Source organism: Schaalia odontolytica (assembly GCF_002847525.1).
GTDB classification, from domain to species: domain Bacteria; phylum Actinomycetota; class Actinomycetes; order Actinomycetales; family Actinomycetaceae; genus Pauljensenia; species Pauljensenia odontolytica_B.
On the sequence record NZ_PKKM01000004.1, the window covers coordinates 57,037 to 114,707 of the forward strand.

Annotated in this window: 46 protein-coding genes and 1 pseudogene (2 of these 47 only partly in view); 22 read left to right on the forward strand and 25 right to left on the reverse strand. The window is 66.1% G+C overall.

Annotation, left to right across the window (positions count from 1 at the left end; genetic code table 11):
• The 7 genes from CYJ22_RS03415 to CYJ22_RS03445 all read right to left on the reverse strand — a co-directional run.
• Positions 1-101 carry the 5' end (the start) of an ABC transporter permease gene (locus CYJ22_RS03415; protein ID WP_009054832.1) on the reverse strand. Its footprint begins 742 nt before the window's first position, so only the first 101 of its 843 coding nucleotides appear in the window; the start codon lies at positions 99-101; its stop codon lies beyond the left edge, outside the window.
• A gap of 40 nt (positions 102-141) precedes the next feature.
• Positions 142-1,446, reverse strand: coding sequence for an alginate O-acetyltransferase AlgX-related protein (locus CYJ22_RS03420; protein ID WP_101601106.1), 1,305 nt, complete (start codon positions 1,444-1,446; stop codon positions 142-144).
• Positions 1,443-2,714 carry an acyltransferase family protein gene (locus tag CYJ22_RS03425; protein WP_101601109.1) on the reverse strand — a complete coding sequence of 424 codons (1,272 nt, stop codon included), beginning with the start codon at positions 2,712-2,714 and terminating at the stop codon, positions 1,443-1,445. The genes CYJ22_RS03420 and CYJ22_RS03425 overlap by 4 nt, the downstream gene beginning before the upstream one ends.
• Positions 2,711-4,573, reverse strand: coding sequence for a rhamnan synthesis F family protein (locus tag CYJ22_RS03430; protein ID WP_009054819.1), 1,863 nt, complete (start codon positions 4,571-4,573; stop codon positions 2,711-2,713). The genes CYJ22_RS03425 and CYJ22_RS03430 overlap by 4 nt, the downstream gene beginning before the upstream one ends.
• 4 nt (positions 4,574-4,577) lie before the next feature.
• Entirely contained in the window at positions 4,578-5,429 is an 852-nt protein-coding gene (locus CYJ22_RS03435; protein ID WP_034467592.1) for an NAD-dependent epimerase/dehydratase family protein, read from the reverse strand.
• A 104-nt stretch (positions 5,430-5,533) separates the two neighbouring features.
• Positions 5,534-6,523 (reverse strand): glycosyltransferase family 2 protein, encoded by a 990-nt coding sequence (locus CYJ22_RS03440; RefSeq protein WP_009054859.1) that lies wholly within the window; start codon positions 6,521-6,523, stop codon positions 5,534-5,536.
• Positions 6,520-7,635, reverse strand: a complete 1,116-nt coding sequence (locus CYJ22_RS03445) for a glycosyltransferase family 4 protein (RefSeq protein WP_243390445.1) — start codon at positions 7,633-7,635, stop codon at positions 6,520-6,522. Before CYJ22_RS03445 ends, CYJ22_RS03440 begins: the two co-directional genes overlap by 4 nt.
• Before the next feature lie 99 nt (positions 7,636-7,734).
• On the opposite strand from CYJ22_RS03445, the gene CYJ22_RS03450 reads away from it, so the two are divergent.
• The 8 genes from CYJ22_RS03450 (at position 7,735) to CYJ22_RS03485 (ending at position 17,684) form a co-directional block, all read left to right on the forward strand.
• Positions 7,735-8,898 (forward strand): glycosyltransferase family 4 protein, encoded by a 1,164-nt coding sequence (locus CYJ22_RS03450; RefSeq protein ID WP_101601113.1) that lies wholly within the window; start codon positions 7,735-7,737, stop codon positions 8,896-8,898.
• Between the two features lie 28 nt (positions 8,899-8,926).
• Positions 8,927-10,480, forward strand: a complete 1,554-nt coding sequence (locus tag CYJ22_RS03455; RefSeq protein WP_101601116.1) for a DUF2142 domain-containing protein — start codon at positions 8,927-8,929, stop codon at positions 10,478-10,480.
• Positions 10,481-10,574: 94 nt separating this feature from the next.
• The gene (locus CYJ22_RS03460) at positions 10,575-12,404 is read left to right on the forward strand and encodes a phosphotransferase (RefSeq protein WP_101601118.1); all 1,830 of its coding nucleotides are present in this window, start codon (positions 10,575-10,577) and stop codon (positions 12,402-12,404) included.
• Positions 12,401-13,369: a DMT family transporter gene (locus tag CYJ22_RS03465; protein WP_101601120.1), complete on the forward strand. Its 969-nt coding sequence runs from the start codon at positions 12,401-12,403 to the stop codon at positions 13,367-13,369. Before CYJ22_RS03460 ends, CYJ22_RS03465 begins: the two co-directional genes overlap by 4 nt.
• A 62-nt stretch (positions 13,370-13,431) precedes the next feature.
• Positions 13,432-14,289 (forward strand): LicD family protein, encoded by an 858-nt coding sequence (locus tag CYJ22_RS03470; protein ID WP_009054786.1) that lies wholly within the window; start codon positions 13,432-13,434, stop codon positions 14,287-14,289.
• A gap of 32 nt (positions 14,290-14,321) precedes the next feature.
• Positions 14,322-15,224, forward strand: coding sequence for a LicD family protein (locus CYJ22_RS03475; RefSeq protein WP_101601122.1), 903 nt, complete (start codon positions 14,322-14,324; stop codon positions 15,222-15,224).
• Positions 15,221-16,570, forward strand: coding sequence for a lipopolysaccharide biosynthesis protein (locus CYJ22_RS03480; RefSeq protein ID WP_101601124.1), 1,350 nt, complete (start codon positions 15,221-15,223; stop codon positions 16,568-16,570). The genes CYJ22_RS03475 and CYJ22_RS03480 overlap by 4 nt, the downstream gene beginning before the upstream one ends.
• Positions 16,571-16,580: 10 nt before the next feature.
• Positions 16,581-17,684 carry a glycosyltransferase family 4 protein gene (locus CYJ22_RS03485; protein WP_009054782.1) on the forward strand — a complete coding sequence of 368 codons (1,104 nt, stop codon included), beginning with the start codon at positions 16,581-16,583 and terminating at the stop codon, positions 17,682-17,684.
• A gap of 867 nt (positions 17,685-18,551) precedes the next feature.
• On the opposite strand, the gene CYJ22_RS03495 is transcribed toward CYJ22_RS03485, so the two are convergent.
• Both CYJ22_RS03495 and CYJ22_RS03500 read right to left on the reverse strand, forming a co-directional pair.
• Complete coding sequence (locus CYJ22_RS03495) at positions 18,552-20,168, reverse strand: MFS transporter (protein ID WP_101601129.1); 1,617 nt, start codon at positions 20,166-20,168, stop codon at positions 18,552-18,554.
• Positions 20,169-20,586: 418 nt separating this feature from the next.
• A pseudogene (locus CYJ22_RS03500) lies at positions 20,587-20,771 on the reverse strand (5-deoxy-glucuronate isomerase); the annotation flags it as partial.
• Between the two features lie 308 nt (positions 20,772-21,079).
• Between CYJ22_RS03500 and CYJ22_RS03505 the strand changes: the two are divergent.
• The gene (locus tag CYJ22_RS03505) at positions 21,080-21,847 is read left to right on the forward strand and encodes a GntR family transcriptional regulator (RefSeq protein ID WP_009054075.1); all 768 of its coding nucleotides are present in this window, start codon (positions 21,080-21,082) and stop codon (positions 21,845-21,847) included.
• A 203-nt stretch (positions 21,848-22,050) separates the two neighbouring features.
• On the opposite strand, the gene CYJ22_RS03510 is transcribed toward CYJ22_RS03505, so the two are convergent.
• Together CYJ22_RS03510 and CYJ22_RS03515 are read right to left on the reverse strand one after the other, a co-directional pair.
• The gene (locus CYJ22_RS03510) at positions 22,051-25,479 is read right to left on the reverse strand and encodes an ATP-dependent DNA helicase (RefSeq protein ID WP_101601132.1); all 3,429 of its coding nucleotides are present in this window, start codon (positions 25,477-25,479) and stop codon (positions 22,051-22,053) included.
• Between the two features lie 19 nt (positions 25,480-25,498).
• Complete coding sequence (locus CYJ22_RS03515) at positions 25,499-28,687, reverse strand: PD-(D/E)XK nuclease family protein (protein ID WP_101601134.1); 3,189 nt, start codon at positions 28,685-28,687, stop codon at positions 25,499-25,501.
• 78 nt (positions 28,688-28,765) lie between these two features.
• Between CYJ22_RS03515 and CYJ22_RS03520 the strand changes: the two genes are divergently transcribed.
• Positions 28,766-28,993, forward strand: a complete 228-nt coding sequence (locus tag CYJ22_RS03520) for a DUF3107 domain-containing protein (RefSeq protein ID WP_101601137.1) — start codon at positions 28,766-28,768, stop codon at positions 28,991-28,993.
• A gap of 85 nt (positions 28,994-29,078) precedes the next feature.
• On the opposite strand, the gene CYJ22_RS03525 is transcribed toward CYJ22_RS03520, so the two are convergent.
• Positions 29,079-29,708, reverse strand: coding sequence for a ferritin-like fold-containing protein (locus CYJ22_RS03525; protein ID WP_009054087.1), 630 nt, complete (start codon positions 29,706-29,708; stop codon positions 29,079-29,081).
• Between the two features lie 253 nt (positions 29,709-29,961).
• On the opposite strand from CYJ22_RS03525, the gene CYJ22_RS03530 reads away from it, so the two are divergent.
• Positions 29,962-31,728 carry a DEAD/DEAH box helicase gene (locus CYJ22_RS03530; protein ID WP_009054095.1) on the forward strand — a complete coding sequence of 589 codons (1,767 nt, stop codon included), beginning with the start codon at positions 29,962-29,964 and terminating at the stop codon, positions 31,726-31,728.
• A 761-nt stretch (positions 31,729-32,489) separates the two neighbouring features.
• Here CYJ22_RS03530 and CYJ22_RS03535 read toward each other — a convergent pair.
• The 5 genes from CYJ22_RS03535 to CYJ22_RS03555 form a co-directional block, all read right to left on the reverse strand.
• Complete coding sequence (locus tag CYJ22_RS03535) at positions 32,490-33,479, reverse strand: AlbA family DNA-binding domain-containing protein (protein ID WP_101601139.1); 990 nt, start codon at positions 33,477-33,479, stop codon at positions 32,490-32,492.
• An 86-nt stretch (positions 33,480-33,565) separates the two neighbouring features.
• Positions 33,566-34,378 carry a hypothetical protein gene (locus CYJ22_RS03540; protein WP_101601142.1) on the reverse strand — a complete coding sequence of 271 codons (813 nt, stop codon included), beginning with the start codon at positions 34,376-34,378 and terminating at the stop codon, positions 33,566-33,568.
• Positions 34,378-35,106, reverse strand: coding sequence for an ABC transporter ATP-binding protein (locus CYJ22_RS03545; protein WP_101601144.1), 729 nt, complete (start codon positions 35,104-35,106; stop codon positions 34,378-34,380). The genes CYJ22_RS03540 and CYJ22_RS03545 overlap by 1 nt, the downstream gene beginning before the upstream one ends.
• 19 nt (positions 35,107-35,125) lie before the next feature.
• Complete coding sequence (locus CYJ22_RS03550) at positions 35,126-35,488, reverse strand: GntR family transcriptional regulator (RefSeq protein WP_101601146.1); 363 nt, start codon at positions 35,486-35,488, stop codon at positions 35,126-35,128.
• A 170-nt stretch (positions 35,489-35,658) separates the two neighbouring features.
• The gene (locus tag CYJ22_RS03555; protein WP_101601149.1) at positions 35,659-38,025 is read right to left on the reverse strand and encodes a glycogen/starch/alpha-glucan phosphorylase; all 2,367 of its coding nucleotides are present in this window, start codon (positions 38,023-38,025) and stop codon (positions 35,659-35,661) included.
• Between the two features lie 392 nt (positions 38,026-38,417).
• Here CYJ22_RS03555 and CYJ22_RS03560 point away from each other — a divergent pair, with 392 nt between their 5' ends.
• Positions 38,418-39,917 carry a hypothetical protein gene (locus CYJ22_RS03560; protein WP_101601151.1) on the forward strand — a complete coding sequence of 500 codons (1,500 nt, stop codon included), beginning with the start codon at positions 38,418-38,420 and terminating at the stop codon, positions 39,915-39,917.
• 322 nt (positions 39,918-40,239) lie between these two features.
• On the opposite strand, the gene CYJ22_RS03570 is transcribed toward CYJ22_RS03560, so the two are convergent.
• The 3 genes from CYJ22_RS03570 to CYJ22_RS03580 all read right to left on the reverse strand — a co-directional run bounded on the left by CYJ22_RS03570 (position 40,240) and on the right by CYJ22_RS03580 (position 42,481).
• Positions 40,240-40,806, reverse strand: a complete 567-nt coding sequence (locus CYJ22_RS03570; protein ID WP_007589598.1) for an LPXTG cell wall anchor domain-containing protein — start codon at positions 40,804-40,806, stop codon at positions 40,240-40,242.
• Positions 40,807-41,006: 200 nt separating this feature from the next.
• Positions 41,007-41,636: a MarC family protein gene (locus CYJ22_RS03575; protein WP_007589624.1), complete on the reverse strand. Its 630-nt coding sequence runs from the start codon at positions 41,634-41,636 to the stop codon at positions 41,007-41,009.
• Positions 41,633-42,481 carry a PHP domain-containing protein gene (locus tag CYJ22_RS03580; RefSeq protein WP_034496911.1) on the reverse strand — a complete coding sequence of 283 codons (849 nt, stop codon included), beginning with the start codon at positions 42,479-42,481 and terminating at the stop codon, positions 41,633-41,635. Before CYJ22_RS03580 ends, CYJ22_RS03575 begins: the two co-directional genes overlap by 4 nt.
• A gap of 238 nt (positions 42,482-42,719) precedes the next feature.
• Here CYJ22_RS03580 and CYJ22_RS03585 point away from each other — a divergent pair, with 238 nt between their 5' ends.
• The 3 genes from CYJ22_RS03585 to CYJ22_RS03595 all read left to right on the forward strand — a co-directional run bounded on the left by CYJ22_RS03585 (position 42,720) and on the right by CYJ22_RS03595 (position 46,827).
• The gene (locus CYJ22_RS03585; protein ID WP_007589625.1) at positions 42,720-44,180 is read left to right on the forward strand and encodes an amino acid permease; all 1,461 of its coding nucleotides are present in this window, start codon (positions 42,720-42,722) and stop codon (positions 44,178-44,180) included.
• Between the two features lie 13 nt (positions 44,181-44,193).
• Entirely contained in the window at positions 44,194-45,192 is a 999-nt protein-coding gene (locus CYJ22_RS03590) for an asparaginase (RefSeq protein WP_101601153.1), read from the forward strand.
• A 126-nt stretch (positions 45,193-45,318) separates the two neighbouring features.
• A complete protein-coding gene (locus CYJ22_RS03595; RefSeq protein WP_101601310.1) occupies positions 45,319-46,827 on the forward strand; it encodes an aminopeptidase P family protein in 1,509 nt (502 codons plus the stop codon).
• A gap of 20 nt (positions 46,828-46,847) precedes the next feature.
• Here CYJ22_RS03595 and CYJ22_RS03600 read toward each other — a convergent pair whose 3' ends face one another.
• Entirely contained in the window at positions 46,848-47,639 is a 792-nt protein-coding gene (locus CYJ22_RS03600; RefSeq protein WP_101601156.1) for a general stress protein, read from the reverse strand.
• A 100-nt stretch (positions 47,640-47,739) separates the two neighbouring features.
• Between CYJ22_RS03600 and CYJ22_RS03605 the strand changes: the two genes are divergently transcribed.
• The 4 genes from CYJ22_RS03605 to CYJ22_RS03620 all read left to right on the forward strand — a co-directional run bounded on the left by CYJ22_RS03605 (position 47,740) and on the right by CYJ22_RS03620 (position 51,577).
• Positions 47,740-49,044, forward strand: coding sequence for a magnesium transporter MgtE N-terminal domain-containing protein (locus CYJ22_RS03605; RefSeq protein WP_101601159.1), 1,305 nt, complete (start codon positions 47,740-47,742; stop codon positions 49,042-49,044).
• On the forward strand, positions 49,037-49,612 hold the full coding sequence (locus CYJ22_RS03610; RefSeq protein ID WP_007589626.1) for a DUF1003 domain-containing protein: 576 nt from the start codon (positions 49,037-49,039) through the stop codon (positions 49,610-49,612). The genes CYJ22_RS03605 and CYJ22_RS03610 overlap by 8 nt, the downstream gene beginning before the upstream one ends.
• 10 nt (positions 49,613-49,622) lie before the next feature.
• Positions 49,623-50,753, forward strand: a complete 1,131-nt coding sequence (locus tag CYJ22_RS03615; protein WP_007589618.1) for an Mrp/NBP35 family ATP-binding protein — start codon at positions 49,623-49,625, stop codon at positions 50,751-50,753.
• Positions 50,754-50,947: 194 nt separating this feature from the next.
• Positions 50,948-51,577 carry an O-methyltransferase gene (locus CYJ22_RS03620; RefSeq protein WP_007589634.1) on the forward strand — a complete coding sequence of 210 codons (630 nt, stop codon included), beginning with the start codon at positions 50,948-50,950 and terminating at the stop codon, positions 51,575-51,577.
• A gap of 64 nt (positions 51,578-51,641) precedes the next feature.
• On the opposite strand, the gene CYJ22_RS03625 is transcribed toward CYJ22_RS03620, so the two are convergent.
• From CYJ22_RS03625 to dapE, 3 genes are all read right to left on the reverse strand, one after another.
• Positions 51,642-51,806: a DUF3117 domain-containing protein gene (locus CYJ22_RS03625; protein ID WP_101601161.1), complete on the reverse strand. Its 165-nt coding sequence runs from the start codon at positions 51,804-51,806 to the stop codon at positions 51,642-51,644.
• A 192-nt stretch (positions 51,807-51,998) separates the two neighbouring features.
• On the reverse strand, positions 51,999-52,724 hold the full coding sequence (locus tag CYJ22_RS03630) for a TIGR00730 family Rossman fold protein (RefSeq protein ID WP_101601163.1): 726 nt from the start codon (positions 52,722-52,724) through the stop codon (positions 51,999-52,001).
• 2 nt (positions 52,725-52,726) lie between these two features.
• Positions 52,727-53,908, reverse strand: coding sequence for a succinyl-diaminopimelate desuccinylase (dapE, locus tag CYJ22_RS03635; protein WP_101601166.1), 1,182 nt, complete (start codon positions 53,906-53,908; stop codon positions 52,727-52,729).
• A gap of 139 nt (positions 53,909-54,047) precedes the next feature.
• Here dapE and CYJ22_RS03640 point away from each other — a divergent pair, with 139 nt between their 5' ends.
• From CYJ22_RS03640 to CYJ22_RS03650, 3 genes are read left to right on the forward strand one after another with little or no spacing between them, the layout of a single operon-like run.
• On the forward strand, positions 54,048-54,824 hold the full coding sequence (locus tag CYJ22_RS03640) for a phosphomannomutase (RefSeq protein WP_101601168.1): 777 nt from the start codon (positions 54,048-54,050) through the stop codon (positions 54,822-54,824).
• A gap of 59 nt (positions 54,825-54,883) precedes the next feature.
• On the forward strand, positions 54,884-55,960 hold the full coding sequence (locus CYJ22_RS03645; RefSeq protein WP_243390446.1) for a DNA cytosine methyltransferase: 1,077 nt from the start codon (positions 54,884-54,886) through the stop codon (positions 55,958-55,960).
• The gene (locus tag CYJ22_RS03650; protein WP_101601172.1) at positions 55,957-56,817 is read left to right on the forward strand and encodes an NgoMIV family type II restriction endonuclease; all 861 of its coding nucleotides are present in this window, start codon (positions 55,957-55,959) and stop codon (positions 56,815-56,817) included. Before CYJ22_RS03645 ends, CYJ22_RS03650 begins: the two co-directional genes overlap by 4 nt.
• Before the next feature lie 72 nt (positions 56,818-56,889).
• Here the strand turns inward: CYJ22_RS03650 and CYJ22_RS03655 are convergent, their stop codons facing one another.
• Positions 56,890-57,671, reverse strand: the 3' portion of a protein-coding gene (locus CYJ22_RS03655; protein WP_007589632.1) for a BMP family ABC transporter substrate-binding protein. 400 nt of this gene lie beyond the right edge of the window; only the last 782 of its 1,182 coding nucleotides appear in the window; its start codon lies beyond the right edge, outside the window — the gene reads right to left on this strand; its stop codon occupies positions 56,890-56,892.

Here is a 57,671-nt window from a genome sequence, read left to right on the forward strand (position 1 = left end):
AAGGACCACAGGCGGCCGAGCGCGGTGCCCTTGAACTCCGAGGAGATCGAGCGCTGCGCCATGCGCACCGTCAGGTCAATGACCCGTTTCGTCTCAGACACGGCTACTCCCATCGCTTCTGTCGTGGTCAGGAAATCTATTCTACTTGCCTGCGGCCGGCGTGAGCGCGAGGTAACGCTGCGTGAACTCCACGATCACGACGCTGGGCTTATAGGCCGCGATGAGGGCGGCGACGTCCGTCGGCTGCTCAGAGTCGAGACCATGGCCGACCTGGATCGTGTACTCGAAGGTCGCGGCCACGTCGGGTCCCAGGTTGTTGCCCTGGGAGTCACGCACGATGAGCGCGGTGCCGCGTCCGTTCGGGTTATAGGTGAGCGCCGGCTTGTTCTGGAAGTCGACGGGGCTGGCCAGGGACACCTCGGGGGCACCTGTGACCTCGGCCAGGCGCGCGGCGGTGTCGGCCAGATCGTCGCGGGTCTCCAGCTGCAGGAGGTGGACGTTGCCCGGGTCCTGCTCGTAGGTGGGAATCGCCCACGGCCCCGTCTGGGCGGGGGCTCCCAGGGCCTCGTACTCGTTGGGGGCGTCCACGCCGGTTGTGCCCGAGGGCGTCAGGGAGGGCAGCCCCTCAAGCTGCGGGTTGACCGCGGCCAGGCAGGACAGCGTCTGGTTCCACGCGACGTGCGCGGCGTAGGGCGACCAGTGGGGGTTGACCGTCGAGTACAGCGGGGCCTCGCTCCCCTCGCGGGCCTCGCGCAGACTCTCGCGCACATCCACCCACGCGTGGGTGGGCAGCGCCGAGCGCATGAGATCCAGGGAGGTCGTGCCCATCAGCGGGTCGGCCCACTGGGGCAGCTTGTCGGAGTAGACATCCCAGGTAGCCGGGGCGGGCACAAACAGCGCGGTCGCGCCCTGTTCGCTCGCGGCGGTCTCGATGCCGCTCATGTAGCGGTCCCACGCGCTCACCTGCTCGGAGGTGGGGCGCACGCGGCCCAGTGCCTGGGAGAAGTTCGCGTTGAAGACGTCAGAGAGGAACAGGTAGCCGTCGCGGCCCTCAACGTAGGTGGTCACGCCGGTCATGGACTGCTCGAACGAGGCCTGGGCGGCGTCCGTGGGCAGGTAGCCCGCGGTGCCGGCCACGCCGGGCGTCCACGGACCCACGTCGGCGCGCGGGGTGGGGGCGCAGACCTCGGGCAGGGATTGGGGCGTGGTGCGCGCGAAGGACGAGGCCTGGGCAGCGGGTGCCGGAGCTGGCTGAGGAGCGGGGTGGGTGGCCTTGTACCACGTGCCCACGCCGGTGGCCGCGCACGCGCCCGCAAGGAGAATGGCAAGAGGCACGTAGTGGAGGCGATGCTTCCACGAGCCCGCGGGCACGCCCTCGTCGAAGGAGACGTCGCGCAGACCGGACTCGGATTCCTTGAACTGGCCGGCGGCCTTCTTCTCGCTCACTTGGTCTCCTCCTCGCTGCGGGCGGCCGCCGCTTCGGCCTCCATGACCGTCGCGATCCTGGTCGAGGACAGGGCCGGCGTGACAATGCGGCGAGCCACGGCCTCGTACGTGGGACGGAAGTGCTCGATGAGCTTGTCCATCCAGCGCGGCAGGTAGTTCTTCAGGCTCATCGCGGGCTTCTCGATGAGGTGCCACGACAGGTAGGCCAGGATGTGCACGGTCACGACGACCGTCAGGTGGTAGGCGATCCAGCCGCGATCTTGCAGGTGGAAGTAGGCGGCGAACGCCATGATCGGCCACGCGTAGATGTAGATGCCGTAGGACAGGTCGCCGTGCTTCTCCCAGTTCTGCAGGGGCAGGCGAATCGCCAGGTACATGAGGAAGTACAGGAAGCCGTACTGGCCGACGATGTTCCAGCCGCCCGACGCGTAGGAGAGCACGCCGAAGATGAGCCCGCCCCACGCCAGGCGCGAGTCCATGGGAATCTTGTCGCCGTAGAGCGTGAAGAGCATGCCGAAGGCGAAGGGGCCCATGAACATCAGCATGTAGGGGTCGCGCAGCAGGTAGTTGACGTTGGCGACCTGGCCCGCGCCCATCCACTGCAGCGCATTGAGGGCGATCAGCACGAGGGCGAACGCGCCGCCCACCTTGCGGTTCGCGAGCGCACCGAACAGGCCAAGGATCGCCACCAGGATGTAGGCCTTGAACTCGTAGATGAGAGTCCAGGCCGAGCCGTTCCAGTCGCGCGCGCCGTGCAGGATGAAGTAGGGCAGGTTCTCGCCCATGCCGGCAATATTGCGCTGGCCCAGATGCAGCCACATGTTGTTCACGAAATACGTGAGCGGCGACTCAGTGGCCGGGTGCAGGTAGCCGGAGATGTTATGGAAGGTGTGCCAGTAGGCGATCGGCGCGAGGATACCGACCGTGAAGAGCAGGGCCGCCCAGAAGGCAGGGAAAATACGCAGGACACGGCGCCACATGTAGCGCCAGATCGTCGCACGCCCCATGCGCGAGCGCGTGATCAGGAATCCCGAGAAAAAGAAGAAACCCGCGACGGCGACGCCACCGATGGACTGCTCCTTGGAGATCTGCACGCCCAGGTCCTCGCCGCCGTAGAAACCGGCAATCGGGCCAGCGTGCGAGAAGATGACCATGAAGGCCATCAGCCAGCGCAAAAACCCAATCGAGTTGGACCTGGAGTTGAATGCCTGCGCGACGGACTGGGGCGTGTGAGGGGCCGCAGCCCGGATCGTGGAGGCCAGGCTCATCGCTCACCCTTCATGGATCGGATCTTGTGGGCGACTCCGCGGGCCGCGCGGTACGCCGGCTTGAGCGCGTTCCCCAATCCGGGCGTGCGCACCATGATGTTGGTCTTGACGGCGCCCAGCAGGTTCGGAACCGTGCCCATGCGCGCCTTGAGGAAGGGCACCTGGTCGATCGCGAAGGCGGGCATCATCGAGGAGGTCGCCGCCAGCTTGTACTCGAGGTAGCCGTAGTACACGCCCGCCCACTTCGGGGTCATGACGGGACGCACGTAGTAGCCGCGCGACAGGACCGCGTAGGACAGGAGGCGTTCGATGACGTGTGCCAGGGAGCCATCCTTGTAGCCGCCTTCTTCCGGGAAGTCCTCGGGGACGAGGCCGGCGCCGGTCAGCAGGGACAGGGCCTCCGGGCGCGCGATGAACATGGAGCCGTAGGGGGCCAGCGGCTGGTGGTCATCGAAAGGCACGGTAATGCCGACCTTCTTGGCGAACTCGCGGGCGGGCTGGCGGTTCGCGAACCACGCGTGGCCCATCGTCGGGTAGCCCATGTGCGGCATGGGCGCGATCGCCATACCCAGGCCCGGATGGGCGGCAAACTCGGCGAGGATGCCGGCCACGTGATCGGAGGAGGCCAGCAGGTTGTCGTAGAGGTGCTCCTTGAAGAGCTGAGCGGCGTTGTAGTCGTCCTGGACGGACTTCTTGGAGTGGATCTTCACAACGATGTCGTACTCGCCGGAGGTGAGCACGTCGTTGCAATCCACCAGGAACGCGCCAATGTCGCGGCCGCGGTTGGAGGACACGACGCGCACGTCGGCGTCCACGCCTCGTTCCTGGGCGCGCGCCTCGATGAGGGCCTTGTTCTCCTCGTTCGAGGTCGTCGCCACCAGGTGGTAGCCGGCGGGCAGGACGCTCAGACGGTCGAGGATCTCGTCGGCCATGTCGGCGTAGAAGATGTGTGCGACCGCGAGGACCTTCAGGGAGGCGGCGGCGTCCAGGGTGGCCTGGTCGGCGCGCGGGGAGATGACGGTCGTCAGGCCCGCGTTGGTCACGAGGTCACGCGGACGCGAGGTGCGTGCGAGGTTCGTGAGGATCAGGTCGGTGTCGTAGCCGGCCTTTTCCGCCAGTTCCAGCATGTCCGCGCCAATGATCGCGTGGCGGTCCAGGTAGAGCGGGTCGTGGAAGAGGTTGCGGCGCTTAAGGATCGGGCAGCCGTCCGCGAGCAGCATCGAGGCGTTGTCGAAGACGGGGTTGCGCGAGGGGTAGTCCTCGCGCGGGTAGGCCACGACGTGCGTGTAGCCGAGGTTGCCGAAGTACTCCGTGAAGCGCGACTCGTGCCACTGGATCGAGTCGTTGTAGGAGCGGATCGGGGGCATCTCGTCCCAGTACTTGCGGAAGTCCGGGGAGCTGAGCAGCGGGTTGCGCACGGCGATCCAGTGGGACTGGATGTGGCGCGGCATGCGGGTGGCTGCCAGGAAGGGGTGGGGGCGCACCTCGTCGTGTTCGGTGATGCCCCAGAAGTCCACCGCTCCGGCGGCGTCCACGCGGTCGAAGAGGTTCTTCCACGGGTTGACGGGCGCGAAGAAGGTGTAGTTGAAGAGGATCAACTCGTCGATCTGGCCGAGGCGGTCCCAGCCGAAGCGGGCGATGCCGTCGCGGTAGCCGCCCACGTCGAAGCCGGTGTTTTCGCGCTCGAAGACCTCGGTGGCGCCCGTGAGGAGGCGCTCACGAGCGGTGTCGTCCAGGGCAGAGTTGGAGACGACGAGGATCTCGTCGAGGTACTCGCGCAGCGAGGTCAGGCACTCCACGATGTAGTCGTCGACGAGGCCCTGGGGATCAAAGAACAGGAAAATACCGGCGCGCTTCACGGCCTTACTCCCCCGTGCCGTCGACGGTGGCCAGGATCTGGCGGATCTTCGTGGCGTCGCCCCACACGCCGGGCGAATCGTAGGGACGATCCGGGAAAGCCCCGTACTCGAGGGTGATGTCCAGGTTGTTCTCGCGGATGTAGGCTTCGACGCGGTCGGCGAGGCTCATGGGTTCGCCGCTGCAGATGTTGATGATGCCGTTGACCTCGTCCTGGGAGACGGCGGCCGCGATCTGATAGGCCAGTCCCTGGATGGAGATGAAGTCGTAGAGGTTCTTGCCCGTGGTGAAGGGGAAGGTCTTCTTACCTTCCTGGGCGGCGGCCAGGAGCTTGGAGAAGATCGAGGAGCCGTGCGCGTCGTCGCCGACGATGTAGTAGCCGCGCAGCCACTGCATCGTCGCGCCGTGCTTGGCGGTCAGCAGCGACGTGATCTGTCGCAGCGCGTTCTTGGAGATGCCGTACAGCGAGGCGGGGTTGCACGGGGAGTTTTCGTCGATGGCGCCCTCCCAGTAGCCGACCTCGTGCATGGAACCCATGACGGCCAGGTGGGTGCAGCCGCCCTCGAGGAGGTTCTCGATGAAGCGGTAGTGCGCAGGCAGGTCCTCGATGTGGGCCGGCGAGTTGTGCACGAAGCCGTCGCGCCACGCGAGGTGCAGGACCACGTCCGGGCGTCCGAGCTGGTCGTAAATATCAGCGTCACCGCTGAAAATCTGGGTGTCGATGCGGCGCGCGCGCTCGTCGACACCGTCGAGGCGGAAGTCCACGACACTGACGTCGAGGCCGCGCTCCAGCAGGGCGTGAACAATGTGGCGGCCAATGTAGCCACCGGCTCCGGTAACGAGGACAGTCTTCACCATGTCAGCCAGTCTATCAAGGCGTAGGCGCTACGCAGCTCCGCCCCGCGTTGTGTGCCGTGACGCACCCACCGGCCCCGACCTTGTCCACGAGGCCGACTCCCCTATCATCGGGGACGCTGCGCGGTGCGGTGGCGCAGCGCGCGAGGCAGGGCGAGGAGCCCCTGAAAGACTCCGCGGGCGACCGGCCCCCGTCCGCCCGAGCGCACCGCCCGAGCAATTGAGCGGGTGATGGCGCGTGCAACGACGCCCCAGGGGGCGTGCTGGGCGGCGACGATGATGCGGTTGCGCGCGTTGACCCGCAGGAACATGGGCGAGGACGTGCCCGAGGAGGCAGCGTGCTCGTGGTCAACGACGGCGCCGGCGACGAAGCGCACCTCGTACCCGGCCTCGCGCAGCTTGTAGGACAGGTCGGTGTCCTCGTAGTACATGAACAGGTCGGTGCGTACTCCCCCGACGGCTCGCCACGCGTCGGCGTCGATCGCGCAGGCGCCGCCGCACAGGCCGAAGACCTCGGGCGCGGGCATCGGGGAGTCAGCGGGGTCCAGCCAGGAACGGTCATAGCCGTTGCCGGCGTGATCGACCTCGTTGCCGGTGGAGTTGATGAGTACCTGCCCGCCGCTATCTCCGTCGGCGACGCGCGTCCAGCGGCTGCCGTCGCGGGCGACGAGGAACTGCGTGTCGGAGGGGGTGGAGGGACGCCAGGTGCCGGTCAGGAGGATGAGCGCGGTCGTAGCACCCACGGCCTCGCTCAGGGGCGCCAGGAGCGCGTCGAGGAATCCGTCGCGCACGGTCGCGTCGTTGTTGAGCAGGACGACGGCATCCTCGCTCAGGCCGGCCGCTCCTGCCATGACACCGGCGCCGAAGCCGTCGTTCGTCCCGGCGTTGACGAGGGAGACGCGCGCGGGATCGGCAGCGCCGCGCAGCTCGTCAAGCCCCTCGCGCAGGACGATGAGCGAGTCGTCGTCGGATCCATTGTCGACAACGACGAGGTGGTCCCCCTCCCCCATCTGCGGGGCGATGGAGTGGGCGGCGCGCAGGGTGAGCGGCGCGTTCTTCCAGTTGACGAGGATGACCCTCGCGCTGCGCGCCCTCATTGGCCACCCGCCAGGGACGCGTAGATGGCGGCGTGCGCGGCGGCGGAGGCCTCCCACGTGTAGTCGCGGGCACGCTCGATGCCGGCGGCGGCGAGGCGGTCGTGCTCGCTTCCGGCGGCGGCCTCGAGGGCCTCGGCGAGGGCCGAGGCGTCGGTGGCCGGCACGAGGAGACCGGCATCTGCGCCCGTAATCTCCGCCATGCAGGTGTCCGCACTGGTCACGACGGGAGTTCCGTGCGCCATGGCCTCGAGGACGGGCAGGCCGAAGCCCTCCCAGATCGAGGGGAAGGTGAAGACTCGGGCGCCGGCATACGCGCACGCCAGGTCGGTGTCGTCCAGGCGTCCGAGGACGTGGACACGCTCGGGCGGCAGCGGCGCGTCGGTGGGGTCCGATCCCCATCCGGCGGGTCCCACGAGGACGAGGTCGAGGTCGGTCCCGCGCATCTGCTCGTAGGCCGCCAGCAGGGTGGGGAGGTTCTTGCGGGGCTCTCGGGTGCCCACCCACAGGATGTAGGGGCGGGACAGGCCGTGGCGCGCGCGAAACTCGTCGACCTGCACATCGGTGACGGGGGTGTGGCTCAGGCCGTGCGGGATGACGGTGATGCGCGAGGCGTCTAGGCCTGCCTCGATGCAGTCGTCGGCGGTGGCTTGCGAGGGCACGATGATCGCGTCGGCGCGCTTCCTCGTGATCTCGAGGGCGCGGTGGAAGTACGCGGATCCGTGGGCCGTGAAGTGGTCGGGGTCGCGCAGGAAGGCGACGTCGTGGACGGTGACAGCCAGGGGGCGCGAGGTCGGCGGAATCGCCCAGGTGGTCGCGTGCACGACGTGCGCTCCCCCGCCCGATCCGACGCCGAGCATCCGATCCACGCTGGGGGTACCCAGCCGATCCCAGGCGGCGTACAGCGCGCGGCGCGGCAGCGCCGAGTTGAGCACGGGGATGGTCAGGCCCACCTCGTCAGGGGTGGGTTCGTCCTTGCTGCGGCGCGCGGCAATACCGATAGCGCGCACGTCCTGGTCTGCCAGGCGGGCTGCGACCTCGACGATGTACCGGCCGGACCCTCCGGGCACCGGCTGCCACATTTGCTCGACGACCATTCCAACGTTGACGCTCATGTGTCCAGGGTAGTTCACGGGCGCGCGGGGGCGGTAACAAAAGTATGAGCAGCCGCAAAATGGCATACGATAAGGGGAATAGTTGTTGCTCCCGACCCAATGGGGATGATCGTGGCCTACTCCGTTTCTCACTCGCATCCAATCCGCGTCCTGCTGGACGGCACCGCGATCCCCGCAGACCTGGGCGGCGTCGGCCGCTACGTGGATGACCTGGTGCCGGAGCTGGTCGAGCAGGGCGTGGACCTGACGATGGCTGTCCAGGAGCGCGACGCCGAGCACTTCGCGACACGCCTGCCCTCTGCGCGCATCATCCCGATTGCGCAGCGCTTCGAGTCCCGTCCCGCGCGCATGGCATGGGAGCAGACGGGCCTGCCCAAGCTCATCCGCAAGGTACGCCCCGACGTCCTGCACTCCCCTCACTACACGTCCCCGCAGTTCCCGGGCGTTCCGGTCGTTATCACGCTGCACGACGCGACGTTCTTCTCGCACCCGCAGGCGCACTCGCGTCTCAAGCAGCGCTTCTTCACCGCGGCGATCCGCCGCGCGATCCGCCGGGCGGACGCCCTCGTGGTGCCCTCTCTGGCCACACGCGACGAGACGATCAAGTACGCGGGCGGGGACCCCTCGCAGTTCTACGTGGCCTACCACGGCGTGGATCGCTCGATCTTCCACCCGGTCTCCGACGCCGAGCGCGAACGCGTCAAGGCCTCCCTGGGCTTGGAGGGCCGCGACTACATCGGTTTCCTGGGCACGCTGGAGCCCCGTAAGAACGTGCCGAACCTGGTGCGCGGATGGGTGAAGGCTGTCTCGGACCGTCCGAATCCGCCGGCCCTCGTGCTGGCCGGTGGCAAGGGGTGGGACGAGGACATCGACCCGGCCCTGGCCTCGGTTCCCGAACACCTGACGGTCCTGCGCCCCGGCTACCTGCCCCTCGAGGATCTGCCCGGTTTCCTGTCGGGCTGCCTCATTTTGGCCTACCCCTCGATCGCGGAGGGCTTCGGCCTGCCGGTCCTGGAGGCGATGAGCTGCGGTGCCGCGACGCTGACGACTCGACTGACCTCCCTGCCCGAGGTCGGCGGCGACGCCGTCGCCTACTGCGACATCGACCCGGACTCCATTGCCTCGGCCCTGACGGAGCTGCTGGACGACCCGGCTCGCCGCGAGGCGCTCGGGGCCGCCGCGATTCCGCGCGCCGACGAGTTCACGTGGGCCCGCGCCGCTTCCGTCCACATCGAGGCATTCCGCGCCGCTGCCCGTTCCTGAGTCGACCGCACCCGAAGGAGGCCGCCGCATGCCCACGTCAGCGTCGCAGCGCCGCACGTTTGTCGCCGCGCTCATCCTTGTCGCCGCGGCGATTGTGGCCTCGCTGGCGTGGGTCGTGGCATCCCCTGTCGGTTCTTCCCCGGACGAGGACTTCCACGTTGGCTCCATGTGGTGCCCTCCCCCGGTGGACGAGACCGGCTGCCAGATTTCCACCAAAGACGGCGAGAAGGCCGTCATGGTGCCACAGTCATTGGCCAAGGAATACGTCACCTGCTACGCCTTCGACCACAATAATTCCGCGCAGTGCGCCCTCAACGCCTCGGACGAGGAGCTGGCGCCGACACTGCGCTGGGACGACGGGAACTACCCGTGGGGCTACTACCAGTTCGCCCACCTCTTCGTTCAGCACTCGACGAGCCACGCGGTGCTGGCGCTGCGAACGGTGAACACGCTGCTGGCGATCGGTCTGATCGGCGCGATCATCGCTCTGGCTGATTCGGGTCTCAAGCGCGCGATCAGCGTCGCCGTGACGGTCGCGTGGCTGCCGATGGGCTTCTACTTCGTCGCCGGCATGAACCCGTCGTCGTGGGCGATGACGGGAACCTTTGTGTTCGCGGCCGGCCTGCTGGCGGCCACGCGCTCGGTGGGGGCGCACCGGGTGGGCCTGATCGCCTGCGCTGTGGCAGGCGCAGTCATGGCCTGCACGTCGCGCGGTGACAGCGCCTTCTTCCTCTTCGTCATCACGGTCGCCCTGGCCTTCGCGGTGCCGCTGAGTAAGCGCATCATTCCCGAGGCCATGGTGGCCTGCGCGGCATCGGTGATCGGCGTGCGAGTGATGTCCTCGACGAACGTTTCAGCAAACCTGGCGACGGCGCAGGAGGGTGTCGTGACCGCAGGTCGGCGCGAGATTCTCATGCAGAACCTGGATGCACTGCCCAACTACCTGCGTGGCTTCGTCGGCCATTTGCTGGGGCCGGGGTGGAACGATGTGTCCTACCAGGGCACCGTGTCCTACGGCGCCTCCGTCGTGGTCGTCGCGGTCCTGTGCTGGTCGCTGCGCTCACTGTCCTGGCGCAAGGCCCTGTCGGCGATCACGGTGGCCGGCGCAATTACGGGTGTTCCCGTGGTGATTGGCCTGCGCGGACACTTCAACAACGTCCTCACCTACCAGCCGCGCTACATGCTGCCGCTGTTCGCGGTATTTCTCCTCATGCTTCTGGCTCCCTCCCCCGCCCGCGCGGACGAGGCGGGGTGGCGCGTGGGCAGCGAGGAATTCCGCCTCCCCACCAGCATCACCGGGCGCGTAGGCACGGGCCTCGTGGCGGCGCTGTGGGCACTCACCAACGCCCGGGCTCTCTACCTCGTCATCGAGCGCTACGCGTTCGGGCGCACGGCTCACGCAATGCCCATCGACCTGTCGACGCGCAACCTGAGCGCCGGGAACGAGTGGTGGTGGCCAACGGCTCCGATCGGCCCAATGGCCGCATGGATCCTTGGTTCTGTCGCTGGCGCAATCGCGATTGGCCTAGCCGTTGTCCTATGGCAACGCTCCCCCGAAAAGACGCCCGAGCCTCGCCGATAGACACTTCACACCGAAACTGTTCACAAATCAACTCAATAGTGCTACGCTCGAACATGTAGCACTTAGGTGACCTCCGTGAACGAAAGGTGATCGCATGCCCACGACCAACGTCGGCACGCTCAGCGAGCCCCAATTCAACGTCCTGACCGCCCTGGCGAAGGCCGACGCTCCCCTCACGCAGCGGGCGCTGTCGGAGGCCACCGGCATGAGCCTGGGGCGCGTCAACACCGCCACCCGCGAATGCGAGGCCGCCGGCTACATCGACGAGCGCGCCATCACCGACGCGGGCCGCGAGGCCCTCGAGCCCTACCGCGTCACGGGCGCCGTCATCATGGCCGCAGGCCTGTCCTCGCGCTTCGCCCCCATCAGCTACGAGCGCCCCAAGGGAACGCTCAAGGTGCGCGGCGAGATCCTCGTCGAGCGTCAGATCCGCCAGCTCCACGAAGCCGGCATCACGAACATCGCACTGATCGTTGGTTACAAGAAGGAATACTTCTTCTACCTGGCCGACAAGTACGGCGTCGACATCGTTGTCAACCGCGAATACGCCACCCGCAACAACAACGGCTCCCTCTGGCTCGTCAAGGACCGCCTCGACAACACCTACGTGTGCTCTTCGGACGACTACTTCACGACCAACCCCTTCGAGCCCTACGTCTACAAGGCCTACTACTCGGCGAACTACGTTGAGGGTCCCACCGATGAGTGGTGCATCAAGACGGGTCCGGGCGACCGCATCACGGGCGCGACCGTGGGTGGCGCCGACGCGTGGGTCATGCTCGGCCACGTCTACTTCGACCGCGTTTTCTCCGCGACATTCCGCGAGATCCTCGAACAGGTCTATCACCTGCCCGAGACTGTCTCGAAGCTGTGGGAGTCCATCTACCTGGACCACATCAAGTCGTTCGACATGGTGATCCGCCGCTACCCGGACGGGGTCATTCACGAGTTCGATTCGGTCGACGAGCTGCGCAGCTTCGACCCCCTGTTCATGGAGAACGTGGATTCGGAGGTCTTCGACCACATTGTGGCCACCCTGGGCTGTCAGAAGTCGGACATCCGCGACTTCTACCCGCTCAAGCAGGGCATCACGAACCTGTCGTGCCACTTCACGGTGGGCGACGAGGAGTACGTGTATCGCCACCCGGGCATCGGCACGGAGAAGATCGTGGACCGCAGCGCGGAGTTCGCCGGCCTGCGCCTGGCCGCAGAGCTCGGCATCGACGACACCTTCCTCACGGGTGACCCCGCAGCGGGCTGGAAGATCTCGCGCTTCGTGCGCGACGTGCGCAACCTGGACGTCACCCGCCCCGAGGAGCTCAAGGCGGCCATGGAGATGGACCGCGCTCTGCACACCTCCGGTCGCGTGCTGGACCGCTCCTTCGACTTTGTCACCGAAGGCTTGCGCTACGAGGGCCTCCTCAAGGCCTTCGGCCCCATCGACGTGCCCGGATACTTTGAGCTGCGCGACAAGGTCCTGCGCCTGAAGGCCTTCGCTGACGCGGATGGCTTCGATAAAGTCCCCTCGCACAACGACTTCTTCCCGCCGAACTTCCTGGTGGATAAGGACGGAAAGATCAGCCTCATCGACTGGGAGTACGCAGGCATGTCGGACATGGCCGCCGACTTCGGCACGATGACCGTGTGCACGGCGGAGATGACCCGCGAGCGCGCGGCCGCCGCCCTGGAGTACTACCTGGGCCACGCCCCCTCCGAGCGCGAGGCGCGCCACTTCTTCGCCTACGAGGTGTTCGCCGGCTGGTGCTGGTACCTGTGGGCGCTGGTCAAGGAGGCCGAAGGCGACGACGTCGGCGAATGGCTCTACATCTACTACTCGCACGCGACACGCACGCTCGATTCCCTGCTCGCAGCCTACGAGGCCGCCTCGAGCACTCAGATCTCCACGGAAGGTGAACTGGCATGAAAACTCAGCACGGAGGCAAGCGCTACGGCTTCTTCTCGGGCGTCCTGTGGGGCCTCGACACGGTCGTGCTGGCGATCGCACTGGCCATGATCCCATTTGCCGACTTCGGCCAGTCGGCGCTCGCCGGCGCGGTCCTGCACGACGTCGCGTGCGCCGTGATTCTGCTCGTGTACATGGCGGTTCGTGGTCGTCTGAAGGACACCTGGGCGGCGCTGCGCACGCGCCCGGGCAAGTCGGTGATTGCGGCGGCTCTGCTGGGCGGCCCGATCGGCATGAGCGGTTACCTGATCGCTATCGACAACATCGGCCCTGGCCTGACCGCGATCATCTCGACATTCTACCCGGCGCTCGGCACCCTGTTGGCTTTCATCCTCTTGAAGGAGCGCATGGCGCCCCGCCAGATCGCAGCGCTCCTGGTCGCCCTCGCGGCCATCGTCGCGACGGGTTGGTCGGCGACGTCGGAGCCGATCGAGGGCGGCAATGCGGTGCTCGGCGTGATCGGCGCGCTGGCCTGCGTGATTGGCTGGGGTTCCGAGGCCGTGATCCTCACGTGGGGCATGCGCGACGAGGCCGTGGATAACGAGGTGGCCCTCCAGATCCGCGAGACGACCTCGGCGGTCGTGTACCTGTTCATCGTGGCCCCCATCGCCGGCGTCTTTGGCTTCACGCTGCACTCGCTGGCTCACCTGTCGGCGGGCGTCGTGGCGCTGGCCGGCTTGGCGGGCACTGCCTCGTATCTCTTCTACTACAAGGCCCTGTCGGCGATCGGTGCGTCGCGCGGCATGGCCCTGAACATCTCCTACTCGGCGTGGGCGATCATCTTCGCTCTCGTCCTGCAGGGCACGGTGCCCACGGCCACCCAGGTGGTGTGCTGCGTCGTGATCCTCGTGGGCACGGTCCTGGCGGCCACGTCCAACTGGGGTGACCTGCTTCCCAGGCGCGCGGAGAAGGTCAGCGGCCAGTAGCCGTGAGACAATGGCGGGTGGGCGCGCACGCGCCCACCCGCTCTGCCATATTCGGAGGACTGATGACGACACCCGATTACGACCTGCGCAAGGTCCAGAAGCTCCTGACGCTGATCCTGGCCGAGCTGGACCGGGTGTGCCGACAGATCGGGGTCTCCTATGCGGTCTACGGCGGCACGGCGATCGGCGCGATTCGCCACGGCGGCTTCGTTCCGTGGGACGATGACATCGACGTGATGATGACGCGCGCAGACTACGAGCGTTTCCTCGTCGAAGCACCCAAGCACATGGATGAGCGTTTCCGCCTGGATAACACCCGCACGTGCCCGGACTTTCCGTTCATGTTCACGAAGATGGTGATGCCGGGGACGCTTCTCGTCCCGGAGGCGGCGCGCGATTCGACGTACCGCATGCCGTTCTTCCTCGACATCTTGCCCCTGGATGAGATTCCCGAGGACGAGAAGGCGTTCCGTCAGATGTCGCGCGCCTCGTGGTGGTGGGGGCGACTCCTCTTCCTGCAGGGCACGCCCCGCCCGTACCTGATCAATCCCCCGGCGTGGAAGAAGGCGCTGATCTATTCGGCGACGACCGCGGCGCACCTGGGCCTCAAGGCATTCCGTGCCACTCCGCGCAGCCTCCAGGCCCGCTGGGAGAAGGCGGTTCGCCGCTACGAGGGGACTGGTACGGGCGTGTACGCCGACTTCACGATGCGCGACCCGCAGAACTGGATCGTTCGCGAGGAGGAGTTTTTCCCGACCCGCGACGTGCCCTTCGAGGACATCACGGTCATGATCCAGAATGAGTACGACACGCTGTTGCGGCGCGGATACGGCGACTACATGCAGTTGCCGCCGGAGGACAAGCGCTACAACCACGCGCCCGCGTTTATCGACTTTGGCCCCTACGACTCTCTCCTGTAGTTCTCTAGTACCTCTTTGATGATCGGACCCTCATGAGCGAAGCTGATTCCGCAACCCTGGCAGCCATTCAGCGCGTGACCAAGCGGTGCCTGGCCGAGATCGACCGCGTCTGCACACTCCTGGACATTCGTTACGTCGCCTACGGTGGGACGGCAATCGGGGCCGTACGCCATCAGGGCTTTATCCCATGGGACGATGACGGGGACGTGTGCATGCCCCGCCCGGACTATGAACGCTTCATTTCCGAGGCACCCACCCTCCTGCGAGACGAGTTCGTCATCGTGTCCCCCGAGTCCCACTCGGATTACCCGATTAGCTTCGGGGTGCTGGGCCTGAAAGGCTCGGAATTCATCTCCAAGGTGGCCAAGGACAGGCCATTCCGCATGCCGATCGGCGTCGACTTGTTCGTCCTGGACGAGATCGCCGAGGACCCGGCTCGTTTCCGCGCGCAGCTGCGCGGCACGTGGCTGTGGGCGCGCCTCATGTTCCTGCGCTCCATCCCCACCCCGCCCACCGGCCTGCCCACCCCCGCCAAGCAGCTTGCCGCAGCGGCGATGGCATGCACACACTGGGGGATGCGCGCGCTGCGCGTGAATGAGGCCTCGCTCTACCGCCGCTGGCTGCGCGCCGCCCTCAAGGGCCGTGAGAACCCCGTCAAGGCTGCGGATGGGACGACGCTCTACGGCGACTTCTCGACGCGCGATCCTCGTCGCTGGAGCGCGTCGGAAGCCGAGCTCTTCCCCGCACGCTCCGTTCCTTTCGACGACATCACCGTGCGCATCCCCGCTGCCTACGACGTCGTGTTGACGCGAGGCTATGGCGACTACATGCGCATTCCCGAGCCCGAGGATCGCGTCACGCACGAGCCGTATCGCATCGTCTTTGGCCCCCATGACCCCGGCCTCGACACACCGACCGAGGACGGCGACCTGTGAGCGACAAGGACACCACGGCCTCGCCCCCCTCGTCCCCCTCCGACGAGGCACAGGTCGAGGCCACCGAGGAGGCCCTTGAGTCGCGCGGCCAGCTGGGGCGTGACTACCTGTGGAACACGGCGGCCTCGCTCATGTCGAGTCTCGCGGTGGTCATCATGGGTGTGGCAATCATGCGATCGGGGGCCACGGATTCCTTCGCACGCGCCCAGTACGGACTGTTCACGCTGGCGCTGGCGATCGGCCAGCAGTATCAGACGGTCGGCCTGTACGAGGTGCGCACCTTCCACGTGACGGACGTGCGGCGTCGCTTCGACTTCGGCACCTACCTGTCGACACGCCTGCTGACCTGCCTGGTCATGGTCGGCCTCATCGCCTACCACTCGTGGAACGCGTCAACGAAGGACCCCTACCCCGCGTTCACGGTGATCGCCGCAATGGCGCTCCTGCGCATCTTCGACGCCTTCGAGGACGTGTACTACTCGGAGTTCCAGCGCGCGGGCCGCCTCGACATCGCGGGCAAGGCATGTTTCCTCCGCATCTTCACCACCACGTTCCTGTGGTCGGGCCTCTACTGGTTCACCCAGGACCTACTCACCTCGACACTCATCACGTTCGCGGTCACCTGCGTCGTGCTCGTCGTGGCGTACGGGCTGCCCGCGCGGGGTGTCTTCCCCCTTCTTCCCTCGTTCAATCTCCGAGGCATCGCGGGAATCCTGTGGGAGTGCCTCCCCCTGTTCCTCGCAGCTTTCCTCAACCAGTACCTGGCGAACGCGCCGCGCTTCGCGATTCATGCGGCGCTCGGCGACGAGGAGCTGGGAGTCTTCGCGATCATTTACATGCCCGCGGTCGCAATCAATATGCTCTCGCTCTTCGTGTTCCGCCCGCTGCTCACACGTATGGCGCTGCGTTGGGCCGAGGGCAAGCGCGGTGAGTTCTTCGCCATCGTACGTAAGGGCTTGCTGACGACGGCCGGCGCGTTCGTCATCGTCGCCGCTGTCACCTACGCGATCGGTTCTCCCCTGCTGACCCTCGTCTTCGGCACGGACGTGTCGGGCTACGTCGCCGAGCTCATGGTCCTCGTCCTGGCGGGCGCACTCAACGCGGCCAGCGTCATCCTCTACTACGCCCTGGCAACGATGCGTCGCCTGCATGCTGTTCTGGCAGTGTTCGCGGTGACCGGCGCGACCGCATACCTGATCGCACCCGCGCTCACACGGTCCTACGCCATGATGGGCGCGTCGCTGGCCTACGCCGCCACCATGGGCTTGCTTGCCCTCCTCTTCACCGCCGTCATGCTGATCCCCACCCGCCGCGCGCCCATCGGCGCCGAGCCCACTACCGACTGAAGGATTCCCTATGCGCATCGCGTTCGTCGTCAACAGTTACCCTCCGCGTCTGGGCGGCCTGGAGTCGCACATCTATCACCTGTCGGTGTCACTGGCGCAGCTAGGCCACGAGGTCTACGTCTTGACCATTTCGGATGAGCCGGGTCAGCGCACTGAAGAACACGTCGACATCCGAACGAAGAAGCGCTATCTGCCGGTCGCTGACATCATCAGCTTCCCCGCCGTGGGCGCAACCCGCTCGATCGCCCGCTTCTTGCGCGCCAAGCACATTGACGTGGTAAGTGTCCATACGCGCTTCTTCCCCATGAGCTTCGTGGGCGTGCGCGCAGCACGCAAGGCTGGCATCCCGGTCATCCACACCGAGCACGGCTCGGGATTCGTCGCATCCTCCTCGCCGATTATCGCTCCGGCCTCACGCATGGTGGACGTGACCATGGGCCGCTACGTCCTGCGCCACGCCGACCGCGTGCTGGGCGTGTCCGAACAGGCCGCAGCCTTCGCATCGCGCCTCGGCGGCGTCGACGCAGGCGTGTTCTACAACGCGATCACACCCCCCACGCCTCACGACGAGCCGATCAAGGACCGCCCCCATCACCTGGTCTTCGTCGGTCGCATGGTGCCGGGCAAGGGATGGGACACCTTTATCGAGGCCGTGGCGCAGCTACGCTCCAGCGGCCTGGAGGTCACGGGCGAGCTTCTGGGAGCGGGTGCCGATCTGGAGGCTGCACGCGAGCTCATTGCGGCACGAGGCCTCACCGATGCCGTGAGCGCCCCTGGCCGAGTGAGCGCCGACGAGGTACGTTCCCGTTTGGCGGGCGCCACCCTCGTCAATCCGACGGTCCTGTCGGAGGGTTTCCAGACGACTCTCCTCGAGACGTTGGCCGAGCGCGGCCGCGTCGTCACTTTCACGGTTCCGGGCGCACAGGTGCTGGCCGACCAGGGCCTTCCGGTCGTCATTACGCCCGAACGCACCGTCGATTCTCTCGTGGCGTCGCTGCGCACGTTCTTGGAGAACCCGCCTGCTCTGGGCGATCCGAGCCTGATCGACGCGTGGACGTGGCCGGTCCGGGCGCGCGAGTACGCGAGCATCGCGCAGTCACTGATCGAAGCCTGAATCACCCAAGCTCCGCGTGAGCGCGCGAGGCCTGCCCGCGGCTGCTCTGTGCGGCCTCCCGCCGCCAGACCTCCGTGCGGCCTCCCGCCGCCCGCGTCTTCTCGCCCGTGGCTGCTCTGTGCGCCGGTGGGCGGCGGCCCGCCCGCGAGATCGCCACACGCGAGCTTCGCTCGGAGTGCTCGATCTCGAGGCCCGCCCTGGCCCTGCCACCGCCCACCGGCACCGCAGCCACCCACCCAGCAGGCCTCGCGCCGCCCTCCAGTCGGGCGGCCTCTTACCCACCGGCCCTGCCACCACCCACCGGCACCGCAGCCACTTCCACTCCAGCAGGCCTCGCGCCGCCCTCCAAGCGGACCGGCAAAGGGGCTTTTGCGCCATATGAAGCCTTCCACCGGCGTGTCGCCGGCGTGTCGGAGTCCTAATGACGCCATTCCCCCCGTTGCATGCGAGCTGGGCGGGACCGACAGCGCTCTCCCTCAGGTCAGCCATACGACGGACGCCGTGTTCTCCTCACAGAGCGACGCCATGACGAGTATGTGCGGATAGGTTATCTCAACGCGAATAGGTTATTTCGATCCGGATAGGTTAATAACCTATCCGGATGCGCCTAACCTATCCGTAACGTCACAACCTATCCACATGTCACACGTTCATCACTGATCCACGCCGCCCCCACCAGCGCCGTCGCTCGCGGGCGCACGGAGCGCCAACGCTCACACCCTCCTCAACACAACCAACTGGCAGCGAGTCGGGCGACGTGCACTCCGATGTTGCGGTGTCGTCATCGCCCTTCCTATCCGTTCAACAAACAGGTGTACCCGGTGGGACGGCCTCCCCACCGGGCACACGGACGTGAACTATTCGTTCTCAGGAGTAGTCCTTCTGGAACTTCAGTTCCAGTTCCTCCAGCGAGTGGAACTTCGTCTCGGGGACGACCTTCCAGTAGAAGAGGAACGAGAGGAAGTTAATGGCTGCGAAGATCGCGTACGTACCAGCGCCACCGACGGTCGCCATGAGCGGTGGGAAAACAACGGCTACGAGCGCGTTGGCAAGCCACAGAGTACCCACCGCAATACCGAGGGCAGTGCCACGGACAGCGGCCGGGTAGATCTCGGAGACGAGAACCCAGGACACCGTTCCGGACTGCTTGATAAACACGAAGATGCAGACGATGCCAAGAACGAGCCAGGGCGCGAAGGTCGGGGCACCGGAGATATTTCCCTCGCCATCCAAGTAGGGGCTGATAAAGACTGCAAACACGGCAGACAGCGCAGCCAGAGAAATCGTGATGCCGAGCTCTTGATACATACCCACGTGACGGCGAGCGAAGCGGGCGACGAGCCACAGGCCGACGGCAGAACCGATCGCGGAGATACCACCCGAGACGACGTTCAGGGTGATCGCGTCTTCCATGGGAACACCGGCGGCGTTGAGGATCTTCGGCGTGTAGTACATGGCCGTGTTGATGCCCGTCAGCTGGTCGGCGATACCCAGGACGATACCGATGTAGAGGAGCTTGCGTGCCCACTTGACCTTGAGAATCTGGGACAGCGACCACTTTTCCTGAGCAGACTCTGCACGCTGAACATCAAGCATCTCGTTGATCTCGCCAGCGACGTCATCCTTCTTTTCGTCGCGCACACGTTTGAGGGAGCCGATGGCCTCGACAATGCGCAGATTGGCGGCGTACCAGCGCGAGGACTCGGGCACAGAGCGGATACCGATCCACAGGGCGATAGCGGGCAGCGAGCACAGGATGAGCATGTAGCGCCAGGTCAGACCATTGCCCGTGCCGGCGACATCCGCAATATTGACGGCGGCCTGGACGGTCTCCCACGCGACAGACGTGCCAGCGTGGCCGAGCACGTGCCCGGATGCATCCACGGCATCACCGGTCAAGGTGACAGTGGGACCACCCTGCATGTGAGCGATGACAGCGTTCATAGAGAAGGCCAGGAACTGGCCAAAGACGATCATCATCTGATCCGTCGCGACAAGGAAACCGCGCAGCCGCTTGGGAGCAGTTTCGCTGAGGAAGACAGGAACCGTCGCGGAAGCGCCACCAACCGCGAACCCAAGGATGATACGCGCCAGGTAGAGGACCCAGATGTTCGGGGCAATCGCGCAGCCGATGGCACCGAACAGGAAGATGATGGCGAGCAACGTGATGTTATGGCGGCGACCAAAGCGGTCGGAGAGGCGTCCGCCGAAGAACGCACCGGCGGCAGCACCGATGCACAGCAGGCCGCCGACCCAGCCTTCTTCGAAGGTGGTCATGTTCAGACCGCCAGCGCCTCCGGGCATGTACATGTATGGCAGGGCGCCAGCGACAACGCCGGTGTCATAGCCGAAGAGGAGAGAGCCCAGCGTCGCGATGGCGGCAATTGCGCCCAGGGAGCGCTTCGCACCGGAAGCGGGGGTCTTCTCGACGAGCTCGCGCACCCTGTCGGGCGTGTAGTCGTCAATCGTTGGAGTGTGTGGCATATGGTTCTCCTCTGCACTTCCTCGTCGGAGCGATCCGGATGAACGAGACAGCACCTTTAGCATAATGCCGCGCCCGTGTACGCACCGCTTCCCGGCAGATATCAGACGGACGACGGTCGCACCCCTTGAGGATATCAAGGTCAAGGCGCCCGCAAACACCTCGTCGCCGGCGCACTCAAGCCCACACCTATGGCTGTATAGCACGGAGGGCAGGAACGGCGTCCCTACTCCTCCACTCAGGAAGCTGCCCCTTCAGGAGTTCAACGCCGTCGCGCCCGGTGTACTGGTTGGACAGGAAGCGAATGATCGCCAGTGCGACCGTCAGGCGCGCGGTTCCCTTGTAGTCTTCGTTGCTCGTGGGTAATCCTTTCGCGGCTTTCTTACATGTCCATGGGGAGGCGCCCTCTTCCAGGTGTACCCAGGTCGCGCGGATCCAGTGGTGGGCCGGGTTGTCGGGGGGCAAGCCACACGAGGTCCTCGTTCAGACCGGCCATGACGTTCAGGTAGTACATGTCGTAGCCGGGGGCTGCGACGCAGGGACCGAGGTAGCCGTGGCGCACGGGGGGCAACATCGCCGTCGTAGACCTCGCAGCACACGTCGACGCGGACCTGGCTCTTGCGCTAGTAGGCGTCGTCTTCACAATATGCGCTGTTTTGGAGTGGAAAGATGTCGATGCCTGAACGCCCATTGTCATAATTTCGACATAGTGGCAGTCAAAGAACATGAGCGTGTCCTTCCCCTCCATCAGAGTAGCCCGTTAAGCTGAGGATCCAAGGGCGCACTCGACAAACAATCGTCACGCTTTGTCCACACAATATGCAACAGAACATCGCCCCCCTCCAACATCAACACTGATACCATGTAACCATATTTAATTAACACGTCATTGCGCCGCACACGAAGGTTTGACATGTCGAAAGCATCGCCCACCTCGGAGAACACCCCCTACGTTCCAGACATCACGCTGGACCGTTCCTCCCCCGTGCCGCTGTACTTCCAGATTTCAGAACCCATCGCACAGCTCATCAACTCCGGCGCCCTGCCTGCGGACACGCGCCTGGAGGACGAACTGTCTATGGCTGCGCGACTGCATGTCTCCCGCCCCACGGCACGACAGGCGCTCCAGCGCCTCGTTGACCGCGGCCTCCTGACGCGCCGCCGCGGCGTCGGTACAATCGTGTCCCCGCGCCACGTTCACCGCCCCATGGAGCTCACCTCCCTCATGCGCGACCTTGTCAACGCCGGCCACAAGGTCCACACGACGATCCAGCGCTACGAGGCGCGCCCTGCCAACGCTCAGGAAGCCGACGTCCTCAAGATCACCGAGGGAACACTCATCGTCCACATTGAGCGCACGCGTTTTGCCAACGACGAGCCGATCGCCGTGCTTACCAACTTCATCCCGACGGACATCGCGCCGACCATGCAGGAGCTCGAGTCCGCCTCCCTCTACGACCTGATGCGCGAGCGCGGGGTCACCCTGGCCTCGGCCCGCCAGGTGATCGGCGCCCGCAGCGCGACAACAAAGGAAGCCAAGCTCCTGTCCGAGCACCGCGGCGCCGCCCTACTGACGACCCAGCGCACGACATACGACCCCTCGGGACGCATTGTCGAGTACGGCGACCACATCTACCGCGCATCGCGATACTCCTTCGAGGCTAGCCTTTTCGCCCAGTGACAGGGTATTGATACTTTGTCCTAATAAATCGTCGAAAGCCAGAAGCAGTCCCCGTAGACTTGTTGTTTGCCGCGAGAGTCGGAAGCAATTACGAAGAAGTGCTTACACCCCATGACACCGCCCACCACTTTGCTCTTACCTTAAATGACAATTGCGCAAATCTGATTACACGAGCAAAACTCGTAATTGTTCGGGGTGCATGATCATGGACGCAATACTTCCTTCAGCGCCTCATCCAGGGAAATTTCCGCTCCAGCGATCATGCCTTCCAGGCTCTCGAGCGTGTGATGCGAGGGCCCCGCCAGGAAGGCGACCATTGCACCCACCTCGGACGCGTCCACGCCCATGCGGGCGGCCCACGCACGCCGGTACAGGCGCAGCTGAGTCACGAAGTACGCGACCTTGTCCGGCTTGGTCGCCGCGCTCACCGGGCGTCCACTCTTCCAGTCGACGACCAGGTAGCGGGGACCGTCGCCGCTGACTCGCTCGAACACGGCGTCGATGCGCCCCTGGACGGACACTCCGCCCACCTCCACCGAGAAGGCCTCCTCGATCGCAACGGCCCGATAGTCCGCGAGTTCCTCAGACACAAAGACTCGGAAGTTCGCGCGCAGGCGCTCGAGACGCTCACGCTCACCATCCGTCAGCAGGGCCTCGTCAGCTCCGTCGCCACCGCCGGCCAGCACGGCATCCTCACCCGCACCCACCTCGTTGCCCGCGGTGATCTCCGAGGCCGGATCCGCGCTCGCGAGGTGAAGCTCGCGCTCCACCCACGCGTGAAACACCGTGCCCAGCGCGGAGAACGAGCTGGGGCGAGCCGGCATGGGTCGGCGCATATCTCGCGCGAACTCATCCGCGTCCTGCAGGAGGGCCGACACGGAGGTCGCGGGAACGCGCTCCGCCCACAGATCGAGGACGGGCGTCTGCCGGGACAGGTGGTATTCCTCGATGAGAGCGACCGTATCGCGCACCGCGGGGTCATCCCCCAGCTGCGCCAAGGCCTCGTAGACGTCCTGATCCTGAGGCATCGCGTCGATCTGCGCCTGCACTGCTGCAGCGGCAGCCGCAACGCGCTGACGCGAGGGACCCGGCTCCTGCGGGAAGGTCTCAAACACCCGCACAACCGCGCCCTGTTCACTACCTTCCTCGGCCTGGGGGACAGGCATCATCAAGCACCTGCCCTCCCCCACCGAGGACTTCACGGCGTGGTCACGCCACCGCCCGTTGGACCACATCTGCGGGTCTTCGATGGCACCGACCGTGCCCGACGAGGCGCCAGGCGTGTGCTCGAAGAGCTGGGCACTGGCATCCATCAGATAGCGCGACGGATGCGTCACCTTCTTATTGAACCCAGACGTCCAGGAGCCCACCAACAGCTGAGCGCTGCGCGCACGTGTCATGGCCACGTAGGCCAGGCGACGCTCCTCGCGCTCCGCGTGCTCCCCGAGGGAAGCACCGTACTCGCCCTCCAGCCACTGCTTGAAGGCAGTCGACGGATTCTTTGCCCCCTCAACGTCGAACTCAAAAGGCGGCAGATCTGCTCGATCCCCTCGCAACGGATGCGGCAACGAGCCGGCGTCGGTCACCCATGCCTTGTTCGCGGGAGGACCATCCGTCCACGGTCGACTCTTGCTCTTGTACAGGGGGAACGAGCCATCGGCCAGCCCAAACACCACAACCCCATCCCATTCAAGGCCCTTCGAGCCGTGGACGGTCAGGATCTGCACGGCGTTCGGGTCCGGCTCGCCCAGCGGAGCATCCAGTCCGTCCTCACGCTTCTCCGCCATGTCCAGATACGCCAGGAAAGACCCAAGGGACGCACCCGGAGTCTCTTGCTCGTAGGCTGCAGCCACAGAAATGAACTCATCGAGTGCGGCGCGGCCTCCCATCGACAGTGGGTCCGCAATCACGTCGTCCAAGGTGCCCATGATGAGGATCGCGCGCTCGACCTGCTCGGTGATCGAACGCCCCACCCCCTCACGGACCTGACGCAGTCGCTCAGCCAACAGGCGCACGCGGCGCACCGCCTCCTCGCTGATCGCAGGATGTCCCTCGGCCGCCCACCCGGGCTTCGGAGGGGAATCCACCGCATCCAAAAGGATCGCCTGATGAGGGTGAACACCCTCCTGACGTGCCAGGAAACGCGCCCAGTCACCCAGCGCCATCAGGTCGGCCGCACCCAGGTCAATGCCAGCCAGCAGACGAGCCAGCCACGGGGATGCCTCCACGTCGTATGCCAGTTCCAAGGCGGCGCGCACATCCTGCACGGCAGGCTGATCGAGCAGACCACCCAGGCCCACGATCTCCGTCGGGATCCCAGCCTCACGCAGGGCATCGTCGATCAACGGAAAGTCCCGACGCTGCCTGCTCAACACGGCGACGCTGCGCCGCTTGCCGTCCTTAACCGGTTGCGAGCGCACCCGCTGCACGAAATCGACCATCGCGCCGAGCGCCTCGTCGTAATCCTGCGTGAAAGCAATGTCGACGGCTCCGGGCCCCGCCCCACCCCGGGGAACCAGGACGGGGGACTGCGCCTTGAGCTCCTGCTTGCCCACCTGGAAGGAGGGCACCTCACGCAGGGGCGCCGCCACCCTGTTCGCAGCGTCCAGGATCGACACGTCGTTACGCCAGGCAGTCGACAGGGTGAGGGTCTGACTCTCCTCCGCCTCACCCGTCTGGAACCGATCCAAGAAGGACTCAAGGGACGAGGCCGAGGCACCCCTCCAGCCGTAAATCGCCTGATTCGGGTCTCCCACTGCGGTGACCGCATGATCTGAGAAGAGCATCGACAGCAGTTCCATCTGGATCACCGAGGTGTCCTGGAACTCGTCGAGCAGGACCGCGCGGAATTCCTCGCGCAGGGACGCACGAACCGCCGGCGCCTCGCGCACGATACGCGTGGCGAGGACCAGCTGATCGGAAAAATCCAGGACGCCCATCTCGCGTTTCCGCTGCTGGAAGGCGGCGATCGAGCCCAAGAAGGCGATGCGACGCGAGTTCACATCCATGGCCTTGCGAGACTTCTCGTTCCCGCGCCCCACCTGCTCGAGCTCGCGCCCAAACTCCTCCAGGGCCTCGCGCGCACTCTCCACTGTATAGCCGTGCTCCGCAATTTCGCCCGCGAGGTGCAGGACCTTTCCAACGACGCCGGCCGGGGTGAGCTCATCATCCAGGTCGGTGGGCCACGACTCAACGATCTGCGTCATGAGGTCGATCGCCCCGGCCTCGGACAGCATCGAAAAATCCGGATCGAGGCCGATGCGCATACCGTGCTCGGAGACGATGCGCTCCGCGAAGGAGTTGTAGGTCAGCGCCACCGGGTCCTCGTCGAGGCGCTCACGCAGCTGGGGCATCTCGCGAGAGAGCAGTCGGATGCGCTCACGCAGGCGCTCCCCCAGCTCGCCGGCGGCCTTGCGCGTGAAGGTGAGGCCAAGGATCGACGACGGGGTCAGGTCCGGATGGTTCGCCAGGAGCCAGAGGACCCGCATCGACATGGTCTCGGTCTTGCCCGACCCGGCGCCCGCGACGACGAGGAGCGGGCGGCGCGGAGCCTCGACCACGCGCACCTGCTCGGGCGTCGGCGTCTTCGTCGCGTCGACGATTGCCTGGATCTGCAGGGCACCAAGATTCATCGCTCTGTCCTTTTCCACGTCACTCCACCACCTTGTGGCCGCGCTCGCGTGCCGGGCACAGCCGATCGAAAGAACAGTACGCGCAGGCCGCATCCGAGGGACGCGCCTCAAAGTAGGGGCCTCGCGCGGACGCAGCGACCTCACGAACCTTGTTGCGCCACTGTGCAAGCGCCTCACCCTGCAGTGGCTTCTGATCGAACGTCTGAGGCTTCTTCTTCGTGCCGAGCAGCGCGATGCGAGCGCCCGCAACGTCCTCACCTGAGGCAAGAAGCGCCAGCTGGTAAGCCGCCAGCTGCGCGTTCTCGTCAACCTTTCGATACGGATCCGAATTGCTCCCCGTTTTGAGGTCCGTCACGCGCACGCCCTCATCAACGTACTCGATGCGGTCCATCCGGCCCCGGATAGTCACACCTTCAACCTGCGCCTCGACCTTCTGCTCGACGTCCACCCTGCCGGGAACGCCCACGAGGTATGACGCCAGGTTCTCAACGATGGCACGCGCACGACGATCCGAGTGCCGCCCCGCCCACGTGTCCAGGTTGTAACCCAGCTCCTCGATGCGAGCCTCGAGCGCCTCGGTGAGTTCCTCCGGCGTGCCGTGCGGGTGCTCCTCGGCCACGGCGTGAATCAGGGTACCGAGGCTGGCTGCCGCGTTCGATGGGCCATCCGCTCCGATCGTGGTGAGGAACCAGCGCAGCGGGCACGCCAGCGCGCGCTCGAATTGCGAGGGAGACAGCGTGAGCTCACCCGCGTACTCCTCATCAGTCGTGGGCGTACCGCCCGCACCCAGCCACCGCTGCGGCTGCGCAGAGAGCACGTCTTCGCGCGCCATCAGGGCCAACAGGGTGGCGGCGAGCTGAGCGTCAGCCGGATCGTCAGGTTTTGCCGCACGCGCCCGCAGGTCCGCGATGTGCCCGGACAGGGACAGCGGTGCCTCGACCGGATCCACCGGCACAATGTCGTTCTCTCGATGGGTGCCTGCCAGGCGCGCCACCAGGTCGAAAAACACCGAGGGCGCCGCGTCCTCCGAGCGCACCGCACCGGCGTGCACGATGCTGCGCGAGCGCGTCACGGCCGCGACGAAGAGGCGATACTCGTCGTCCATCACCGCGCGCCGAGCTGCCCTCGTCGAGTCGATGAGTTCCTCGCGCCCATCCTCGCCCACGGCGACGCGGCCCGCGCCCACGTCCGCGAGGAGGTCGGCGCGCAGGATCCGGTCGCGCAGGCGCAGGTTCGGCCAGGCCCCGTCCTGCAGGCCCGCGAGGACGACGACCTGCCAGTGGCGCCCCATCGCCTGCGCGGGGGTGAGGACCTCGACGCCGCCCGGGCGCACGCCCACGCGCGAAATCGTGTCAATAGGGACCGAGCCAGCCAACAGCTCGGAGGCGAAGCGTACGGCCGAGCCGGCCGGGTTGCGCTGCTCCCACACGTCGGCGACGCGCAGGAGGGCCACGACGGCGTCGAGTTGGTCGTCGTACCAGCCCGACGACTCGTCCGATGCGATGGCCCGCGAGCGCCACTCATTGGCCACCCCGGACGCCTCCCACAGGGACCACAGGCGTTCCTGGGGGCGCGCGCTGCCGCTCATCCCCAGCTCCCACAGGCGCGCGGCGGTCTCGAGGGGCCGCGCGAGCATTGCTGCGGCGCGGGCGCGCTTGCCGCCCGCCTGCTCGGCCTGCTCCAGGTCGGGCCGCCAGGTCTGCGGGTCACTGACAAGGTCGGCCATCGTCAGAGGAATCGGCGTGGTCTCCTCTCCGGCCTCCTCCGCGGCCTGGGCACGTGCGGCGTTCAGGCGGCGCAGCAGCCGGTGGACCGCGAGCGCGTCAGCGCGCACGAGGGGCGAAGGCAGGAGGCGCTCGGCGAGCTCGCGGCGCACGGCCACGTCCGTGTCGCTCTGGCCCGTCGGCATGGTCACGAGGTCCAGGAGCAGGCGCGTGGTCGGCTGTGTTGCAAAGTCGAAGGCGCGACTGCCTCCCGCGACGGGCACGCCGCCGCGCTCCAGGTAGCGGCGTGTTTCGGCGACCATCGACGCACTGCGCACGATGACGACCTGATCCGAAAAGTCAATGCCGTCGTGCAGGTGGTGGGACCTGAGGGCGCGCGCGATGAGCGCGCCCATCTGCGAGGGCGTCGCACCCAGGTGCGTGAACAGACGTCCCTGGGAGGCATCGTCTGCGACGTCGGCCTCGCGCCGGGCGGGCGATCCGGACTGTGCGATGCGCGCGCATGCCTGGCGCGCCAGCTCCCGCACGGCGCGGGACATGTCGTAGACCTGGCCCAGCTCAGCGATCTCGACACCAAGAGCACTAGCAAGCCTGCGGTCCAGGTGCGGCTCGCCGCCGCGATATCCGGCCACGGCCACATCGGAATCCGAGAAAGCGACGATCCGCGCGCCCGCGTCGCGGCAGGCTTCCAGCAACCTCAGCGTCGAAGGCGTGCAATCCTGCAGGTCATCGACGATCACCACATCGGGCACCGGGCACGGCGCCTGCACACCGCGCTTCGGCGCGTCCTGCTCCCATGCGTCAATCAGGTCGGCCGCGAGCGCCTGGATACGCGACAGGTCCACGCGCAGGGTGCGCGGATACTCCGGGGAACGCTCGGGCCCCTCCTCCAGCGCGGCGACTATCGCGCCCGCACCCTGCCACTCCGGACGGCCAAACCGGACCCCGGCCTCGGACAACTCGGCCGCGTCCATCCCAGCCTCGCCCGCGCGGGCCACGAGGTTACGCAGCTCAGCGCGGAACGCCGGCATCGCGCGCATCTGCGGGCCAATGTCCTCGGGCCACGGGGCCTCCACGGACTCCAGGGCCTCGGCGAGCATCTGGTCCTGCGCCGCGCCCGTCACCAGCTCGACCCCCTCCAACGGCACGTCGCGCTGGGTGCGCCAGGTGGCCACCACCTGATAGGCGAAAGAGGCGGGGGTACGCACCGGACGCACCGTGTCCGGGCCAAGCGCCTGCGCGCGCGGGGTCAGCACATCGGCACGCGTGCGATCGGGAGCAAGAATCATCGCGGAGCGGCCCTGGGAGGCCGCCTGCTCGAACACGGCCAGGGCACACGTCGAGCGGCCCGACGACGGCGCGCCGCGCGCAATCACGTCGCCCGAGCGCGCCGCGTCCACAACCGCACGCTGGCGCGCGTTCAGCTCCGGCAGACGCCACCAATCGGCGCTGCGGCTGCGCAACCTGACCTGAATTTCGCTCATAACGCAATACTCGCAGACCCCACCCACATCTGCGGCACATATGATGGGCGTGACGACATTTACCAGCAAGGAGTCATCATGGAGATCCTCATCGGCATCCGCGGCAACAAGAACCTGCTCGGCTTCGACGTCGACATGACCGAAAGCGAGCTCACGGCCAAGGTCAACGAGGCCCTTGCCTCCGATCACGGCGTCCTCGACCTCACCGACACCAAGGGCCAGCGCACCCTCGTGCCCGCCCACGCCCTCGCATACGTGCAGATCGCCGCCAAGACCGAGCGCCGCGTCGGCTTCGCAATTCACTGAATCGCGCCCAGACGAACGAGGCCGGGGAACCCGAGCGGTCGCGATACCGCCCGAGGAACCCCGGCCTCGTCTCTATCCTGTGGCCTCAGGCCTTCAGGTGAATGTCCTTCATGCGCTCCCCGTGGCGCTTGATCACGTACTCCGTGATCTCGTCGACGTTCTCCGGGGACGCAGCCAGCGACGGGTAGGTGAACAGCGTCGCGCGCACCAGGCCGAGGGCCTCGCCCGCCACGCGGCGGCCCCACAGGGACAGGCGCGCCGACAGCTGCTCATCCGCCTCGATCTGCGGGCCCAGGTGCGCGCGCACCCAGTGCCCCTGCTCGAAGGGCCACACGTCCTCGATCCCCTCAAACAGACCGTGCACCTGCGCGACGCGAATCAGCATGTCGCCCAGCATGCCGCGGGTAATGAACGTCTTGACAGCGCGCTCCGCGAACGTCGTCGGACGCGTGCGCGCATCCAGATCGTCGTACGCGCCCGAGAACGCATCACCAGCCGCCAGCAGATCAAAGCCGCGGTGCTCACTCCACAGCTCCAGCTGCTGGTAGAGCTTGAAGCAGCGCGCCGCCATGCGCGCATGCTCCACGTGGGCCTCGAACGTGGGGGCCTGCTCGCCGTCCTTCGCCAGGCGCGTCATGAACGCGAGCGACGAATAGGCGAGAATACCAAGGACTTCGGCGTCGTCGGCGGGGACGGATTCAAACTCGTGTGCCATGACTCCAGCATAGTGCCTGACAAGCTCCACGGCCCGCCGCATGGGACCCTGTTCTTCCCGATTAGTGCCTGTCTCTGTGACCAGCCCCTCCCCCGCGAACTCCTCACACACCATTACACTGAAAGGTGACCACCGGAAGACCGGTCGCATTCTTGAGACATAACACGTACGCGCGGACGAGAATCCCCGCGCCAGATAATGCGCGATCGGCACCGACCCCAACCCCGGAAAAGCCCGGGAGACAAGGTAGATCGTGACCAACACGAGCACTGAGGCAACTGTGCCCACCACCGACGTTGACACCACCGAGAAGGCCACCCCGGCCTCGTCCGTCGAATACTCCGCAGGCGTCGTCCGCCTCGGCAACATCAAGCCCGCAGCCCCCGAGGTCGAAGAAGCCACCCCGGACATTTCCGGCAAGGGCGAGGATCTCGACAAGAAGTCCTTCGCCGACTTCGGCGTCACCGACCCGATCGTCGACGCCCTCGAAGACAAGGGCATCACGCACCCCTTCCCGATCCAGGCCCTCACCCTCGGCCCCGCGCTGGACCGCCACGACATCATCGGCCAGGCCAAGACCGGCACCGGCAAGACCCTCGGCTTCGGCATCCCCGTCCTCGAGGACGTCATCGCGCCCGACGAAGAAGGCTACGAGGACCTCCTCAACCCGAACAAGCCGCAGGCGCTCATTATCCTGCCGACCCGCGAACTCACCAAGCAGGTCGCCCAGGACCTGCGCGAAGCCGCCAAGTACCTGTCGACCCGCATCGTTGAGATCTACGGCGGCGTCGCCTTCGAACCCCAGATCGAGGCTCTCGAGCGTGGCGCCGACATCGTCGTGGGCACGCCCGGCCGCCTCATCGACCTGCTGCGCAAGGGCCACCTGCACCTGTCCGGCGTCGAGACCGTCGTCCTCGACGAGGCCGACGAAATGCTCGACCTGGGCTTCCTGCCCGACGTCGAGACGCTGCTCAGCCGCGTCCCCGAGAACCGCCACACCATGCTGTTCTCCGCCACCATGCCCGGCCCCGTCGTGGCCCTCGCCCGCCGCTTCATGGTCCAGCCCACCCACATCCGTGCACAGGACCCCGACGACCAGAACCAGACCGTCAACACGGTCAAGCAGGTCATCTACCGCGTTCACGCCATGAACAAGGTCGAGGTCGTCGCCCGCATCCTCCAGGCGGAGGGCCGCGGCCGCACCGTCATCTTCTGCCGTACCAAGCGCACCGCCGCCCGCCTCGGCGAGGACCTGACCGCCCGCGGTTTCGCGGTCGGCTCGCTGCACGGCGACCTGGGCCAGGGCGCCCGCGAGCAGGCCCTGCGCGCCTTCCGTAACGGCAAGGTCGACGTCCTGGTCGCCACCGACGTCGCCGCGCGAGGCATCGACGTCGACGACGTCACGCACGTCATCAACTACCAGTGCCCCGAAGACGAGAAGATCTACATCCACCGCATCGGCCGCACGGGCCGCGCCGGTAACTCGGGCACGGCCGTCACCTTCGTCGACTGGGACGACACGCCGCGCTGGTCGCTGATCTCCAAGGCCCTGGGCCTGGGTGTGCCGGATCCGCTCGAGACCTACCACACCTCCCCCCACCTGTTCACCGACCTGGATATCCCGGAGGGCACGACCGGTCGTCTGCCGCGCGCCAAGCGCACGCGCGCGGGCCTGGACGCCGAGGTCCTCGAGGACCTGGGCGGCTCCGCTCCCCGCTCCGAGGGACGAGGCCGTGGCGGCTCGCGTTCGGGTTCCGGTGGCTCGCGTGGCGGCTCACGTGGTGGCCGCGGTCGTTCGTCGCGTGGTGGTTCAGCTGCTTCCTCCGACGCGTCGCGTTCGCGCGGGTCGCGTCGCGGCTCCCAGGACGGCGATCGCACGCTGAACGCCGGCAAGGGCGGCCGCTCCGACCGCGGCACGCGTGGCCGTGGCCGCGGCGAGCACTCGCAGCATGCGGGTGAGGCATCTGAGGGCGCACCCCGCGCCCGCAAGCGCATCCGCCGCCGCAAGGGCGGCGAGTGAGGCGCTAAGCGTCGCACTGATACGACATGAGGAGGGGTCCGAGCCGAAAGGCTTGGGCCCCTGCTCTGTTTGGGGCCTCAGGGCGCGGCAAGATTCAACCTGATCGGGAACATTCAACCCGTTAGCGAAGATTCAACCAGATCAGAAGGGGTTGAATCTTCCCGATCGGGTGTAACACCTCATCGGTTACAAGCTTGTACGCGGGTTTCCTCGCTGACACTGCACATGCCGGCGTCCAACTGGGCCCGGCCAGGCAGCGCTGCACCCGATCCGTCGCGCTGCACCCGATCCGTCGCAGTGCACCCGATCAGAAGGGGTGTAATGCCTACGGATCGGGTGCACCACCTCATCACTAACAAGCTTGCGCGCGGGTTTCCACGCTAACACTGCACATGCCGGCGTCCAACAGGCCCTGGCCAGGCAGCGCTGCACTAGATACAGCAGCGATGCACTAGATAGGAGAGCATTGCACTGACTGCTATCCAGTGCAATGCTGCGCTAACTAGTGCAATGCCACCCAGCCACAAGCCCCGTCGTGGAACTGGGCGACGCCTACGACCCCCACCGACGCTCAACAGGCCCAGGCCATGCAGTGCTGCACCACTTAGGGAGCATTACACCAGTTAGGGAGCATTACACCACCTCCGAGCCGGTGTAATACCTCTCTAAGTGGTGTAACACCACTTAGCAACAAGTACACACGCGGCGGCACTGCCCCATCGGCAAGCCCAAACGCCAGGCGCCAGTCTAACCGCCCCAGCTCACTCCCCCTCGGACACCCCACCCCCGTGCTTCGCGCGCTCCGTGAGGACGCGCTCGACGACGCGCGGCAGGCGGGTGGGGGTGTCGCGGTGGCGGCTCATGGTGAGGAACAGGCGGATGCGAGTCAGCGGCGAAACGCGCACAGATTCGGGCCAGCGCGCGGCCACGTACTGCACGGCGTCGGCGACCTCGAGACGCCGCGTCGAGTTGCCGACGCGCACCCACAGCTCGGCCTCGCCCTTGCCCTTGGGGCCCTTGAGGTACACGGGGCGCGTGGACGGCGGGATGGTCACCCGGCACACCTCCTGGCACTCGTAGCCCTCCTGGGGGTCCGAGGCCTCGGCGAAGTCGAGGAGGGGCAGCGCGGCCGCGTTGGTCCCCAGGCGCTGGCCCCACAGGTCGCGGATCCACAGCTCGAAGCGGTCGGCGTCCGGTGTCTTGAGGGTCGCGTAGTCGGGGCCTAGCCCGATGAGTCGCCCGTCGTCGTCCACGCCGATGAGCAGGGTGCCGCCGCCGGAGTTCATGAACGCGGCGACCGTCTTGGCGATGACGGTCTCCATGGCGTCGTCGCGCTTGCCGGCGCGCATGTTCCAGCGGGCGCTCGACTTGAATTCGAGGGAGTCGGATTCGCCGCGCTTGGCGACCTCGGCGATGGGGTCGAGGCCGGGGCGCGGGTGCAGGTACGCGACGATCAGGGAGACGATGACGACCACGACGAGGGCCACCGCCGCGGCCACGCCGATCATCGCGGGGCGCCACATATCGGAGGAGGAGAAGATCCAGCCTGCGACCAGGAGGCCGCCCCACAGGCCACCCAGGCCAGTGAGGGTCGCCGAGGCCGTGGACATCGTCATGCGCGAGGCCAGGAGGCGCCGCACGACCATGCCGATCACCCAGGCGATGACGAGAAGGAGGACCTGAATGCCGATCCACCGTAGCAGGTCGGGGTTCTGGGGTGTGGCCCCGAAGCGGGGTCCCTCAGCGGTCATCTGCGCTCCTCACACAACAAGTCGGCGGCGGGATCGGATGTCACAACCCTATCCCACCGCCGACTACCCCTCAGCGCATCACGCCATCAACGCAAGGACGTGTGCTTCTCGATCGAGCGAGAGGCCCACAGGCCCATGATCAGGGCGAACAGGGGCACGAGGACATAGGAGCCGATGCCGATGACGTTCGGCTGGCCCTCGGTTCCCATCGTCGCGCGGTACGAGGTCCACATGATCTCTGTGGAGAAGTGGCCGTCAGTCGTGACGGACAGCGGAAGGAAGAACGTGCCAATCGTGGAAAGCACCTGGCTCACGATGTACAGCAGGACGAAACCAATGATGGGAGCGCCGAAGCCGAGGTGGTTGAATCGTCCTTCAGCGCCGATCGTCATGGCGGCGCAGGCCTGCACGACCCAGGACATCGCAAGGATGACCTGAACGGCGATCATGAGGACCACGGTGGAAGTGGGAACTCCGGCCACGAGCGAACGCGGTCCGGCGGTGTACTCCGCGAGGCTAATGCCGTCGCTCCACGCGGCGGCCGAAGCGACGGCGAGGATTCCGCCGACGGCCAGTGCGAGGGCCAGAAGGCACTCGATCATGATACGGGTGTTCTTCGCCCAGAAGACGACCTTTCCGGAGATCGGCAGGCTCATCGTAAAGTAGCCGCGCTGCCCGTAGAGGGTCTTCCAGTAGTCGGCCAGGGCCGCGATCGCGCAGGCGACCGGCGTGAGCGCACAGAGGGCGTATGCGAGGACAGCGGTGGAGCCGCTGATCCCCGGCAGCCCCGCGGCGACGATTCCCGACGCAACGGCAATAGTGACGATAAACGCCCCGAAGGAACGCCCATCCGCGACGGCGCGCGACCGGATTTCGTAGGCAAGCAGTTTGGTGTACATCAGCGGTACTCCTTCCGGAAGATGGCGTCGAGGGAATCGCCGTGGGAGGCGCGCAGGTCGTCGGCGTCGCCCTGCAGGAGGACCTGTCCGTCCTTCATGAAGATCGCGTAGTCGACGAAGTGCTCGATGTCGGAGATGAGGTGGGTGGACATGATGAGCAGCGAGGCGGGGTCAAATTCGCGCAGGATGCCGTCGAGGATGACGTCGCGCGTCGCCGGGTCGACACCGCTAATGGGCTCGTCGAGCAGGTACACGCGGGCGCGCCGGGACATGATGAGGCTGATCTGGAGCTTCTCCCCCATGCCCTTGCTCATCTCGCTGAGGCGGCGGTCGGTGGGCAGTCCGAAGAAGTCGACCATCGAGGCGGCCTTGTCGGCGTCGAAGTCGGCGAAGAACGTGGAGTAGACGCGGATGGCGTCCGCAGCGGTCCAGTCGGTGTTCAGGAACTCGGCGTCGGGCAGGTAGGAGACGATCGCCTTGGTGGCGACGCCGGGCGCGTGCCCATCGATGGTGACGGTTCCCTCGTAGTCAGAGAGGACTCCGGCGAGGATCTTGAGCAGCGTGGTCTTGCCACAGCCATTGGGGCCCATGAGGCCGACGATGTGCCCGGAATCCAGGCTCAGGCTGTAGTCACGCAGGGCGGGGGTCGCTCGGTAGCTCTTCGTCAGGCCGGTGACCTGGACGAGGCCGGGGACAGCCGCGCTCGCGCCTGTGGGTTGGGTGGTCATGAGAGTATTTCCTCCTGGTTTACAGGTCCGCGTTCCAGCGTTCATCGACGAGGCCGTGGGCACCTTCAACATCGACGCCAAGGGCTCGGCAGGAGCGGATGAAGGCGTCTGCTGCGGCGCGCGCATCCTCCTGGCGGAGGGCGTGGAGCGCCGTGTCGTCGGTGGCGACGAATCGTCCGGCCGTCCGCTTGGAGACGGTGAGGCCTTCGTCGTCGAGGGCGGCGAGGGCTCGCTGGACGGTGTTGGGGTTGGTGCCGGCCTCGATGGCGAGGTCGCGGACGGAGGGGATCTTTTGACCGGGTTTCCACGTGCCGTCGGTGATACGGGCGCGGAAGCTGTCGGCCAGCTGGATCCAGATGGGGCGGGTGTCATCGATGCGCATCGACGTGTCCCTCCTGTCTTTCTGTATTAATACACTAATACAATGACACAGATACCTAACTGTGTCAACCCACTAATACAGTTGGCTCACAGACCGATACAACCACACACCTTCGAACAACAAGAGAGGCCCGGAACCATGCGGTTCCGGGCCTCTCCTACGCGAATGCGTCAGTCGATCGGCTCACCCTCGATGTGCCAGACCTCGCGAGCATAGTCGGAGATCGTGCGGTCCGAGGAGAAACGGCCGGAGCGGGAGATGTTCGCCCACACGCGGCGGTTCCAGGCCTTCTGGTCGCGGTAGTCGGCGGCCATGCGATCCTTGGTCTCGCGGTACGCGGCGAAGTCGCCCAGGACGTAGTACACGTCGGCCGGGTCATAGCCACCCTCGAGGATCGAGTGGCGCACGTCGTGGAACCAGCCGGAGTTGGAGTCATCGAGCGTGCCGTCGGTCAGGGCGTCGATGACGCGCTTGAGGCCGGGGACGTTCTCGTAGTGCCAACGGGGGTCGTAGTGACGACGCAGCTCAGGCAGCTCATCGTCGGTCGCGCCGAAGATGTAGGCGTTCTCGTCGCCCACGGCCTCGAGGATCTCGACGTTCGCGCCGTCGAGAGTACCCAGGGTGAGGGCGCCGTTCATCATGAACTTCATGTTGGACGTGCCCGAGGCCTCCTTGCCGGCCATCGAGATCTGCTCGGAGACGTCGGCGGCGGGGATGATGTGCTCGGCGGGCGAGACGTTGTAGTTGTGGACAAATACGACCTTGATACGGCCGTTGATATCCTCGTCGTTGTTCACCAGCTCCGCGATGGCGTTGATGAGCTTGATGATGGCCTTGGCGCGGATGTAGCCGGGGGCAGCCTTGGCACCGAAGATGAACACGCGGTTGGGGGTGTCCAGCGTCGGGTCGTCCTTCATGCGGAAGTACAGGTCCAGGACGTAGAAGGCGTTGAGGAGCTGGCGCTTGTACTCGTGCAGACGCTTGATCTGCACGTCGAAGATCGAGTCGGGATCGATCTCGACGCCCTCGCGCTCCTTGACCCAGGCGGCGAAGTCAACCTTATTGGCATGCTTGATCTCAGCCAGGCGCTCGAGGACATCGTCAGTGCCGGCCTCGGTGAACTTGGACAGCTCGGTGAGGTCGCGGACCCACGCGTCGGAGCCGGTGACCTCGTCGAGGAGGGCGGCCAGGCGGGGGTTGCACTGCTTGAGCCAGCGGCGCGGGGTCACGCCGTTGGTCTTATTGTTGAAGCGCTCGGGCCAGATGGCGTGCCACTCCTTGAGGGTGTCGCGCTTGATGATCTCCGTGTGGAGGGCGGCGACGCCGTTGATGGAGTAGGACGCGTAGCAGGCGATCCAGGCCATGCGCACGGTGTTGCCGGCGACGGGGGCCATGTAGTCGATGGTGCCCTGGTCGAGGCCACGCTCGGCCATGTCGATGCGGAAGCGACGGTCGATCTCGCGGACAATCTCGGCGATGCGCGGGAACAGGCGATCGAAGATGTGGATATCCCAGGTCTCCAGGGCCTCGGCCAGAACCGTGTGGTTCGTGTACGCGAAGGTCTTGGAGACAACCTTCCAGGCCTCTTCCCAGCCGAGGCCGTGCTCGTCCATGAGGATGCGCATGAGCTCGGGGATGGCGAGGACCGGGTGGGTGTCGTTGAGCTGGACGGCGTTGTACTCGGCGAAGCCGGTCAGGTCGGTGCCGTGGTGACGCACGTAGTTGGCGACGATTTCCTGCAGGGAGGCGGAGCAGAAGAAGTACTGCTGGCGCACGCGCAGGACCTTGCCCTCGAACGTGGTGTCGTTGGGGTACAGGACGCGGGAGATGTCCATGGTGCGCTCACGGTCGACGATGGCGTCGGTGAAGCGCTGGGAATTGAAGGCGTCGTAGTCGAATTCCTCGATGGGCTCAGCCTTCCACAGGCGCAGGGTACCCACGTTCTTGGTGCCGTAGCCGGTGATCGCAATGTCGTAGGGAACGGCGCGCACGGTCAGGTCGGCGTAGGAGACGATGCGGGAGCGCTCTTCACGGCGGGTGACGAAGGGGTAGCCCTCCTCCATCCACGGGTCCGGGTGCTCGGTCTGGAAGCCGTTGTCGAAGAGCTGCTTGAACAGACCGTAGCGGTACAGGATGCCGTAGCCGCGCACGGGCAGGTCGAGAGTGGCGCAGGAGTCCAGGAAGCAGGCGGCGAGGCGACCGAGGCCACCGTTACCGAGGGCAGCATCCGGCTCCTCTTCGAGGACCTGGCCGAGGTCGAGGCCGTAGGCGGCGAGGGCTTCGCGAGCCTTCTCGACGAGGCCGAGGTTCGACAGGTTGTTGAGCAGGGCTCGGCCCATGAGGAACTCGGCGGAGAAGTAGTGTTCCTGACGGCCCTTGGCGTAACGCTCCGTGGTGGCGGCCCAGTTATCGGCGATCTGATCGACGATTGCGGCGGAGAGCCCCTGCCACACTTCCATCAGGGTCGAATCTTCAACGGGGCGTCCAGAGGTCGCGCGCACATGAGAGGGCAGCGACTGCGTCAGATCCAGCGTCATACGATTTCCTTTTGTGTAACTGCGCCGTGCCCGCCGCGGGGGCGAGCGCCCCGGGTCGGGGCTGGCTTCACCTCTAGAGGGTAGCGAGTGTGTGGCCCAATTCCCTGTTCTGACACAGCACTGGGAGAAACCCCACCCCCGGCCACGTGACGGAATACACCTGTCAAATCCAGCCCATGACTAAAGGCCCAGATTGGCGCGCATTTACAAACGACAACCAATCCCCACCTGCAGCAAGTTGCGAAATACTCCCTCAATGATTTTTCGCAAACGTGAGACATGGTCAGCGTTCATGGACTAAGGTTCTCATGTAACCAAATGCTGACCGGGCCAACAAGAGTCCCCACGGCCAGTATTCTTGAGAGTGAATCACCTTCGACATGAGGAATACGATGAAACTGACGCATAGGTTGACCATCGCGACGGCTCTGAGCGCCACGCTCGCGACCGCCCTGATCGCGGGCCCCGCCATGGCCTCGCCCTCCGACGAGAACAAGCCCACGGGCCCCGGCACCGCTAACGGCGACAAGTCCACCGCGTGCCGCGCCGACTGGACCGCCTCGGCGATCCTCGACACGGACATCCTGGCCCACCACCCCGAGCTGGTGAACCCTGCCGACATCACCCGCAACTCCGACGGCACCGTCAACAAGATCGCCACCGGCTCGAACAACGGCTACAAATCGAAGATCTCGACCAACTTCAACACCGAGACCTACAAGGCTCCGGGCATGTTCGAGGCCAACCACTGGATCGCCGGTTCCATGCAGAACTGGCGCTTCCCCGTGGCCACGAAGAACAAGCTGGCCGCCGGCACGACGATCACCGTCGATCTGCCGGACGACATGGCCAACACCTCCTTCATCGGCAAGCTTGAGACCCGCGCAGGCCTCAACGCTTTCATGCAGTCGTGGGGTCCGCGTGAAGCCGAGTACACGTGGAATGACGGCGACTTCACCGCCACCCTGACCGACGCCGCCAAGAACATTTGGACCATCACGCTGAACAAGGGCCTCGACGCCAACACCGGCACTGTCTTCCAGTTCACGGGCACCTTCCCCGAGGGCGCCGAGTCCTCGACCGCGTCCGCCAAGCTGGTCGGCGCCCAGTTCCCGGCCGACGGCCAGGTGTGCGGCGACCTGCCCACGCCGGAGACCCCCAAGCTCACCCAGTGCCAGGTCACGACCGTGGACCGCACCGTGTGGAGCCCCTACTCGCGCGACATCAACGAGCGCTCCAAGTACGCGGGCTCCTGGGGTTCCGAGGAACCCAAGTGGGGCGAGGCCAACGCTGACGGCTGGTTCGTTGCCACCGGTTCCGATCCGAAGGTCGGCGACTCGCGCACCCTGCGCCTCTACGGCGCCACCCACAAGGACCTCACCAACGCGACGCTGACGATCAAGGCCGTCCAGGGCCTGAAGTTCGACGCCTCCACGATCAACACGATCTCCAACCCCGGCGCCGGCGCGCTCAAGGATAACGGCTTCACGAACACCGTCGAGGGCCTGGGCGAGATTAAGGTCAGCGAGGACGGCAAGACCATCACCGTCACGATCAAGCACATGCCGGCCAACTCCGGCTTCTCCTTCAACATCAACGGCACCCTGACCGGCGAGACCCTCGAGGACTCCCCGATCCTGGCCCCGATCGTCCTGCACAACTGGCTGACCGGCACGGACAGCGAGTGCACGGTTCCCACCGAGGAACCCAGCACCCCGGCGCCGTCGGATTCCCCGACGCCCGAGCCGACGACTCCTGCTCCCACCCCGTCCGCAACCCCGAGCGGCAACCTCGCACGCACGGGCGCTGACACCCCGATGCTGGCCGGTGCGGCCATCATGGCGGGCCTGGCAGGCCTCGGAGCTGTGGCTCTGCGCCGTCGCCAGCGCTGACGGATTGCCCCCGCAGGGTGCGTCCCTGCGGGGGGCACTTCCCGCAGGGACGCGTCAACAGGAAAGTGGCACCGCTCTTGATGAGTGGTGCCACTTCCCATCACCGGTTCATCATGAGGGCTCAATTCATGGTGACTTTCGGTAGTTCCATTGTGCATGTGATGCACGCATCATTTCAAGGCGAAACGATGATTTTTCGGTGCAAATTCGCGGTTTCTAACTGCACGTTCGTGCACAACTATCGCGCGATCTGCGCAAACTAGACAAAACGCGGGCCCGCTCGATTCGAGCGGGCCCGCGTTACTTGTCAGGCGAAGAAGCCTCAGTGACGCTTGCGAGCGACCACGAGGGTCACGCCACCAGCCAGCGCGATGACGCCAGCGCCAGCGGCGATCGACGCGGCGGAGCCGGTGTTGGCCAGCGTCGGGTTCGAGGCGGCGGGGGTGCCGGCCGGAGCGTTCGTGTTGCGGATGCCGCCACGAGCGGAGACGGGGGCCGGGCCGTTGCCGGTGGAGATCTGGCCGCGGGTGGTCACGCCGGTGGTGCCGACGGGGCCGGAGGCCGCGCCAGCGCCACCCTGATCGGCGGCGGGGACCGAAGAATCATCGGACTGGGCCGGCGTCTCAGCGGAACCACCGGTGTTGTTGTCGTCGGCCGGGGTCGAGGGCTGCTCGGGGGCCGGTTCCTCGTCGGCCGGGGTCGAGGGCTGCTCGGGGGCCGGATCCTCGGTGGCCGGGGTCGAGGGCTGCTCGGTCGAGGGGGCCTCGGTGGCCGGGGTCGAGGGCTGCTCGGTGACGGGGGTCTCGGCAGCGAAAGCGACGCCGGCCGAAGCGGCGATCAGACCGAGCGCCGCGGTGGCGGCGAACAGAGACGAGGTCGTCTTCTTCATTGTTTCTCCTGGAACAATTGTGGTGAGGGATGAATGCGTGACCCTGACCAATGCGGGCCGTGCGCGTCACGGCGTTCTCCCCCACCCTACAACACTTCCTGACCAATACGCACAGATTTCCGAAAATCACCCGCCGGCGAGTCGCATCCCACTTTTTCAAGGGGCTTTGTTCGCCTCCGCCGCGCGTGAAAACGACGAGGTCAGGACAGCTTGGCGGTCGCAATGAACTGGAAAATACCCTCCATGATGAGCTGCGTCGCAATAGCAGCCAGCAGCAGACCGGAAATCTTTGTCAGCAGCATGATGCCGCCGGGCCCCAGGAGCCGGGACAGCATCAGGGAGAATCGCATGGTCAGCCACATGACAAGGTGGGCCAGCACGACAGCGACGATGACAGCGATCCACGAACCCACGTTCGTGCCGGCCTGTCCGACGGACACCATAACGGCGACGATCGAGCCGGGGCCTGCGAGCAGCGGCGTACCCAGCGGGACGAGCGCGACGTTGACGCCCTCGTCCCCCGTATCCGGAGACGACGAGTCCGTGCCCATGAGGAGTTCCATGGCGACCAGGAAGAGCAGGACGCCGCCGGAGAGCTGGAGGGCCTCCATCGATATGTGGAGGAGGCGCAGGATCTGCCCGCCCAGGATCGCGAAGGTCAGGATGACGCCGAAGGAGACGGAGGTCGCCTGGATGGCGGCGTGGCGCTGCTTGGGCTGGGAGTATCGGGCGGTGAGGCCCAGGAAGACGGGCACGGTCCCGATGGGGTCCATGATGACCGTCAGCGTCGCGAAGGCAGTCGCGAAGAGTGTGACGTCGAAGAGGCTCACGGCTCGACCACCTCGATGGCGCCCTGCGCGATGACCTCGGCGATCACCTGCGGATCCGTCGTGTTTTCGCCGATGCGGTTGGGCTTGCCCGTCCCGTGATAGTCGGAGGAGCCGAACACCGCCAGGCCCATCTCGCGGGCCATACGATCGACGTCGGCGCGATCCTCGGGGGCGTGGTCGCGGTGGTCGCGCTCGATGCCAAAGAGGCCGGCCGCCGCCATGTCGGCGATGACGGCCTCGGGCAGCAGGTGTTGGCGCTTACGGGCGCGGGGATGGGCCAGGACAGGCACTCCCCCGGCCTCGCGCACGCAACGCACGGCCTCGACCGGGTCGGGCGCCCAGTGGCACACGTAGTAAGGACCCGACGGGTGCAGGGCCTTGACGAAGGCGGCACTGCGGTCGGGGAATGCGCCGGCAGCGACGAGCGCGTCCGCGATATGCGGGCGCCCCACGGGGCCGCCCTCGGGCGCGAAGGCTGCCACGTCCTCCCACGTGATCGGGTAGTCGGCCGACAGGTTCTCGACCATGCGCACGGCGCGCGTCTCGCGATCCTCGCGCGTGCGTCGGAAATTATCGACGAGGCCGGGGCTGGCCGGGTCGAAGAGGTAGGCCAGGAGGTGCACGGTGATCCCCGAGGAGGAGCACGACATCTCGGTGCCCCGGATGAGGCTCACGCCGGTGTCCGCGACGGCGGCCGCGGCCTCGTCCCATCCGGCGGTCGTGTCATGGTCCGTCAGCGCGATAGCGTCCAGCCCGGCCTGAGCGGCAATAGACAGGAGCTGCGCGGGCGTATCCGTCCCATCTGAATACGCGCTATGAGTATGGGGGTCAATTCGCTTCACCATTTGAGACTACCCCATTAATCCGATCACACAACCGCGCGGGCGAACACCACCCGCGCGCGTCAGGAGGCCTCGCAAAAGCCCCATTTTTGCCCGGTCTTGACCGTGTTTTCTGCACGTTCTCCCATCGCGACACCACCCTTTTTGGTTAACCGCTCACCTGCAGCGATGAGCTGTCGACTGTAGGAAACTGGCATCACACGGCCATTTGGCCTCCCTCAACACCGATTGGAGTACACGCGTGTCTGACAAGGATCAGACCCAGGTGTCCACCGCGACTGACGCGGGAGACGCCGGGTACAACAAGGCTCTGAAAAACCGACACATCCAGATGATCGCCATCGGCGGTTCGATCGGCACCGGCCTGTTCCTAGGTGCCGGCGGTCGACTGGCCCAGGGCGGCCCCGCACTGGCCTTCGCCTACGCGGTGTGTGGCATCTTCGCGTTCCTGATGGTCCGCGCCCTCGGCGAGCTGGCGGTGCGCCGCCCCTCCTCGGGCGCGTTCGTGTCCTACGCCCGCGAGTTCCTGGGCGAAAAGGGTGCGTTCATCACCGGCTGGTTCTTCTTCCTGGACTGGGCGGTCACCGTCATGGCTGACATCACCGCCGTGGCGCTCTACATGCACTACTGGAACATGTTCGAGAACATCCCCCAGTGGGTCATCGCCCTCATCGCGCTCGCACTCGTCTTTGTCCTCAACATGATGAGCGTCAAAGCCTTCGGCGAGGCCGAGTTCTGGTTCGCGATGATCAAAGTCGCGACGATCCTCATCTTCATGGGCGTCGCCATCTGGGCGATCATCACCCAGGCTCACGTCGGCGAGTACACCGCGGGTGTCCACAACATCTCCGAGTCCGGCGGCTGGTTCCCCGAGGGCCTGGCCCCCGTCTTCGCGCTCACACTGGGCGTCGTCTTCGCTTTCGGCGGCACCGAGATGGTGGGCGTCGCGGCGGGCGAGGCGAAGGACGCCGCGAAGATCCTGCCCAAGGCCATCAACTCGATGGTCATCCGCATCTTCTTCTTCTACGTCGGCTCCGTCGTTCTCTTCGCCTTCGCGCTGCCCTACACCGCCTACTCCTCGGATGAGTCTCCCTTCACGACCTTCTTCTCCGGCCTCGGCGTGCCCCACGCGGGCGACATCATCCAGGTGGTCGTCCTGACCGCCGCACTGTCCTCGCTCAACGCGGGCCTGTACGCGACCGGTCGTACGCTGCGCTCGATGGCGCTCGTGGGCGAGGGCCCGCGCTTCGCCGCTCGCCTCAACAAGAACCACGTCCCCTACGGCGGCATCATCATCACCGCGTCGCTGGGTCTGCTCGGCGTCCTGCTCAACGCCTTCGTCCCGGAGAACGCCTTTAACATCGTCATGGACCTGGCGGGCATCGGCATCGCCGGCACCTGGGCGATGATCCTGATCTCGCACCTGGCCTTCCTGCGCAAGGTGAAGCGCGGCGAGGCACAGCGTCCGGAGTTCCGTATGCCCGGCGCCCCCTACACCAACTACCTGGCGCTGCTCTTCTTCGCGGTGGTCGTTGGCTCCAACGTGACCTCCGAATCGGGCCGTTGGACACTCGCGCTCTTCGCCGTGGTCGTCGTCCTCATGGTCGCCGGCTGGTACTACGTGCGCGATCGCGTCGGTAACCTGACCGACGAGGCCGCCGCCTCGCTGCAGGGCGAGGAAACCCTGGTGGCGGGCGACTGAGAAAGGACGAACAGTGCGTCTTCACGTCACGTATGCCGGTGGCACCATCGGCATGGTCGACTCCCCCGAGGGTCTGCGCCCCGGCGCGGACCTGCAGGGGTGGTTCGGCTCCCAGCTGGAGGGCATCGAGCTGGCCTCGAACATCACGATGTCGACGCTGGACCCGCTCATCGACTCCTCGGAGGCTACCCCCGAGGACTGGCAGGCCATCATCGACGACATCAACGCGCACGCCGACGAGGCGGACGCCTTCCTGGTCCTGCACGGCACGGACACGATGGCCTACTCGGCTGCGGCCCTGTCGTACTCGCTGGCGAGCATGGGCAAGCCGGTCGTCCTGACCGGCTCCCAGTACCCGCTCGGCGTCGTCGGCTCGGATGCGTCGTCAAACGTCACGGGCGCGCTGCGCGCCGCGATTTCGCACCGCGCACGAGGCGTCATGCTGTTCTTCGGGCATAAGCTCCTGGCCGGCAACCGCGCCACCAAGACCTCGTCGTGGGCGTTCCGCGGTTTCGAGTCGCCCTCCGTGTCTCCCATGGCGCGCACGGGCGCCCCGTGGCGCTGGTACGGGGCGCCGAGTGCGGGCACCGGCTGGCAGGACCCCAGCCCGTACACGCGCCAGGATGTCGCCGTCATCGACGTGGTGCCCGGTATGAGCGCCGCGCGGCTGCGCGCCATGACGACGCCGCACCCGGACGCGGTCATCCTGCGCACCTTCGGCGTGGGGAACATCCCGGCCTCCGAGCCGGGTCTCGTGGACGTCCTGGCCGAGCTCGCGCAGGCCGAGGTGCCGATCATCGTCGCCTCCCAGTGCTACCAGTCCGAGGTCATGCTCGGCCACTACGAGGCCGGCAACGCCCTGGCGCGCCTCGGCGCAATCGGCGCGCACGACATGACGCTCGAGGCACTCTACGCCAAGACCGTCTTCCTGCTCTCGCAGGGCAAGCGCGGCGCTGACTTCAAGCGGTGGATGGACCTGTCCATCGCGGGAGAACTCACCCTCCAGGACTGAGTCTCCTCCACCCGACACAGCCCCGGCCTCGTCCCCGGCGCACAGCGCGCCACAGGGAGACGAGGCCGGGGTTTGTCATGACCACCGAACCCGCCCGAGGGGCCGAGGAGCCGTAGAATAGTGACCATGAGTGAAGAAGCTTCCCAGTCCATGGCCGATCGCGGCGAAAACCGCTCCCGTCAGCCCCAGTCCTCCGCATTCCGCGATTTCATCGGCTCCGGATGGGGGCCTCGCCCCTCCGAACTGCCCGCACGTGAGCGCGTCGCCGACTTCCTGCACGACCGCACCCTCAAGGCCGGTGCTCCCTTCCCGGGTGAGCGCCTCGTCGTGCCCGCAGGCCCCTACAAGGTCCGCTCCAACGACTGCGACTACCGCTTCCGCGCGCACTCGGCCTTCGCGCACCTGTCGGGCCTGGGCGGCGAAAAGGAGCCGGACACCGTCCTGGTGCTGGAGCCGAACGAGGACGGCACCCACACTCCCCTGCTCTTCTTCAAGCCCCGCGCCTCGCGTTCCTCCAAGGAGTTTTACGCGGACGCCCGCTACGGCGAATTCTGGGTGGGCGCGCGCCCCTCGCTCGAGGAGCTGAGCGCGCAGACCGGCCTGGAAACCCGCCACATCGACACCCTGCGCGACGTGCTGGCGAAGGACGCCGGGACCGTGCAGCTGCGCATCGTGCGCGGCGTCGACGCCAACGTCGAGGCGATGGTGAACGAGGTGCGCACCCAGGCCTCCCTGCCCGCAGGCGAGGACGCGCGCAAGGAGGACGAGGCCCTCGAAGAACATCTCTCGGAGATTCGCCTCATCAAGGATGCGTTCGAGCTCGACGAGATGATTCGCGCGGTCGAGGTCACCAAGGCCGGCTTCGAGGACATCATCCGCGTCCTGCCCCGCGCCGTGGGTCACCGCCGCGGCGAGCGCGTCATCGAGGGCGCATTCCGAGCGGTCGCCCGAGAAGAGGGCAACGGCGAGGGATACGAGACCATCGCGGCCTCGGGCAACCACGCGAACACCCTGCACTGGATCGACAACGACGGAACGGTCCACGAGGGCGACCTGGTGCTCGTCGACGCCGGCGTCGAGGTCGACTCCCTCTACACGGCCGACATCACGCGCACGCTGCCCGTCAACGGCCGCTTCACCGAGGTCCAGGCCCGCGTCTACCAGGCCGTCCTCGACGCCTGCGAGGCCGCCCTGGCCCGCGCCAACGAGCCGGGCTGCCGCTTCAAGGACGTGCACGACGCCGCCATGCGCGTCATCGCTGCCCGCCTGTACGAGTGGGGCATCCTGCCCGTCACCCCCGAAGAGTCGCTGTCCCCCGAGGGCCAGCAGCACCGCCGCTGGATGCCGCACGGCACCAGCCACCACCTGGGCCTGGACGTCCACGACTGCGCGAAGGCACGCGCGGAGCTCTACCAGGGCGCGCTGCTGGAGCCGGGCATGGTCTTCACGATCGAGCCGGGCCTGTACTTCCGCGCCGACGATCTGCTGATCCCCGAGGAATACCGGGGCATCGGCGTGCGCATCGAGGACGACGTCGTGGTGAACGCCGACGGCACGGTCACGCGTATCTCCGAGGACATCCCGCGCACGATCGCGGATGTCGAGGAGTGGATCGCGAGCGTTCAGTCCCGCTGAGCCACGCGAAGACGCTGAGGTTACGCCTCGGTCTGGTCCTTTTCGGGGGACGAGGCCGGGGCGTCCTCACGTTCGGACACAGCGTTCTCGGGCGCGCTCACAGTGATGGGAGCGGGGGCCTGGGGCACGCTCACTACCTCGGCACTCACGGGCGCGCCTGCATCCGGCGCCGCGGCCTGAGGCGTCGTCGGGGACACCGCCTCGGACTCCTCGCTGGCAGCCGTTCCGGCCGGGACCTCGCCGTCCTTCGTCGCCGCACCGAAGCGGGGGCGGCCGTCGGGGAAGAATCCGACGGAATCCTTCTTCTGGCGCTGTTCCTCAGTGCGAGGACGCACGACGCGCGCCCGATTGCCGGGGGTGCGCTGCAGGATCTGATAGGCGCGGTCGATGTCGGCCGAGGCCAGGACCGCGTAGCGCAGAGCAACGACCTGCTGGGAGGAGACCAGGTCACGGCTGCGACCCCGGATGAGGAACGCCAGGGCGGACAGCGCCATACCCGCCAGCGCACCCACAACGATGCCGCCCACGACCCACGCGCCCGTGCCTCCTGCGTTCTGTCCGGCGGACATGAGCATGCCTGCGAGCGCACCCCACAGGGCGCCGCTCGACGCGCCGGACATCGAGGCGCGGGCGATCGTCATGCGCCCCGTCACCCGCTCAACCAGGTGCAGATCCGTGCCCACGATCGTGATCGACGAGACGTCAAAACCGCTGTCCGACAGGAAATCGACGGCCGTACGAGCCTGCGCGTAGGTCTGGTAGGAGGCGACCTCCGTGCCCGTGGGCATCTGCGGGTCCATCACGACAGCCATAGTTTCTCCTTCGTCACGGCCTCGGTGGCATGGAACGCATTGTTCATGCGGCGACCGGCTCGTCGTTACTCTTTCTTTGTCAACAGCCTAAGATGATTATGTGAGCATTGCATCTATTGAACTCGGCACCAAGGGTCGGCGCGTCTACATCGGAAAGCTCGCTGGTACCAGTGTTTTCGACCCTTTGGGCGACCAGGTCGGCAAGATTCACGATGTCGTTGTCATCTTTCGGCTGAAATCCGAAGCCAACGTCATCGGCTTCGTCGTCGAGGTCGGCCCGCGTAAGCGTGTCTTCCTGCCTCTCACTCGCGTCACCGCCATCGAGTCCGGTTCCGTCATCACGACGGGCCTGCTCAACATCCGTTCATTCACGCAGCGTCCCATCGAGACCCTCGTGCTCTCCGAGCTCTTCGACCGCGTCGTCACGATGAACGACGGCTCGGGCCAGGTGCGCATCCTCGACGTCGCGATGCGCCAGCGCCGCCCCAAGGACTGGGTGATCTCCACGCTGCACGTCCAGCGCGTGCGCACCTCTTCCCTCGGCTTCACGCGCAGCGGCGAGACCCTCACCGTGGACGTGTCCGAGGTGTCCGGCCTGCTCAAGACCGACTCCAACCAGGCCGCGACCGCCCTCCTGCAGTACACGGAAGACATGCGCCCCGCCGACCTGGCAGACTTCATGCACACGCTCCCCCAGGACCGCAAGATGGCGGTCGCCATGCAGCTGACGGACGCGCGCCTCGCCGACGTGCTCGAGGAGCTGGGTAACGACGACCGTATCGCGATCGTCTCCGCGCTGGAAGCCGCCCGAGCAGCCGACGTCCTGGACGTCATGCAGCCCGACGACGCGGCCGACCTCGTCGCCGAGCTGCCCGCCGCGAAGGCTCAGTCCCTGCTGGCCCTCATGGAGCCCGAAGAGGCCGAGGACGTGCGTCGACTCATGACCTACGACGAGTCGACCGCGGGTTCGCTCATGACCACCGAGCCCGTCATTTTCGGTCCCAACGCGACCGTCGCGCAGATGTTGGCTGCCGTACGACGCGAGGACATCCCGGCCTCGATCGCGACCGTCGCTTTCATCGCACGCCCGCCCCAGGAGACGCCGACCGGCCAGTACCTGGGCATGGTCCACATCCAGCGCGCGCTGCGCGAGCCCCCGCAGACTCTGCTCGGCACGATCCTGGACCGCGACATCGAGTCCGTGGACCCCAACGCGCACATCGCGACCGTGACGCGTCTGCTCGCAACCTACAACCTGACGGTCCTGCCCGTCGTCGACGAAGACGGGCACCTGCACGGCGCCGTCTCGGTCGACGACGTCCTCGACGAGCTGCTGCCCGAGGACTGGCGAGACTTCGACGACGACGTGACCGACCGCATGATGGCAAGGAGCATCGATGGCTGATCGCCTGGACAACCCGATCGACAAGCGTCAGTGGTTCTTCCGCCGCTCGTCGGGCAGCGGCGACGGCTTCGGCCGCTTCGCCGAGGCCACCGCCCGTTTCATGGGCTCCCCCAAGTTCGTCCTCTACATGACGATCTTCGTCATCGCGTGGATCGGTGCGAACCTGATGCTCGCCGGCATCAGCGAGAAAGCCGCCTGGGACCCCTACCCCTTCATCCTCCTGAACCTTGCGTTCTCGACCCAGGCCTCGTACTCGGCCCCGCTGATTATGCTCGCGCAGAACCGCCAGGATGCCCGCGACCGCGTCGTCGCCGAGCAGGACCGCCTTCGCGCGGAGCGTAACCTCGCCGACACCGAGTACCTTGCCCGCGAGATCGCCGGCCTGCGCCTGGCGCTCCAGGACGTCGCCACCCGCGACTTCGTGCGCTCCGAGCTGCGCGACATGCTGGAGGGCCTGCGTGCGGAGATCGCCGCGGACGCGGCCAACACCTCATCGAACGAGGCGGAGGCTGAGGCCGAGGCCGACGGTGCCTTTCGTCCCCTAGAAGATGGGCACATCGGCCAGTAGAGTGGAGTCCATGCCAGTCACGCTTGATTCCGTCATGGAGGCTCTCGGCCAGGTCATCGACCCCGAGATCCGCCGCCCCATTACCGACCTCAACATGGTGACCCCCGACCTGGTCACGATCGACGGTTCCTCCGTCGCCGTCAAGGTCCTGCTCACCACCGCCGGATGCCCCCTGCGCACCCAGATCACCAAGGACGTCACCGAGCGCGTGGGCGCCGTCGAGGGCGTCGAGAACGTCTCAGTCGAGATGGGCGTCATGGACGAGGCCCAGAAGAAGGCGCTGCGCGAAAAGCTCAACGGCGGTCGTCCCGAGCGCGAGATTCCCTTCTCCCGCCCCGATTCCCTCACGCGCGTCATCGCCGTCACCTCCGGTAAGGGCGGCGTCGGCAAGTCCTCCATGACCGCGAACCTGGCCGCCGCGCTCGCCGCGCAGGGCCTCAAGGTCGGCGTCATGGACGCGGACATCTACGGCTTCTCCATCCCGCGCATGCTCGGCGTGGACCACGACCCGCAGGTCATCGACGGCATGATGATCCCGCCCGTGGGCGCCGGCGGCGTCAAGGTCATCTCGATCGGCATGTTCGTGCCCGACGGCCAGGCCGTCATCTGGCGCGGCCCCATGCTCCACCGCGCCCTCCAGCAGTTCCTCGCGGACGTGTTCTGGGGCGACCTGGACGTCCTGCTCATCGACATGCCTCCGGGCACGGGCGACGTCGCGATCTCGATCGCGCAGCTGCTGCCCAACTCGGAGATCCTCGTCGTGACGACCCCGCAGGTCGCAGCTGCCGAGGTCGCCGAGCGCGCCGGTTCCATCGCGTCGCAGACGAATCAGAAGGTCATCGGCGTCGTCGAAAACATGTCCTTCCTGCCTCAGCCCGACGGCTCGCGCCTGGAGATCTTCGGCGCGGGCGGCGGCGAGTCCGTCTCGCAGCGCCTCACCGCGCAGCTGGGATACTCGGTGCCGCTGCTGGCCCAGGTGCCCCTCGACATCGCGCTGCGTGAGGGCGGCGACCGCGGCGAGCCCGTCGCCGTCGCCTCGGGTCCGGCCGCCGAGGAGCTCACGGCCCTCGCCAAGCAGCTCTCTTCCACGAACCGCGGCCTGGCGGGCCGCCCGCTCGGGGTCTCCCCCATCCAGCACTGAGTCAACGCGACTATCCCCGGTCTCGTCACCATCGACGAGGCCGGGGTTTCGTCTCCTTGCCAGGTGAGGTTTTCACGTATTTTCGGAGCGCCAGCGCGCCCTTGCGCATCCTCGCCTGTACCCTGATGCCTGGGGAGGGCGTGGCGCGTGCGCGCACCTTACCCCGGCGATCAAACACGAGTGAGGATACGGCGATGGCGGACAAGGCCCAGACGTGGGTGTACACCGAGGATTACGTGGCGGAAAGCGACGCGCTGACTGCCGCGCGCGCTGTTGCTACCGAAATGGGTGCCACTCCTGTCTCTCCCGGAACGGGAGCGGCCCTGCGTATGCTCGCCGCTGTGTCCGGCGCTCGTGCCGTCCTTGAGATCGGTACCGGTGCGGGTGTGTCTGGCCTGTGGATTCTTGACGGCATGGCCTCCGATGGTGTCCTGACGACGATTGACTCCGAGTCCGAACTCCTGGGACACGCGCGCCGAAACTTCGCCGCCGCCGGCCTGTCCTCTCACCGCACGCGCCTCATCGCCGGGCGCGCCCTCGATGTTCTGCCACGCATGGCTGCCCGCGGTTACGACATGGTTGTCCTGGATGGCGACCTGGAAGAGACCCCGCAGTACCTCGATCACGCCGTGCGGATCCTGCGCCCCGGCGGCACGATCGCTTTTGTGCACGCCCTGTGGCGCGATCAGGTCGCCGACCCCGCGCGTCGCGACGCTCACACCGTGGTCGCCCGCGAGGTGGTCAACTACCTGCGCGACTCCGATGAGTTCGTGCCTGCGCTGCTGCCCGTCGGCGACGGCCTGGCGGTCGCCGTCAAGCGCTGAGCGCCCCCATTCACGTAGAAGCGGCGGAACAGGAAATCCTGTTCCGCCGCTTCGTCTCTATCTGTCAGATGGCCGCTCCGAGAGCTTCGGCGAGTTCCGCCGCCTCCTGCGCGTTCAGCTCAATGACGAGCCGCCCGCCCCCTTCGGTGGGAATTCGCATGACGATACTGCGCCCTTCGGCGCTGACTTCGAGGGGTCCGTCCCCCGTGCGAGGCTTCATTGCTGCCATGAGAGTACTCCTTCTCAGAGTTATGCCCGCGCCTCCTCAGGCGGGGTAACGGACCCATTTTACCGGATAAGCGCCATTTTTCCTTAACAGTTCACAAAGAGAAATCAAAAGAAAATAGGCCATCCGATTAATTAGGCCTTATTTCGCAGCATTTTCAGCAATAAAGACACCCACAGAAAGAAGAACTAACCACTAGGCACCCGTCGCGAGACGAACCGCTTCCTCCGGATCGTCAACGACGTGGAGCAGGTCCACGTCACCGGGAGAGATCATCCCGGCCTCGACCATCGAGGAGCGAATCCAGTCGACCAGACCCGACCAGTAGTCCGTGCCCACGAGGACCAACGGGAACGAACGAATCTTACCCGTTTGCACGAGCGTCGCGGACTCGAAGAGCTCATCCATGGTCCCAAAACCGCCGGGCATCACGATGAAGCCCTGGGAGTATTTGACGAACATCGTCTTGCGGGCGAAGAAGTACCGGAAGTTCACGCCAAGGTTCACCCACTGGTTCATGCCCTGTTCGTGGGGAAGCTCGATACCCAGGCCCACGGACGTACCCCCTGCCTCCCAGGCACCCCGGTTCGCGGCCTCCATCATGCCCGGACCACCACCCGTGACGACGGCGTAGCCGCGCTGCACGAGAAGCTCACCGATGCGCTGCGCACACGCGTAGAGGGGATCGTCGGGGCGGGTGCGGGCGGACCCGAAGACCGAGATCGCGGGACCGATCTCCGAGAGAGCCTCGAACCCTTCGACGAACTCGGACTGGATGCGCAGGACGCGCCACGGGTCCTCATGCTTCCAGTCGGCACTCTGGTCCGACTGCAGCAGGGATGCGTCAGCCGTCAGGCGCGGGATCTGGTCCCCGCGCAGGACGACGGATCCACGGCGGTAGGTGTTCATCGGCTTGGTCATGGTCATGCCTCCTCGTGGCTGTCGGCTGCGGTGCCGACCGATGCGAGCACGAACGCACGCAGCGTATCGTGCACTCTGACAATATCCGATACCGGCGTGTGCTCGTCGCGTGTGTGTGCCAGCAGCGGGTCGCCGGGTCCGAAGTTCATTGCGGGCACGCCGACCTCGCTGAAGCGCGCAACGTCGGTCCAGCCGACCTTTGCGCTCAGCTGCAGCTCGCTCCCCTGCGCCGAGGCCACGGAGCGCGCGACGGACAGGAAACGCTCAGCGAGGGGCGAGTCGGCGCCGGGGCGCGCACCCTCGCACAGGTCATCGACCTCGATCGTGGCACCCGTCCCCTCGAATAGCTGGCGCACCTTCTCCAAGGCATCGTCGGCGCGCTTCGAGGGGGCAAAGCGGTAGTTGACGGTCATCGAGGCGGCCTCGGGGATCACGTTGTTGGCGATGCCGCCTTCGACCCGCACAACCGACAGGGATTCGCGGAATTCGAGGCCATCAACCGTGACGACAGGGTTGCCGTAGGCGGCGATGCGTTCGATGACGGGAGCCATCGCGTGGATCGCATTCACACCCATCCACGCGCGCGCCGAGTGGGCGGCGCGTCCCAGGAAGCGCGCGATGACGCGCAGGGTTCCATTGCAGCCGCCTTCCACGTGGGCGGCGGTCGGCTCCCCCAGCAGCGCGAGGTCCCCCGCCAACCACTCGGGGTGATTGCACTGCACGCGTCCCAGTCCGTTGAGGTGGGAGGCGACCTCCTCGTGATCGTAGAAGATCCAGGTGACGTCCACGCTCAGCGCGGTCTCATCGCCGCCACGGATGGCATCCCCGGTCTCGCAGGCGAGCGCGAGGGCCGCAGCGCAGCCACCAAGCATGTCGACCGACCCACGACCCCACAGGACCGTGGCCCCGTCGCGCTCCTCGAAGCGACCGGGAACATTGTCTGCGATGGGCACGGTATCAAGGTGCCCGGCGAGGACCACGCGCTGGTCGAGACCGAGCCGGGTCCGCGCGCACACGGCGTCCCCATCGCGCAGGATCTCCAGGGACGGAACCGATCCGAATCCGGCGCCGCGCAGGGCCGCCTCGACGGCGTCAGCCAGAGGCCCTTCGTCTCCCGACACCGAGGGAATGTCGATCATCTGGCGCGTGAGCTCGACCGGGTCCGTCAGGTTCGTCAGCTGCATGGTTCCTCCTTCGTGGATGCCTCCAGGATAGCGGTGGGCTCCCCCACCTGCGTCCCTCCGCCGTTTCCCGGGAGCGAGCCCCGGCCTCGTTCCTGATACCGGTTTTTGCACGAGACACCCGAGGTGTTACCCTCAGCACATGACACGCTGTGCTAGCCCGTTGCTGTTTGCGGGTATCGCTTCTTTCCTGTCCGCGCGTACCGGTGGGCGTTTCCGCCTGATTATCGGCTATGAGACCCCTGAGAACCATGACCTGGCACGCGACGGCGCTGCGATCATTGAGGCCAGCGGAGGTCATGCCCTCCTCATGCCGCGTGCGCTCCCCGCTCCCCTGACAGCGTTTTCGGTGCGCATGGTCATGGCGGACGGCGCCGTGTACGTGAGCGCGTCGGGCGAGGCACTCGTCTACCTGGGCGGGCGCGCGGTTGATCGCTCGCGCGAGGGGGCGCTGGCTCCCGAGGCTGAGCTGGCCCTCATCGACGAGGCCGTGGCCGCGTACGGCAACGAGGCGTCCCTCCCCCGTTCGCAGGGAGGCTGGGAGTCCGTGGGCGACGGAATGATCGGCGCGTACGTAGATCGCTGTGCCTCGCGCATCGCATCTCTGGAGACTTCTGGCGCACGCGTGGCCTCAGTGTCGGTCGACGAGGCCTCGGGCCTGCTGGCGACGCTTCTGGAACGCCTGAGCGTACCGGTCGTCGAGGAGGGCGCCGCTCTCTCGCTGAGCATATCCACGGATGGACGTACCCTCACCACCTCTCTACCCGATGAGCGGGTCCGCGCCGCACTGGCCGACGCACTCACGACCTCCCCGGCCGTCCCCACGGGCACCGGCCTGTACTGCGTAGACACAGCCTTCGTACTCGACGCGGATGCCCTGTGCGCAGGCACGGCGCTGGCTGTGCTGGGAGAAAGCTAGTTTCATTCACACTGCTACCGCGAGACGCAGATGAGCATGGCTGATCGTAGCCTGCTCGTATGAGTGAGAACACCCTTGCGACCGAGAAGGTTCGGCGCTTCAACCTGCTCCCTGCATCTGCCATTCCCCTACAATCATCCGGTAGACACAGTGGCGGAAGGTGGAACATGGCTCTGACATCGATCGAGATCTGTGCCGGTGCTGGTGGTCAGGCCCTCGGCCTCGAACAGGCAGGGTTCGATCACCTTGCAGTCGTTGAAATCGATCATCACGCCTGTAATACCCTTCGTGAAAACCGCCCCAACTGGAATGTCATCGAGGGGGATGTCGTTCCATGGATTAAGGAACACGCGCACGAATACCGGGGCGTCGATCTGGTCGCAGGGGGTGTTCCATGTCCGCCCTTCTCGTACGCCGGAAAGCAACTCGGCGCTGACGATGAACGTGATCTGTTCCCCGCGATGATTGAGCTCGTCCGTGTCGTTCGTCCGCGTGCCATCATGATTGAGAATGTTCGCGGGCTTCTCGACCCCAAGTTCCAGGAATATCGCAGCGGCGTTGAGGAGCACTTGGCGGAGATCGGCTACTCCCTTCAGTGGAAACTCCTCCAGGCATCAGATTTTGGTGTCCCGCAGCTTCGTCCGCGTGTCATTGCTGTTGGTTTCCGTGATGACATTGCAGTTCCTTTTGCATATCCCGCACCACGACAGCAACCTGCTCCAACGGTGGGAGAGACATTGGTCGATCTTATGGCTGAACGCGGGTGGAAGGGCGCACAGGCCTGGGCTGCTCAAGCGAACCGCATTGCACCAACGCTCGTTGGCGGTTCCAAGAAGCATGGAGGCCCAGATTTAGGGCCAACCCGCGCTCGCCGTGCATGGGCTGAACTTGGTGTCAATGGATCGACCATCGCACCAGAGGCTCCCGACCCTGACTTTTCGGATGATCCTCGTCTGACTGTTCGCATGGCCGCTCGTATCCAGGGTTTTCCGGACGACTGGGCAATTACCGGAGCGAAGACACACGCCTATCGTCAGGTTGGAAATGCTTTTCCCCCACCAGTTGCGCGCGCTGTTGGCCTGCAGATTGCGTCGGTCTTGACTGCCGCAGACAAGAGAAGTGAGGCAGTCGCATGAGTCTGAATCTCTCTCGCGCACGGACGTTGTTCCACCGCGATCTCATCGGTTCAAAAACGTTGTCCGTAGACTCAGCAGGTATCGCAAGCAACGCTGACAAGTCGCAAAAGCTGTCATGTGAACTTGCTCTGGGCATCGCGCGCGCATTAGGCACGCCTCAAGGGGGCGAGAAACTCAACGGGCAGAGTTCCGGACAGAACTTCGAGGAGGCCGTGAGTGCTTTCCTCAGTGAGACGTTCCCTGCACTCTCCGCGCTACGTCCTGGTCGCTGGAACGTTATAAACGTTGGCAGCTCACGCAGGGGGCATTCTCTCTCCCAGTACGAGCCTTATCGTCATCTTGACGAATTGGCTGCTGCCATTATCGAGACACCGGCTCTTGCCGCGATCCTCGGCAATTCCTACGATATTTCTCCAGATGTTCTCGTCGTGCGCCAGCCGATTGGTCAGCAAGAGCTGAATGATTCTGGAATCGTCGTTGACGGGGTTGCCTCATATTCTCCACTGCTAGCTCACAATCAGTCTTCAGCGATCATTCATGCCGTCGTTTCATGCAAGTGGACGCTCCGATCAGACAGAGCGCAGAACGCACGTTCAGAAGCTCTGAATCTGATCAGAAACAGGAAGGGCCGCACGCCGCATATCGTGGTTGTTACCGGTGAACCGACACCATCGAGACTCTCTTCACTCGCGCTAGGAACCGGCGACATCGACACTGTCTATCACTTCGCTCTTCCTGAACTCATCGCAGCAACCCAGGTATCAGGAAACGAGGAAGCGATCAAGACTCTCGACACACTCGTTACCGGTCAACGGCTACGCGACATCGCGGATCTCCCACTCGACCTGGCCATCTAGGCCTTATCTCGCGGGTGTATAAGTTGTGCCCCGGGGACACATCCCCGGGGCACAGTCGTCTGCGCAGTCAGCTCACACGTCGAAAGGCGTGGAGATGACCATGCCGCCCGTCTCGATCTGGCCGGCCATGTCGGACAGGCCCAGCTTCAGGTCGGAGGAGAGCATCGGCGTGTAGGCGCCGAATCCGGTGAGGATCACGCCGCCCGAGGCCAGGGACACCGGCACGACGGAGGCCTTCTCACCCGCGTTCGCCTGGGCGATGAGGGTATCCATCGCAGCCTTGTAGTCGACGACGATGCCGGTCAGCACGGGAGCGCCGATGGCGGAGCGGACCTCGTCTGAGATCTGGATGTAGCTGAACGCATCCGCGAAGGACTGGGTGTCCACCTGCTGCGACACCGCCGCGCCAGACTGGCCGGACATCGGGACGCTGTCCGCGGACTGCGCCTCGTCGCGGGTCAGACCCTTCAGGTCGGCCTTCGTCAGACCCGACCACACGAGGCGCACGGTCGGGTTGGCGGCCTCGGTGACGGCACGCGCGGCGCCCTCGTTGGCCTCACCGGCGAAGGGGGCGATGATGTCAGCGCCCTGAGAGATCGCATCGGCGGTCGCCGTGCGGACCTCGTCGGCGCTGCCCGCGTACGTGCCGTCGCTCGTCACGGGGTTCCAGCCGAGCACGCTGATCGACGTGCCGTTGGCCAGGTTGTAGGCATCCACGCCCTGGGAGAACGCGGACATCTGCGAGTTGGTGACGTTCTCGGCCGCCCCGCCGACGACGGCGAGCGTGCCCGTGGTCGTCATGCCCGCGGAGGCGTAGCCGGCCAGGTAGGCGGCCTGCGAGGCGTCCACGTCGA

Coding starts and splice junctions, on each gene's coding strand:
- CYJ22_RS03505 (WP_009054075.1), top strand. CDS start 21,080: ATGTCGAAAGCATCGCCCACCTCGGAGAACACCCCCTACGTTCCAGAC.
- CYJ22_RS03610 (WP_007589626.1), top strand. CDS start 49,037: ATGGCTGATCGCCTGGACAACCCGATCGACAAGCGTCAGTGGTTCTTC.
- CYJ22_RS03515 (WP_101601134.1), bottom strand. CDS start 28,687: ATGAGCGAAATTCAGGTCAGGTTGCGCAGCCGCAGCGCCGATTGGTGG.
- CYJ22_RS03595 (WP_101601310.1), top strand. CDS start 45,319: ATGAGTGAAGAAGCTTCCCAGTCCATGGCCGATCGCGGCGAAAACCGC.
- CYJ22_RS03550 (WP_101601146.1), bottom strand. CDS start 35,488: ATGCGCATCGATGACACCCGCCCCATCTGGATCCAGCTGGCCGACAGC.
- CYJ22_RS03460 (WP_101601118.1), top strand. CDS start 10,575: ATGCCCACGACCAACGTCGGCACGCTCAGCGAGCCCCAATTCAACGTC.
- CYJ22_RS03615 (WP_007589618.1), top strand. CDS start 49,623: ATGCCAGTCACGCTTGATTCCGTCATGGAGGCTCTCGGCCAGGTCATC.
- CYJ22_RS03645 (WP_243390446.1), top strand. CDS start 54,884: ATGAGTGAGAACACCCTTGCGACCGAGAAGGTTCGGCGCTTCAACCTG.
- CYJ22_RS03465 (WP_101601120.1), top strand. CDS start 12,401: ATGAAAACTCAGCACGGAGGCAAGCGCTACGGCTTCTTCTCGGGCGTC.
- CYJ22_RS03445 (WP_243390445.1), bottom strand. CDS start 7,635: ATGAGCGTCAACGTTGGAATGGTCGTCGAGCAAATGTGGCAGCCGGTG.
- CYJ22_RS03560 (WP_101601151.1), top strand. CDS start 38,418: ATGAAACTGACGCATAGGTTGACCATCGCGACGGCTCTGAGCGCCACG.
- CYJ22_RS03625 (WP_101601161.1), bottom strand. CDS start 51,806: ATGGCAGCAATGAAGCCTCGCACGGGGGACGGACCCCTCGAAGTCAGC.
- CYJ22_RS03435 (WP_034467592.1), bottom strand. CDS start 5,429: ATGGTGAAGACTGTCCTCGTTACCGGAGCCGGTGGCTACATTGGCCGC.
- CYJ22_RS03510 (WP_101601132.1), bottom strand. CDS start 25,479: ATGAATCTTGGTGCCCTGCAGATCCAGGCAATCGTCGACGCGACGAAG.
- CYJ22_RS03470 (WP_009054786.1), top strand. CDS start 13,432: ATGACGACACCCGATTACGACCTGCGCAAGGTCCAGAAGCTCCTGACG.
- CYJ22_RS03640 (WP_101601168.1), top strand. CDS start 54,048: ATGACACGCTGTGCTAGCCCGTTGCTGTTTGCGGGTATCGCTTCTTTC.
- CYJ22_RS03485 (WP_009054782.1), top strand. CDS start 16,581: ATGCGCATCGCGTTCGTCGTCAACAGTTACCCTCCGCGTCTGGGCGGC.
- CYJ22_RS03525 (WP_009054087.1), bottom strand. CDS start 29,708: ATGGCACACGAGTTTGAATCCGTCCCCGCCGACGACGCCGAAGTCCTT.
- CYJ22_RS03450 (WP_101601113.1), top strand. CDS start 7,735: ATGGGGATGATCGTGGCCTACTCCGTTTCTCACTCGCATCCAATCCGC.
- CYJ22_RS03455 (WP_101601116.1), top strand. CDS start 8,927: ATGCCCACGTCAGCGTCGCAGCGCCGCACGTTTGTCGCCGCGCTCATC.
- CYJ22_RS03650 (WP_101601172.1), top strand. CDS start 55,957: ATGAGTCTGAATCTCTCTCGCGCACGGACGTTGTTCCACCGCGATCTC.
- dapE (WP_101601166.1), bottom strand. CDS start 53,908: ATGCAGCTGACGAACCTGACGGACCCGGTCGAGCTCACGCGCCAGATG.
- CYJ22_RS03620 (WP_007589634.1), top strand. CDS start 50,948: ATGGCGGACAAGGCCCAGACGTGGGTGTACACCGAGGATTACGTGGCG.
- CYJ22_RS03425 (WP_101601109.1), bottom strand. CDS start 2,714: ATGAGCCTGGCCTCCACGATCCGGGCTGCGGCCCCTCACACGCCCCAG.
- CYJ22_RS03630 (WP_101601163.1), bottom strand. CDS start 52,724: ATGACCAAGCCGATGAACACCTACCGCCGTGGATCCGTCGTCCTGCGC.
- CYJ22_RS03440 (WP_009054859.1), bottom strand. CDS start 6,523: ATGAGGGCGCGCAGCGCGAGGGTCATCCTCGTCAACTGGAAGAACGCG.
- CYJ22_RS03545 (WP_101601144.1), bottom strand. CDS start 35,106: ATGACCACCCAACCCACAGGCGCGAGCGCGGCTGTCCCCGGCCTCGTC.
- CYJ22_RS03535 (WP_101601139.1), bottom strand. CDS start 33,479: ATGACCGCTGAGGGACCCCGCTTCGGGGCCACACCCCAGAACCCCGAC.
- CYJ22_RS03495 (WP_101601129.1), bottom strand. CDS start 20,168: ATGCCACACACTCCAACGATTGACGACTACACGCCCGACAGGGTGCGC.
- CYJ22_RS03540 (WP_101601142.1), bottom strand. CDS start 34,378: ATGTACACCAAACTGCTTGCCTACGAAATCCGGTCGCGCGCCGTCGCG.
- CYJ22_RS03475 (WP_101601122.1), top strand. CDS start 14,322: ATGAGCGAAGCTGATTCCGCAACCCTGGCAGCCATTCAGCGCGTGACC.
- CYJ22_RS03520 (WP_101601137.1), top strand. CDS start 28,766: ATGGAGATCCTCATCGGCATCCGCGGCAACAAGAACCTGCTCGGCTTC.
- CYJ22_RS03580 (WP_034496911.1), bottom strand. CDS start 42,481: ATGGTGAAGCGAATTGACCCCCATACTCATAGCGCGTATTCAGATGGG.
- CYJ22_RS03600 (WP_101601156.1), bottom strand. CDS start 47,639: ATGGCTGTCGTGATGGACCCGCAGATGCCCACGGGCACGGAGGTCGCC.
- CYJ22_RS03570 (WP_007589598.1), bottom strand. CDS start 40,806: ATGAAGAAGACGACCTCGTCTCTGTTCGCCGCCACCGCGGCGCTCGGT.
- CYJ22_RS03555 (WP_101601149.1), bottom strand. CDS start 38,025: ATGACGCTGGATCTGACGCAGTCGCTGCCCTCTCATGTGCGCGCGACC.